Source organism: Xanthomonas sp. 3307, from assembly GCF_014199735.1.
In the GTDB taxonomy this organism is placed as follows: Bacteria; Pseudomonadota; Gammaproteobacteria; order Xanthomonadales; family Xanthomonadaceae; genus Xanthomonas_A; species Xanthomonas_A rydalmerensis.
In genome coordinates this window covers 459327-516997 of record NZ_JACHOG010000003.1, presented here as the reverse complement: position 1 = coordinate 516997, position 57671 = coordinate 459327, and the positions used below count along the sequence as shown (strand labels likewise).

Here is a 57671-nt window from a genome sequence, read left to right as displayed (position 1 = left end):
ACGGCAAGCTGCAGTTGCTGCCGCGGCGCTGGCCCGACCTGCAACTGCCCGGGACCCGGCGTACCGAGGTGTACCCTGCCGACCCCAACGACCAGACCGATTGACGGATGTCCGCCGCATGAGCAGCTATTGCGATATCGCCCCCGGGCACCCGGTGCACGGCCACTACCACGACCACGAGTACGGCGTGCCGCAACGCGCCGAAGCCAACCTGTTCGAGCGGCTGGTGCTGGAGATCAACCAGGCCGGATTGAGCTGGGAGCTGATGCTGAAGAAGCGCGCCGGCTTCCGCGCCGCCTACGCCGGGTTCGACGTGGACACGGTGGCGGCCTTCGGCGAGGCAGACGTGCTGCGCCTGCTCGGCGACGCCGGCATCATCCGTAACCGGCTCAAGGTGCAGGCCGCGATCCACAACGCGCAGGTGATCCAGGGCCTGCGGGCCAGCCACGGCAGCTTCGCCGCGTGGCTGGACGCGCAGCATCCGCGCAGCAAGGCCGAGTGGATCAAGCTGTTCAAGCGCACCTTCCGCTTCACCGGCGGCGAGATCACCGGCGAGTTCCTGATGAGCCTGGGCTACCTGCCCGGCGCGCACCGCGAGGACTGCCCGGCGTTCGCCCGCATCGCGCAGATGGATCCGCCGTGGATGCGCGCCGGCTGAGGCCACCGCGACGCGCGGACCGGCACGACGCCGCCTTGCCGCGGCCTGCACGGGCGCTGCACGAGGCCGCCGGCATGGTCGGCGCATGGCCTTGCGCATCGGCATTTCCGGCTGGCGCTATCCGCGCTGGCGCGGCGTCTTCTACCCGTCCGACCTGATCCAGCGGCGGGAGTTGGAATACGCCGCGCAGTGCTTCCGCTCGGTGGAACTCAACGGCTCGTTCTATTCGCTGCAGACCCCGAAAAGCTATGCCGCCTGGCACGACGCCACGCCGCGCGACTTCGTGTTCGCGGTCAAGGGTCCGCGCTTCGTCACCCACCTGAAGCGGCTGCGCGACTGCGAGCAGCCGCTGGCCAATTTCTTCGCCTCCGGCCTGCTCGCGCTCGGGCCGAAGCTGGGGCCGCTGCTATGGCAGTTGCCGCCGTCGCTGGCCTTCGACCACGACCTGCTGGACACCTTCCTGGCGCTGCTGCCGCGCACCAGCGAGGCCGCCCTGGCGCTGGCGCGCAAGCGCGACGCTGCACGCATGCGCGACCGCAGCCTGCTGCAGATCGACCGCAATCGGCGCCTGCGCCATGCGCTGGAAGTGCGCCATCCCAGCTTCGCCACGCCGGAGGCGGTGGCCTTGCTGCGCAAGCACCGCGTGGCGCTGGTGCAGGCCGATACCGCCGGCAAGTGGCCGTACCTGGAAGACGTGACCGCCGACTTCCTGTACCTGCGCCTGCACGGCGATGCGCAGCTCTATGCCAGCGGCTACGACGACAAGGCCCTCGACACCTGGGCCCGGCGCATCGAGGCCTGGCACCGCGGCAGCGAGCCCACCGACGCGCAGCGGGTCGGCCCACGCGCCCAGGCGCGGGTACGCCGCGACGTGTACTGCTACTTCGACAACGACATGAAGGTGCATGCGCCATTCGACGCACGGCGCCTGGCGCAACGGCTGGGCGTGCCGACGCCGTGCCCGGCGCGCGGCGACAGCGACGGCGACGGTTGAGGGACATTTCGCATCATGCGGATTTGCGGCGATGCGGTCATACGCACCAGCGCCTTGCGCGACGACGATCTGCTGCAGCTCTCACACGCCCATGTAGCGGCCAGAGCGGTGGTTGAACATCAGCACGAGGCTCAGCACCACCGCACCGATCGCCGAGTACAGCACCTGCTGCGGCGCCAGCAGCCAGAACGCCACCGCCATCAACGCCGCGTCGAAGCTCATCTGCACCTTGCCCGCGCTCCAGCCGCGGCTGCGCTGCAGGTAGACCGCGAGGATGCCGACGCCGCCGAGGCTGGCGCGGTGACGGATGAAGAACAGGATGCCGAGCCCGACCAGCGCGCCGCCGACCAGCGCCGAGAACAGCGGCGTCATCGTCGCCCACTGCGCCCAGCGTGGCAGCAGGTCGGTCAACAGGCCGCAGGCGGCCACCGCGGCGAAGGTCTTGAGGGTGAACTCCCAGCCCATGCGCCGCACCGACAGCCAGTAGAACGGCAGGTTGACCAGCACGAACATCAGTCCGAAGTTCCAGCCCAGCGCGTAGTGCAGCAGGAAGGCCACGCCGGCCATGCCGCCGATCATCAAGCCGCCATGGGCGAACACCGCCAGGCCCAGCGAGGCCACCAGGGTCGCCAGCAACATGCCCTGCACGTCCTCGGCCACGCTGTGACGCAGCGCGCGCGCATCCTGCACGGTGCCGGCCGAATCCGGCGGCGGGGTCAGCGGCCCGGCGGTGACGACGGTGCCGTCGTCGGGCAACGGGTCCAGGTCCGGACGCAGATCGGAATCGGGAAGGCTCACGGGAGGGGGCACGGCGTGGGGGGCGGTATTAGACACCAGCCGGGAGGTGGTTGCACATGAAACTTTGATGGCTGCGTGCATGGCGACGGTTGCATGGGCGAACGCTCAGCGTGCTCCGCCAGCCAACGCCAGCCTATCGAGTCGGCAAGTCGACCTTGATGTGGTGCTGCACCCCGGCGATCGCCACCACCATCCCCACCATCACCAGCAGCGCTACTGGCCCGGCGATCGCCAGCCACGTCCAGGTCCAGGCGTTGAACCGTTCGGCCGGGCTGCGCGGCAGGCCGCGTGCCTGCTTGAAGCGGGCCAGACGCTGGTTGACCAGCAGCACCGGCGTCCAGCTCAACAGCGTCAGCAGCGACAGCGCCGAGGGCCACGCGCCCAGCAGGCTCAGGCAGACATAGGCCAGCGCCGGCCCCAGCCAGCCAACCAGCGCGCCACCCTGCACGCCGATGGTGCGTTCCAGCCCGCGGAAGCAGGCGAACACCCAGAGCAGCGAGAACACCGACCGCCACACCGGCGAGACCCGCCGGCGCCCGGACAGCAGGCGCAACGCGCGCCAGTTGCGGTAGAACCAGTACAACGCATACCAGCCGAAGCTGGTCGCGCACAGCAAGGCCAACTTGGTTGCCGATGGCGCGAACAGCGTGGACAGGGGATCGATGGGGGCGACAGCGGGCGCGGCGTCAGGCAGCGCGGCGGCAGGGGCGGCGTACGGGTTATCTACTGGCATGTGTGGCATTCCTGGCTGACCGCCCCCTCATCCGCCCCTGCGGGGCACCTTCTCCCAACGGGAGAAGGGAGCCAAAGCCCCTCTCCCTCCGGGGCGACGGGGTGCCGCTTGCGCGCCGCTGGCGCGCGCACCCTGGCGCGCCCGCGCCGCAAGCGCGGGCCGGGGCGCGGAGCGGGGGTTGGGGTGAGGCTCCGGCGCGAAGCGTGTCGCTGAAACAAGACCATGAGGCTTCGTCCTCCCCTCATCCGCCTTTTGGGCCCCTTCGCCCGAGAAGGGGGCCATGGTCCGCGGGAGAAGGGGAACAATCAGCGAACGGCCACGGTGCGGTGCTGCCGTTTGTCCGCGTACATCGCCGCGTCGGCGCGTTCGAGCAGTTCCTCCAGCGCCTCCGCGTCCAGATCCCGGCGGTGGCACAGGGCCAGGCCGAAGCTGGCCGACAGCCCGGTCGCAAACCCGTCGTCCTCGCCAGGCTTGGCAAGCGCCGCGCGCAACGTGTCGATCAACGCGTCCGCCCGCTCCGGCGTGGTCAGCGGCAGGTACAGCGCGAACTCGTCGCCGCCGCGGCGCCCGAGCAACTGCCCCGGCCGCAGACAGTGGCGGCAGCGCTTGACGAAGGCGCGCAAGGCCGCATCGCCGGCGGCATGTCCGAACTGGTCGTTGATCGCCTTGAGGTTGTCCATGTCGGCGACGATCACCGCCAGTGGACGCGGATCCTGCGCAGCCAGTTGCAGATCGTTGAGCACCTGCTCCAGGAATCCGGTCCGCGACAGCGCCCCGGTCACCGGATCGCGCACCAGCGCATGGCGCAGCCGCGTGTTGTCGGCGTAGAGCCCGGGAACGGCCAGGCCGAAGTAGCTGTTCGCCGCCAGGCTGATCATGGCGAACTGCAGCGCGAGCGCCTGCGCCTCGAGCCGCAGCAACGGCGTGGCGACGGCGATCAGCAGGCTGAAGGCGGCGATTGCCGTCAGCGCCTGCAGCATCCCGTGGGTATGCACGATCCACAACTGGATCACCACCACCACGAACAGCGCGAAGACCACCGCCGGCTGCCGCGGCAACACCGCCGCAAGCGCCATCACTGTCAGAGTGACGCCGAGCAGCAGCGCGAGCTTGACCAGGTAGGCAGAGACGCTTCCGGCCGGTTCGATCATCCCCGACAAGCGCGGAATACCTGGCTGCGGCACGATCTGCAGCCGCTCGGCCAGACGCAGCACCGCGACGATCGCCAGCGGGCCGAGCGCCAGCAGGCCGGCGTAGTCGCCGATCGCCCACGGGATCAACTGCGCCAGCATGCTCGGCAGGTCGATGGCGCCGGTGACCACCAGCCCCGCACCGCCCAGGCAGGCGGACAGCAACGAGGCCACCCCGCCCCCGAGGATGAAGCAGGTGACCGCGCGCGGCAGGCTGCTCGAGGACACAACCCGGCCGACGCGACGCAGCAGCCAGGCCAGCCCGCCCCAGACGCAGAACTGTTGCGCGGTGAACAGCAGTGCATACGACAGGACCGCTCGGTCGGGGACGGCGGGATGAGCGCTCGTGCGATAGAAGCTGAGCAGCGTGGCCAGCACGCAGGCGATGGCGATCGCCGGCGCGCCGCGCCAGCCCAGCACCATGAACGTCGCCAACGTCACCGCCACCGGCGGAAACCACAGGCTCGCATGCGGCTGATAGTCCAGCACCCGCGCCAACTCGAAGACCGCCAGCCACGCCACCACCAGCACGGCCGACAGCACCAGCAGCGCGGCGGGACGGCGCGGCGCCGCGGCGCGCGTGCGAGACGGCGCCTCGGCGTCCCAGCCGGTCATCCATCGGCCTCCTGCCGGCCACGGCCGATGGCCGAACCGGGGCCGGCGAACGCCCTGACCGTGCTGTCGTCGCTGCCGCCCACCACCACCGTCGCACCGCTGCACAGACGGATCGGCCAACTCATGTTGTCCGTGCCATAGGACCATTGCAGGGTGCCGTCGATCGCGTTCCAGAGCGTGAACGCGCCAGGCGTGGCGTCGGGATGGCCATCGGCCAGCCCCAGCCACTGTCCGCCCGGGTCGAACGCCAGGCAGTTGGGCGAATGCGCGCTGTGCGCGGTCCACTGCAGCGTCGCCGCGGTGCCGGCATCGGCGTACACGGCAACGACGCCGCCGCCCTTGAGGTTGCCGGCGATCGCGACCTTGTCGCCGGCACGGTCGCAGGCCAACCCGTAGATGGTCGTCGCGCCCTCGGGCACCGTCGCGGTCCAGGCCGGCGCGGGCGCGGACGCATGCTGGAACGTCGCCACGTCGAACGCGTACAGCGTGCCGTCGCTGGCACCGACATAGGCCCGGCGCCCATTGCCGGACAGCACCGCGGCATGGACGCTGACGTGCGTGGGCAACTGCCAGCGCGCCAGCGCCGTCGGTTGTCCGGAGGCGATCGAGAACAGGATGATCTCGCCCTGCGCGCTGGCCACCAGCCCGGTCGCGCCGTCGGCGGCGATGCCGGTGGCGATGACGCTGTCGCCGTTGCTGTCGCCGCCAGCGGTCAGCGCAATGCACGCGGGCGTGGCGGCGAAGGCCCCGGCGCCGTCGCGGCAGAACAGATAGCCCTGCTCGGCGCCGGCCAGCAACGTCCGCCCGCACGCGTCCAGCGACACCATGTTGCCGCGACCGGGGAGCGCGAAGGACAGCAGTTCCTCGCCGCCGGGGACCGCCCAGGCGCTGATGAAGCCCGCATACGGCGCCTTGCTCTTCCAGCCGCAGCTCGCCACGGTGCCGCCGTCCGCCGCCACGTCGACCCAGTACACGCCCTGCCAGCCGTCGAACTCCTGCGTCAGCAGCGGCTTGCCGGTCCGATCCCAGGCGTAGGTGCCGAAATGCCCGTCCTGGTCGTCGCGCACATCGGTCCGCGTGGCCGCCGGTGCGGTGCGTTCGAAGATCTTGCGTTGCGCGACCGGCACCGCGTCCATCCCGGGAATCTGCGATGCGGGGCCGTAACGGTGGAAAAAGGTGCCGGCGACGATGACGTTGCCATCGTCGGACACCGCCACCGAGTTGATGTAGTAGCCGGCGTGCGGCTGTGTCGACCAGAGCAGTTCAGGCGCGTCGTTCATGCGGCTTCTCTCCCTTCGGCTGAAACGTCCGCGATGGACTTCCGGCGGACGGCTGACTGAAACACGACACCTGTGAACGCACCGGAGCCAGCCGCTGCGGCGGGGGCGCCGGCCATCGCAGCGAGCGCCCGGCCTTACGCTCGCGTGCAGGACCGGCTCAGCGCACCTCGGCGATCTCGACCCCGTCCAGGCCCTGCGCCAAGGTGCGCGCGTCGCCGCCCTGGGCCAGCTTGATGCGCAGGCGCACCTCGTTCTGCGAATCGGCGTGGCGCAGCGCATCCTCGTAGCTGATCTCGCCGGCCTGGTACAACTCGAACAGGCTCTGGTCGAAGGTCTTCATGCCCAGGTTGGTGGACTCCTTCATCACGTCCTTGAGCTTGTGGATCTCACCTTCGCGGATGTAGTCCTGCACCAGCGGCGTGCCGAGCATGATCTCCATGGCCACGCGGCGGCCCTTGCCGTCCGGGGTCGGGATCAACTGCTGCGCGACCACGCCGCGCAGGTTCAGCGACAGGTCCATCAGCAGCTGGCTGCGGCGGTCCTCAGGGAAGAAGTTGATCACGCGGTCCATCGCCTGGTTGGCGTTGTTGGCGTGCAGCGTGCACAGCACCAGGTGGCCTGTCTCGGCGAAGGAGATGGCGTGGTCCATGCCCTCGCGGGTGCGCACCTCGCCGATCATGATCACGTCCGGCGCCTGGCGCAGCGTGTTCTTCAGCGCGTTCTCCCAGCTGTCCGTGTCGATGCCGACCTCGCGCTGGGTGATGATGCAGCCCTCGTGCTTGTGCACGAACTCGATCGGGTCCTCGATGGTGATGATGTGCCCGGTGGAGTTCTGGTTGCGGTAGCCGATCATCGCCGCCAGCGAGGTCGACTTGCCGGTGCCGGTGGCGCCGACGAAGATGATGATGCCGCGCTTGGTCATCGCCAGGGTCTTGATCACCGGCGGCAGATTCAGCTCGTCCACGCTGGGAATGCGCGTCTCGATCCGGCGCAGCACCATGCCCACCTGGTTGCGCTGGTAGAAGCAACTGACGCGGAAGCGGCCGACGCCCGACACGCCGATGGCGAAATTGCACTCGTGGGTCTTCTCGAACTCCTCGCGCTGCGACGGCGTCATCACGTTCAGCACCAGGTCGCGGCTCTGCTGCGGGGTCAGCGGCGTCTGCGTGATCGGGGTGATCTTGCCGTGCACCTTCATCGCCGGCGGCATGCCCGAGGTGATGAACAGGTCCGACGCCTTCTGGTGCGCCATCAGTTTCAGGAAGGAGGTGAAGTCGATGGTGCTCATGGCGTGCTCCTTCGGAACCGGGATTGGGGATTCGGGATTGGGGATTGGTAACAGCGGGCATCCTGGGATCGGAGAGACCCGCTTTTGCGAATCCCCAATCCCGAATCCCCAATCCCGGCTACTCGAACAACCGCTTGTCCTTGGCGTACTCGCGGGCCTGGTTGCGGGTGATCAGGCTGCGCTTGACCAGGTCCTGCAGGTGCTGGTCCAGGGTCTGCATGCCGTTCTGCTGGCCGGTCTGGATCGACGAGTACATCTGCGCGACCTTGTCCTCGCGGATCAGGTTGCGGATGGCGGGGGTGCCGACCATGATCTCCCAGGCTGCGGTGCGGCCGCCGCCGACCTTCTTCAGCAGCGCCTGCGAGATCACCGCGCGCAGCGATTCGGACAGCATCGAACGCACCATCGGCTTCTCGCCGGCGGGGAACACGTCGATGATGCGGTCGATGGTCTTGGCCGCCGAACTGGTGTGCAGGGTGCCGAACACCAGGTGGCCGGTCTCGGCCGCGGTCAGCGCCAGGCGGATGGTTTCCAGGTCGCGCAGCTCGCCGACCAGGATGATGTCCGGGTCTTCGCGCAGCGCCGAGCGCAGCGCCTCGTTGAAGCCGTGGGTGTCGCGATGCACCTCGCGCTGGTTGATCAGGCACTTCTGCGAGGTGTGCACGAATTCGATCGGATCCTCGACGGTGAGGATGTGGCCGTATTCGTTCTTGTTGATGTAGTCGATCATGCCGGCGAGCGTGGTCGACTTGCCCGAACCGGTCGGCCCGGTGACCAGGATCAGGCCCTGCGGCTGGTCGATCAACTGGCGGAAGATCGGCGGGCACCCCAGGTCTTCCAGGGTCAGCACTTCCGAGGGAATGGTGCGAAACACCGCGCCGGCGCCGCGGTTCTGGTTGAACGCGTTGACGCGGAAGCGTGCCAGGCTGGGAATCTCGAACGAGAAGTCGACCTCGAGGAATTCCTCGTAGTCGCGGCGCTGCTTGTCCGACATGATGTCGTAGACCAGCGCGTGCACCTGCTTGTGGTCCAGCGCCGGGATGTTGATGCGGCGGACGTCGCCATCGACCCGGATCATCGGCGGCAGGCCCGCGGACAGGTGCAGGTCGGACGCTTTGTTCTTGACCGAGAACGCCAATAGTTCAGCGATATCCATACGCTGCTTTTCCCCTTGGGCTGCGACTGGAAGGATGATTCCCCGGCCGGCAGTATAGCGCCCTTCCCTTTGCCGGAACGCCGCCGTGCCCCTCTCTCCGCTGCACCAGATCCGCCTGGACATGAACCGCGCCGCCGACGCCGCAGGGCGGCCGCACGCGCAGTTGCTGGCGGTGTCCAAGACCCAGCCGGCCGAGGCCGTGGCGGCGCTGGCCGCACAGGGCCAGCGCGCCTTCGGCGAGAACTACGTGCAGGAAGCGGCGACCAAGATCGCCGCGTTGGCCAATGCCGGTCTGGAATGGCATCTGATCGGCCACCTGCAGTCGAACAAGGCCGAACAGGCGGCGACGCTGTTCGACTGGGTGCAGACCGTGGACCGGCCCAAGCTGGTCGCCGCCCTGGCCAAGGGCCGCGCCGCCGCATCCGCGCCGCTGAACGTGCTGATCCAGGTCAACATCGACGACGAGGCCAGCAAGCATGGCTGCCAGCCCGAGGCCGTGGACGCGCTGGCCGCAGCCATCGCCGCGCAGCCGAGGTTGGCGCTGCGCGGGTTGATGGCCATTCCCGCACCGTGGCCGGAGGCCGAACGCCGCATCGATGCGTTCGCGCGCATGCACGCCCTGTTCGAGCGGCTGCGTGCCGCCCATCCGCAGGTCGACACCTTGTCGATGGGCATGAGCGGCGACTTCGCCGACGCCATCGCCGCCGGCGCCACCATGGTGCGGGTCGGCACCGCCTTGTTCGGTGCGCGCGGTCCGCGTGCTGCGGGGTGAACCGGCTGCTGCCGCGCCGCATCAGCGCATCACTTGTGACACTGTGATGATTTGTCTACAGCCGCTTCAAAAACGATTCACCAACATCGGAATTCTGTCGTAGCCCATCTCGTTGAAAAAAATAGTGTTTCGAGATGAATGAAAGGTTCGCTCCGACAGTGCTTGCTGAACCGTGCGACACGGTTGCGAACCGTTAATTCAGTCACGTTTCAGATGCGCGCGCTTCGGCTTCCATGGCGGCGACCGCGGGTCATCCGCAGTCCATCGCCGAATGCGCTCGGCTCCAACGAGGTCACAGATGCAAGCATCCACCCGATTGCTGTTCGCCTCCTGCTTCATGGGTCTGCTGCACGTCCCCGCGGCACTGGCCGCGCCGACGGCGACGCCGGCCTGGACCAATGAAGAAGCGATGATGTCGCCCGCCGAAGTCCAGGCGCGCACCGCCTGGCGCGAAACCATGGCGCATCAACCGACACCGGCGGAAGGCTGCTTCCATGCCAACTTCCCCGATACGCAGTGGCAAACGGACGTCTGCAAGACCCTGACCCGCCGTGTGCATCCGATCCCGCACAAGATCCTGTTCGGCGCCACCGAAACCACCGGCAACGGCTACGACTACGCGCTGCGTTCCAGCAGCCTCATCAGCAAGGCCGTGGGCAGCTTCCCGCAGGTCACCGGCGTGACCTCGGAACAGGGCGTCGGCGTGGCCTCCTTCGGCGGCGGCGGCATCCTCGGCCCGAACGAGTACTCGCTGCAGATCAACTCCAACTACAACGCCACCACCAGCGTCTGCGGCGGCCGCTCCGGCTGCACCGTGTGGCAGCAGTTCGTCTACGCCACCGACTACGAGACCCAGGGCCAGGCCGCGGTGTTCATGCAGTACTGGTTGATCGGCTACGGCAGCAGTTGCCCGAGCGGCTGGATGAGCGGCGGCGGCTCGGACTGCTACCGCAACAGCAATGCGGTCAGCGCGCCGGACGTGCCGGCCACGCAACTGGCCAACGTCAAGCTGACCGGTTCGGCCACCGCCAATGGCAACGACACCATCACCTTCACCAACAACGGCACCGCTTACAGCGTCAGCGCCAAGGACAGCGTGGTCAAGCTGGCCACGGTGTGGAAGGACGCCGAGTTCAACGTGGTGGGCAACGCCGGCGGTTCCAGCGCCAACTTCAACTCCGGCTCGTCGATCACGGTGAAGGTGGCCGCCACCAACGGCTCCACCGCCGCCCCGACCTGCGCGGCCAATGCCGGCAGCACCGGCGAGACCAACAACCTCAACCTGGGCAGCTGCTCGACGGCCGGCGGCAGCACGCCGTCGATCACCTTCACCGAGTCCAACTGAGGCCCCGCGCCAGACCGCACGCAGCGGCTGGCGCGTTCTCTCCTGCACGATCCGGTTGCGCCGCACCGCAGCACTGCGGCGCGGCGCAGCCGCTACCATGGCGCTCCCTCTTCGCGACGGTGTTGCGCCATGGCTTCCGCTTTTCCAGATTCCCACGCAGCCGACATCGCCTTCATCGGCGGCGGCAACATGGCGCGCAGCCTGATCGCCGGCCTGGTCCGGCAGGGTGCCGACCCGCGCCGCATCCGTGTGGCCGAGCCGGTGGCGGCGCTGCGCGAGGCCCTGGTCGCCGACTACGCCGTCCACGCCGTCGCCAGCGCGGCCGAGGCCGCCGACGGCGCCGCGCTGTGGATGTTCGCGGTCAAGCCGCAGGTGCTGCGCGGGGTTTGCACCGAACTGGCCGCGCTGGCGCAGGCGCAGCGGCCGCTGCTGGTGTCCATCGCCGCCGGCATCACCACCGCGCAACTGGACCGCTGGCTCGGCGGCGGCCACGCCCTGGTGCGCGCGATGCCCAACACCCCTGCCCTGCTCGGTGCCGGCGTCACCGGCCTATTCGCCAGCGCCGGTGTCGACGCCGCGCAGCGCGCCCATGCCGAGCACGTGCTGGCCGCCGCCGGGGTCACCGTGTGGGTCGCGGACGAGGCGCTGATCGATGCGGTCACCGCCGTGTCCGGCAGCGGCCCCGCCTATGTCTTCCTGCTCGCCGAGGCGATGGAAGCGGCCGGCATCGCCCAGGGCCTGCCCGCCGACACCGCGCGCACCCTGACCCTGCAGACCGTGCTCGGCGCGGCGCGCATGCTCACCGAGTCCGGCGAGGCGCCGAGCGAACTGCGCCGCCGGGTGACCTCCCCCAACGGCACCACCCAGGCCGCGATCGAGACCTTCCAGCGCGGCGGCTTCGAGGCGCTGACCGCGGCCGCGATCGCCGCGGCGGCGGAACGCGGCCGTGCCCTGTCCGCCGCCAACGACGACTGAGCGCAGCGAACACCAGGCGGCGCGGACGGCGCCCGGAATCCTCATCCACCACGCGTACACTGCAGTTCCTCCGCGCCGTCCGCGCCCACCTGGCGACTGCGCGCGACGATGTGTTAGCCACTCCAACCCGGAGAACGCCGATGCGTGTCCTGCCCGCTGCGCTGCTGTGCCTGGCCCTGGCCGCCTGCTCGGACCAGGACAGCCCACGTCCGGCGACACTGCTCGCCGCCACGCCGGCGCAGGCCGATTTCGGCGCGCTGCGCGTGCACTACAACGCCTTGCCCACGCTGGCGATGAGCGAGGACGTGGCGCATCGCTACGGCATCGCCCGCGAGGCCGACACTGCGCTGGTGATGATCGCGCTGCGCACTCTGCACGGCGGTGAGGAAACGCCGGCGGTCGGCACGGTAGACGTGGTGGCGACCGACCTCAGCGGACAACGCCAGCCGGTGGCGCTGCGCGCGGTCCGCACCGATGCCTACACCGACTACGTCGGTACGGTGCGCAGCAGCGCCCACGATCAGCTGCGCTTCGTGGTGAAGGTCCGCAGCGCCGACGGCGCCGGCACAGTGCGCTTCACCCGTAATTTCTAGCGCGCGTAGCGTCCCGCGCGCGCCTTCCCAGCCGTAGGAGCGGCTTCAGCCGCGACCGGGCGTTACCGGGAAAGCCCGGTCGCGGCTAAAAGCCGCTCCTACGGACAACCCGACATACGGATACCGATCAAGGTGATCACAGGTGCGCGTTGTGGGAGGGACTTCAGTCCCGACTGCATGCCGCGTCAGGCAACTGCCCTCTTCGCTCTTCGCGCTGACGGGCGCGGTGAAGCGCCACGTCTCCACCATGCTCGACAAGCTCGGTAACCGCGACGGCCACCTGCATCGCGTCGGGACTGAAGTCCCTCCCACACCGTCCCGATCCCACATGGCGGCGCCGTCGCGTGCCGTAGGAGCGACTTCAGCCGCGACCGGGCGTTACCGGTAAGGCATGTCGCGGCTGAAGCCGCTCCTACAGACAAACCGACCTATGCATACCAGGGCGATCACAGACGCGCGTTGTGGGAGGGACTTCAGTCCCGACTGCATGCCGCGTCAGGCAACTGCCCTCTTCGCTCTTCGCGCTGACGGGGCGCGGTGAAGCGCCACGTCTCCACCATGCTCGACAAGCTCGGTAACCGCGACGTCCACCGGCATCGCGTCGGGACTGCAGTCCCTCCTACATCGTCTCGATCCACATTGCGGCACCGTTGTGCGCAGGGGCGCGGCAACCGCAGCGACATCGCGCGGTTACCGTACGCAGGACGCGCCGCTCACTCCTCCGCCCAGCGTTGCGGCCCATCGCCGTGCGCGGCCAGGGTATCGGCCGGGTTGCTGAGCCGGCAACGGCGCAGCGACAGGCAGCCGCAGCCGATGCAGTCGGTGAGCTGGTGGCGCAGGCGGGTCAGTTGCAGGATGCGCGCGTCCAGTTCCTCGCGCCAGGCCGCCGACATCCGCGCCCACTCCGCGCGGGTCGGTGTGCGCGCGTCGGGCAACTGCGCGAAGGCGGCCTTGACGCTGTCCAGCGGCACGCCGACGCGTTGCGCCACGCGGATCACCGCCAGCCGGCGCAGCACGTCGCGGGTGTAGCGGCGCTGGTTGCTGGCGGTGCGCATGCTGCGGATAAGGCCCTTGCTCTCGTAGAAATGCAGCGCCGACACGGCCACACCGCTGCGCGCGGCAACTTGCCCCACGCTCAGTTCCTCCTGCATCGCTTGACCTCGAGTCCGGTTGAGGTTGCATGCTGCACGGCCTGCACGCGCCCACGCAAGTCGTCGCCGGCAGATGTCCATCCGTTCTCCCAGGTACTCCGATGCAAGACCACGCCGCTGCCGCCGATGTCCCGTCCACTCCTGTCGCTGCCGGTTCCGTGCTGGCGCCGGCCTATCGCGCCACCACCATCGGCATGGTCGCGCTGGTGTCGCTGATCGCCTTCGAAGCGCTGGCGGTGGCCGCGGCGATGCCGACCGTGGCCGGCGAACTGCAGGGCCTGCGGCTGTACGCGCTGGCCTTCGGCGGCACCCTGGCCACCAGCGTGATCGGCATGACCGTGGCCGGACGCTGGAGCGATCTGCATGGGCCGGCGGCGCCGCTGTGGACCGGCCTGGCCTGCTTCGTCTGCGGCCTGCTGCTGGCCGGCTTCGCCCCGTCGATGACGCTGCTGGTGGCCGGTCGGCTGGTGCAGGGCCTGGGTGCCGGCGCGATCTCGGTGGTGCTGTACGTGCTGGTCGCGCGGCTGTATCCGCAGGCGATCCGCCCGCGCATGTTCGCCGCGTTCTCCGCCGGCTGGGTGGTGCCGTCGCTGATCGGCCCCAGCATCAGCGGGCTGATCGTCGAACACGTCGGCTGGCGCTGGGTGTTCCTGGCAGTGCCGCTGCTGGCGCTGCCGGCGGCGGCGATGCTGTGGCCGGCGTTGCGGCGCCTGCCGCCCGCCGCGAGCGCGGACGGCGCCAGTGGCGCATCGCGGCTATGGTCGCTGGGTGCGGCGGCCGGCGTCTGCCTGCTGTACCTGGGCGGCCAGCAGCGCGGGCTGTGGGCGGCGCTGCTGCTGCCGGCGGCGCTGGTGCTGTTGGTGCTGTGCACCTGGCGATTGCTGCCTGCCGGCACCCTGCACGCCGCGCGCGGCCTGCCCAGCGTGATCGCGCTGCGCGGCGTCGCCGGCTCGGCGTTCTTCGGCTGCGAGGCGTTCCTGCCGCTGCTGCTGTCGCGCGAACGCGGGCTGTCGCCGGTGTGGGCCGGCGTGGCGCTGAGCGCCGGCGCGCTGGGCTGGTTCGCCGGCTCTTGGTACCAGGGCCACTACGGCCGCGACGCCACCCGCCTGCGGCGGCTGCAGCTGGGCTGCACGCTGATGGCGCTGGGCATCGCGACCACGACGCTGGCGCTGCTGCCGTCGGTGCCGGCGGCACTGGCGATCGGCGGCTGGACCGCCACCGGCCTCGGCATGGGCCTGATCTATCCGACCCTGGCGGTGCTGACCCTGACCCTGTCGCCGCCGGCGCGGCAGGGCCGCAACAGTTCGGCGCTGCAGTTGAGCGAAGCGATCGCGGTGGCGACCACGCTGGCGGTCGGCGGCTCGCTGTTCTCTGCGCTACTGACCTACTCGGCGGCGGCGGCGTACCTGTCCACCTTCGCCGTCGCCGCGCTGATGGCCCTGCTCGGCCTGGGCATCGCCGGCCGGACCCAGCCGGCGCCAGGCTAGACCGTGTCGTCCATTCCCGCGCACGTCGCGCCGTGCTGGCGCACACGTGCGGCAGAGACGAGCGAGGCAACGATCCTCTGCCCGCACCCGAACGATGACGCGGCCATGGACGCGGGATTGCGGTGCTTCTGCTGGGGCCTGGCCGGTGTGCACCTGCCAGACGACGCGGCCTGCTCGGGGATCGAGAAAAGCGCTACGTCGCGCCCACGCCCCTGGCCCAGGCCTGGATGATGTCGGCGATGGCGCGCACGCCGTCGGTGAGCGCGGCCGGCCCCGGCTGCAGGATCAGCGGCGACTTGATCTCGAACAGTTGTCCGTCGCGCACCGCCGGCATCGCCGCCCAGCCCGGCCGCGCGGCGACGCGCTCGGGGCGGAAGCGCTTGCCGCACCAGGAGCCGAGGATGATGTCCGGCGCGCGCCGCACCACTTCGTCGCCATTGGCGAGGATCCGCGCCTTGGCCAACGGCTGCACCGACAGCTCCGGGAACACGTCGTCGCCGCCGGCGATACCCACCAGTTCGGCGACCCAGCGGATGCCGGTGATGATCGGCTCGTCCCATTCCTCCAGATATACCCGGGGCCGCCGCGGCAGCGTGGCGGCCTGCGCGGCGATGGCATCGAGGCCGCGCTGCAGATCGTCGGCGTAGTCCATGGCGCGCTGGCCGGCGCCGACCAGCGCGCCGAGCCGGCGGATGTAGTCGAGGATGCCGTCGACGCTGCGGTGGTTGGCGATCCACACCTCCACGCCGTGCCGCACCAGTTCGGCGGCGATGTCGGCCTGGATGTCGGAGAAGCCGATCGCCAGGTCCGGCTGCAGCTTGAGGATCTCGCCGATCTTGGCGCTGGTGAAGGCGCTGACCTTGGGCTTGTCGCGACGCGCCTGCGGCGGGCGCACGGTGAAGCCGCTGATGCCGACGATGCGCTGCTGCTCGCCGAGCGCGTACAGCGTCTCGGTCGGCTCTTCGGTCAGGCAGACGATGCGCTGCGGGCCCATGCTCAGCGCGCCTCGTGCGGGCACGCATGCGCCGCGGCGGCGGTGCCGCGGCAGGCCGGGCCGGCGCCGCTCACGGGAACAGCATCCGCTTGCTCCAGTGGCCGGCGGCATCGGCTTCGTAGCGCCAGCGTTCGTGCAGCCGGTACTTGGCGCCGTACCAGAACTCGAAATTGCGCGGCACCACGCGGAACCCGCCCCAGCCATCAGGACGCGGCACTTCGCGGCCCTCGAAGGTGGCCTCGGCCTTGGCCACGCGCTCCTCGAACTCCTCGCGCGATTCCAACGTGCGCGACTGCGCCGAGGCCCAGGCGCCGATCTGGCTCATGCGCGGGCGCGAGGCGAAATAGGCGTCGGCTTCGGCCGCAGCGACCAGTTGCACCTCGCCGTCGATGCGCACCTGCACCCCGTCCTCGCGCATGCGCCGCCACAGGAACAGCAGCGAGGCCTGCGGATTGGCCTGCAGTTCGCGGCCCTTCTGGCTGTCCAGGTGGGTGTAGAACACGAAGCCGCGCGCGTCGTAGGCCTTGAGCAGCACCACGCGCGACGAGGGGCGTGCCTCCAGCGTGGCCGAGGACACGACCATGGCGTTGTATTCGGCCTCGTCGCTGGTGCGCGCCTCGGCGAACAGGTCGGCGAACGTGGACAGGGCTTCGGCGTAGAGATCGGGCATGGCGACAGGCACTCGGCGGACGATGCGCCATTGTCGCGCCATGCACCGCGCGACGCACGCCTCGCCGCACGACGGCAAGCGCACGGGGCCTGCGCAGCGCGCGAGGCGGCGCCAGTCTCTGCTAGCATCGGCGGATGAATCCCGCCCCCAACTTGGTGCTGGTCGGCCCGATGGGTGCCGGCAAGAGCGTCATCGGCCGCCGCCTGGCCGAGCGCTTCGGCCTGGTCTTCGTCGACAGCGACCAGACCATCGTCGAGCGCACCGGCGCCAGCATCGCCTCGCTGTTCGAGCACGCCGGCGAAGCCGGTTTCCGCGAGCACGAGCGCGCGGTGCTGGAAAGCATCCTGAGCACGCCCGGCCACCTGATTTCCACCGGCGGCGGCGCCGTGCTCAATGCCGACAGCCGCCGCGAGATGCGCGAACACGGCTTCGTGGTGTACCTGCGGGTCGGCGTGGCCGCACAACTGCAACGCCTGCACCGCGACCGCAGCCGCCCGCTGCTGCAGCGTGGCGACCGCGAGCAGGTGCTGCGCGACCTGCACGCGGTGCGCGAACCGCTGTACCGCGAGGTCGCCGACCTGATCCTGGACACCGATCACTTCACCCCGGCCGAAGCCACCGCACAGCTGGTCGTGCGCCTGGCCGCGTCGTGGAAACTTCCGGAACCCACTGCATGACGGCAGCATCGCGCACGGTCCAGGTCGCTGGCGACCCGGCCTACACCATCCACATCGGACCCGGCCTGCTCGACGACGGCGCCGCCCTCGCCGCGCACGTGCGCGGCCGCCACGTGCTGCTGCTCAGCGACAGCCAGGTGGCGCCGCTGTATGCCGCGCCGGTCCGCAGCGCGCTGCTGGCGGCACGCCCGGAGCTGCAGATCGGCGAGTTCGTGATCCCCGCCGGCGAAGCCTCCAAGACCCTGGACCACTTCGCCGCGGCGATCGCTGCGCTGGCCGCCCTCGGCGCCACCCGCGACGCCTGCGTGCTGGCGCTGGGCGGCGGCGTGGTCGGCGACCTGGCCGGCTTCGCTGCCGCCTGCTGGATGCGCGGCGTGGATTGCGTGCAATTGCCGACCACGCTGCTGGCGATGGTCGACTCCTCGGTCGGCGGCAAGACCGCGGTGGACATCCCGCAGGGCAAGAACCTGGTCGGCGCCTTCCATCCGCCGCGCGCGGTGCTGGCCGACACCGCCACGCTGCGCAGCCTGCCGCCGCGCGAACTGCGCGCCGGGTTGGCCGAGGTGATCAAGTACGGCGCCATCCGCGACCCGCTGTTCTTCGAATGGCTGCATGCCGAACGCCGCGCACTGCTGGCCGGCGAGCCGGCCGCGCTGGCGCAGGCGATCGCGCGCAGCTGCGAACACAAGGCCGAGATCGTCGCCCGCGATCCACTGGAGAAGGGCGAGCGTGCCCTGCTCAACCTTGGCCACACCTTCGGCCACGCCATCGAGACCGAACAGGGCTACGGCGCCCCGGACAACGCCAACCTCAACCACGGCGAAGCAGTGGCGGTGGGCATGGTGCTGGCCGCCGAGCTGTCGGCCCGGCTGGGCATGGCCGGCGCGCAGGACACGGCGCAGCTGCGCGCGCTGCTGCACGACTTCGGCCTGCCGACCGCGCTGCCGGCCGGGCTGGCACCGGAGGCGCTGCTGGCGCGCATGCGCCTGGACAAGAAGAACCTGGCCGGACGCCTGCGGCTGGTGTTGTGGCGCGGCATCGGCGACGCCGAGATCGTCCCCGACGTGGACGAGGCCGAGGTGCTGGCGGTGCTGGCCGCCGGCTGAGCCGGCGCATCGCTTACGCCACAGCCGTCCACGCGCGCCGGTCGTGCCGGCGCGCCTGCACATGTCCCTACCCGCACTCAGCGTGCCTGCCGCCACGCGCGCGGGGTCTGCCCGACCTGCGCCTTGAACACGCGCGACACCGCGGCCTCGCTGCCGTAGCCCACTTCGTCGGCAAGCTGCTTCAGCGGTCGCCCTTCGCGCAGGCCGCGTTGCACCAGGGCGATGCGCCAGTCCTGCAGGTACTGGCCCGGCGTGCAGCCGAGGGTCTCGCGAAAACTGCGCGCGAACGCACTGCGCGACATGCCGGCACGGGCCGCCAGGCTCTCCAGCGTCCAGGGCTGCGCCGGGGCGTCGTGGATGCCGGTCAGCGCCAGCCGTAGCCGCGCATCGGCCATGCCGGCGAGCATGCCGCCGTCGGCGAGCCCCTGCTCCATCAACTCGCGGATCACGTGCACCAGCACCACCTCGAACAGCCGGTTCAACACCGCCTGGCGCCCGCAATGCTGCGCGAAGGCTTCCTCGAACAGGAGGTGCAGCAGCGCCTCGCCCTGGCGCAGCGCGTCCAGCGGCAGGCAGATGCAGGCTGGCAAGGCGCGCACCAGCGGATTGGCTGCGCCACCACTGAAGCGCAGGTGCGCGCAGGCGAAATCCGCACCGCGTTGCGCATCGATCTCGAAGCGATGCGGCATGGCCTGCGGGTACAGCAGCAGACTGGGTCGATCGATCCGCAGCACCTGTCCGTCGCCGTTGTGGACGACCACGCTGCCCTCGCGCAGCAGGTGCAGTTGCCCGCGGTCGCCATCGTCGAGCCGGTGCAGGCCGCACAGGGTGCCGGCGTGGAAGACCTCGGCGCTGACCGAGAAGTGGGTCAACAAGGCGGCCAGGCGGTCGGTCACTCAGGACTCCAGGTAAAGTTTCATGGACGATTCGCCACCTATCGTACCGCCCTGGCGCGCAAAGTCACTCCTGTCGCCGGCATCTCGCCCGGCATGCCCCAGGAACCGCCATGAAGACCCTGCTCCCCTTGCTCGCCACCTCGCTGCTGGCCGGCGCGATCGGCACCGCCACCGCCGCAACGCCCGCCGATCAGCCCGCGCCGTTGCGCCCGGTCGCGAAGTTCCTCGATGCGCTCAACAGCAGCGGCGGCAAGCCGATCGAGCAGCTCACCCCGGCGCAGGCGCGCCAGGTGCTGGTCGGTGCCCAGGCCAATACCCCGTTGCCGCCGGCCGAGGTCAGCCGCACCACCATCCAGGCCGACGGCAAGCCGCTGAACCTGGTGATCGTGCGGCCGCCGCACACCACCGGCCAGGTGTTGCCGGCCTTCATGTTCTTCCACGGCGGCGGCTGGGTGCTGGGCGACTTCCCGACCCACGAACGCCTGATCCGCGATCTGGTCAACGCCTCTGGCGCGGTGGCGGTCTACGTGGACTACACGCCGTCGCCGGAAGCGCAGTACCCGGTCGCCATCCACCAGGCCTATGCCGCCACCCGCTGGGTCGCCGAGCACGGCGCGCAGATCGGCGTGGACGGCAAGCGCCTGGCGCTGGCCGGCAACAGCGTCGGCGGCAACATGGTCGCGGCCGTGGCGCTGCAGGCCAAGGCGGCCGGAACGCCGGCGCTGCGCTACGACCTGATGCTGTGGCCGGTGACCGACGCCCGCTTCGACGACGGGTCGTACCAGCAGTTCCAGAGCGGCTACTTCCTCACCCGCAACATGATGACGTGGTTCTGGGACAACTACACCACCGATCCCAAGGCCCGCGCCGAGATCACCGCCTCGCCGCTGCGCGCGACCCCGACGCAGCTCTCCGGCCTGCCGCCGACGTTGATCCAGACCGCCGAGCTGGACGTGCTGCGCGACGAGGGCGAAGCCTTCGGCCGCAAGCTGGACCAGGCCGGGGTGACGGTCACGGTGACCCGCTACAACGGCGTGATCCACGATTTCGGCCTGCTCAATGCCCTGCGCGACGTGCCCGCGGTGCGGACCGCGATCCAGCAGGCCGGCGACGGGCTGCGCGAACACCTGAAGTAAGCGCCCGCTGGGCGGCACGCCATGCAGCGCTCCCGGCTGCAGCGTGCCGCCCACCCGCGCCCAGTGCATTCAGGGCTGGGCGCGCTCCAGCGACGCATCGCCGCCCAGCGTGCGATACAGCGTCACCCGATTGGTCGCCGCGGTCAGTTCCACCGCGACCAGGCTGCGCTGCGCCGCGTAGTAGCTGCGCTGCGCATCCAGGTTGGACAGCGCGCTCTCCACGCCGACGCGGTAGCGCTGCGCACTGGCATCGTAGGTATTGGCGGCATCGGCGAGCAGATCCTGCTGCGCGCGCAACTGCGCATCGATGGTGCCGCGCCGGGCCAGCGCATCGGCCACTTCGCCGAAGGCGATCTGCACGGTCTTTTCGTAGCCGGCCACGGCGGCGTCGCGCTGCGCCTCGGTGTAGCGCACGTTGGCGCGCGCCGCACCACCATCGAACAAGGTGTAGGCGGCGCCCGCGCCCACCGAGCCGTTGAACGCGTCGTGGGTGAACAGGTCCGACAGCGCGGTGCTGGTCAAGCCCAGCAGGCCGCTCAGGCTGATGCGCGGAAACAACGCGGCGCGGGCCGCGCCGATCTCGGCATTGACCGCGCGCAGTTCGTACTCGGCCTGCACCACGTCGGGCCGGCGCAGCAGGATGGTCGTGTCCAGGCCGGCCGGCGGATCGCCGATGCACGCCGCGGCATCTGCGATCGAGGCCGGCAACAGCGTCGGATCCACCGGAGCGCCCACCAGCACCTGCAGCGCATTGACGTCCTGCGCCATCGCCGTGGTCTGCGCGGCCAGGTCGGACTGCGCGCCATGCAGCACCTGGTTGGCCTGGTCCAGCGCCGAGTGCGGCACGATGCCGCCGTCCACCCGCTGCGCGGTCAGCGCCACGCTGGCGCCGGCACTGCGCACGGTGTCCTGCGCGATCGTCAGCAGGCTGCGGTCGCTGGCATAGGTCAGCCAGGCCGTGGCGATGTCGCCGACCAGGGTCAGGCGCGTGGCGCGCGCCGCCGCCTCCTGTTCCAGGTAGCGCTGCTGCGCGGCCGCGGTCAGCGCGTGGATGCGGCCGAACAGATCCAGTTCGAAGGCGGTGACGCCCAGGCCCAGGTCGTAGTTGCTGGCATAGCCCGCCGCCGGGGCGGCCGCTGCGTTGCCGCCCTGCGTGGCGTCGTTGGCCGGCGCCGCGCCCTTGCCGCGGTAGGAGCGCGCATAGGTCGCGCTGGTACTCACCTCCGGCAGCAGGGCCGCGCGCTGGATCCGGTACTGCGCCCGCGCCTGGGCGATATCGGCGAGTGCGATCCGCAGGTCGCGGTTGTTGTCCAGCGCCTGGGCGATCAGCGTCTGCAGGCGCGGGTCGCCGAACACCTGCCGGTAGCCCAGCGACGGCAGCGTGGCCTCGTGCTGCGCCAGGTAGGCGTCGCCCACCGGCCACGACGGCGGGATCGGGGCGGCGGGCCGCACATAGGCCGGGGTCAGGCTGCACGCCGACAGCAGGCACGCGACACCGAGTGCGAGCGCGCGCATCAGGCCGGCTCCGGCAGCGTCGGCGCGGATGGCGGCGCCGCCCCGTCGCGGCGCGCGCGACGGGGCGCCAGCCACTCGGCCATCGCGATGTGGAAGGCCGGGGTCAGGTACAGGGTCAGTGCCTGCGAGAACAGCAGGCCGCCGACCACGGCGATACCGAGCGGGCGGCGCGCTTCGGCGCCGGCGCCGACGCCCAACGCGATCGGCAGCGAGCCCAGCACCGCGGCGAGCGTGGTCATCATGATCGGGCGGAAACGCACCGTCGCCGCCTCCAGCATCGCCGCGCGCGGCTGCTTCCAACGCGCATCGCCCGAGCGCTCCAGGTCCAGCGCGTAGTCCACCATCATGATGCCGTTCTTCTTGACCAGCCCGACCAGCAGGATCAGGCCGACGAAGCTGAAGAGATTGAGCTCCTGGCGGAACAGCACCAGCATGAGGATGGCGCCGAACCCGGCCAGCGGCAGCGAGGTCAGGATGGTGATCGGATGCAGCGCGTTCTCGTACAGGATCGCCAGCACGCCGTAGATCAGCAACACGGTGATGAGCAGCAGCATCGGCAGGGTCTTCATCGAATTCTCGAAGGCCTGTGCCGAGCCGGCGAACTGGCCGCTGATCGCGCGCGCATCGCCCTTGCCCAGGGTCTGCGCCATCAGGTTGCCGATGCCCGCGGCGGCATCGCCCAGCGACACGCCTGGCGCCAGGTTCATCGACAGCGTCACCGCCGGCAGGCCGGCGTAGTGGTTGATCGCCACCGGTCCCACGCCCATGCGCACGTCGGCCACCGCGCGCAGCGGCACCATCGGGCCGCCGGCCGCGGTCAGCACCGCGCTGGTGCCGGAACTGCTGTTGGAGGTCTGCGTGCCGATCGCGGTGATGCCCGGGTTCTGGTTGCCGTTGAACGACAGCGCATCCAGGCCGTTGAGGTCGGCCTGCGCCGATGGCTCGACCTGCAGCAGTACCTCGTACTGATCGGTGTCGCCGTAGATGGTGCTGATCTTGCGGCCGCCATACGCGCTCGCCAGGGTGTCCTGCAGGCCGGCGGCGGTGACGCCCAGCGCGGCGGCCTGCTCGCGGTGCAGGACGACCTCGATCTCCGGGTTCTTGAGTTGCAGGTCGCTCTGCGGATCCTGCACGTCGCGCAGTTGCCGGATGCGTTGCAGGATGGTGTCGGACTGGGCGTACAGCGCCTTCTGGTCGGTGGACTGCAGCACGTACTGCAGCGATCCGTTCGATGCCGTCGGCCCCATGTCGATCGCCGGCGGATTGCGCATGTTGAGGGTGATGCCCTGGATCGCCGCGACCTGCTTGCGCACATCCTGGATCACCTCCTCGGCGCTGCCGCTGCGCTCGGACAGCGGCTTGAGCCCGATCAGCAGGCGCCCGCTGTTGCTGAGCGAATCATCCGAGCCGATCACCGATTCGACGTTGGCCACGTTGGGATTGCGCTGGATGATCTTCACCACCGCCGCCTGCTTGGCGACGAAGTCGGCGAAGGCGGTGCCCTCGGGCACGCGGGTGTCGCCGTCGATCTTTCCCGAATCGACCTGCGGAATGAAGCCCTTCTCGACCACGGCGTAGACGCCGGCGGTGCCGACCAGGGTGGCCACACCGATCACGCACATCAGGCCGATACGCTCGGTCGCCCAGGCCAGCGAGCGCGCGTAGCCGCGTTCGCTGGCGTCGACCAGCCGGTCGAAGCGCTCGAACACCCAGCCCGCGCTTTTCTTCGGATCGAGCCAGCGGCTGGCGAGCATCGGCGTGAGCGTCAGCGAGACGATCCCGGACAGGATCACCGCGATCGCGATGACCATGCCGAACTCGGAGAACAGCCGCCCGACCAGCCCGCCCATGAACACGATCGGCAGGAACACCGCCGCCAGCGACACCGTCATCGACAGCACGGTGAAGCCGATCTCGCGCGAGGCAGCGATGGCCGCGTCCATGCGGCTGGCGCCCTGCTCGGCGTGGCGGACGATGTTCTCGATGACCACGATGGCATCGTCGACCACGAAGCCGACCGACAAGGTCAGCGCCAGCATCGAAATGTTGTCAAGGCTGAAGTGCAGCAGGCGCATCACCGCGAAGGTGCCGATCAGCGAGGTCGGCAACACCAGCGCCACGATCAGGGTCGCCATCCAGCTGCGCAGGAACAGCAGGATCACCACGATCACCAGCACCAGCGAACCGACCAGGGTCCACTCCACGTCCTCCACCGACGCGCCGATGTAGTCGCCGCGGTCGTAGAGCACGTCGAGCTGGGCATCGCCGGGCAGCTGCGCGCGGATCCCCGGCAACGCCGCCTGGATGCCCTGGGTCACCGACAGCGTGTTGGCGCCAGGCTGGCGATGGATGTTGATCTCGATCGCGCGCTGGCCGTTGAGCGAGGCGGCGGTCTGCAGGTTCTCGACGCTGTCCTCGGCATGACCGACATCGCGCAGGCGCACCGGCGCGCCGTCGGCATAGGTCAACACCATCGCATCGAAATCGGCCGCGCGCTTGAGTTGGCCGTCGGCGCGCACGGTGTAGGACCGCGCGCGCCCCATCAGCGTCCCGGCCGGCGCGTTGCTGTTGCCCGCCTGCACCGCCGAGACCACCTGGTCGAAGCCGAGGTGGCGGGCGGCGAGCAGGTGCGGATTGACGAACAGGCGCACCGCGTACTTCTGCGCGCCGTTGACGTCGATCTGGCCGGCACCCGGCACCGAGGCCAGGCGCAGCGCCACGCGATCCTTGGCGAACTGGTTGAGCAGCGGCAGCGCGATGGTCCTGGAGCGCAGGATCAGGTGCATGATCGGCGCGGCGCTGGGATCCTCCTTCTGGATCTGCGCCGGGTTGATCTCGCGCGGCAGCAGGCCGGCCGCCTGCGAGACCGCGTTCTGCACGTCCTGCGCGGCGGCATCGACATTGCGGCTCAACGCGAACTGCAACACGATGCGGGTGCTGCCGACGCTGCTGGTCGAGCTCATCGTGTCCAGCCCCGGCAGGCCGCTGAACTGGCGCTCCAGCGGCGTCGCCACCGCCGCGGCCATGGTCTCGGGATTGGCACCGGGCAGCGACATGTTGACGGTGATGGTCGGGAAGCTGACGTCGGGCAGCTCGCTCACCGGCAGCGCGAAGTAGGCCATGCCGCCGGCCAGCACCAGCCCGATCATCAGCACCGAGGTCATCACCGCGCGGCGGATGAACAGCGCCGACAGGTTCACGCATGCCGTCCGGTCGCCGCCGCGTTCGGCGTGGCGTGCGGGTTGCCGGATTGCACCGCGGTGCCGTCGCGCAGTTCGTTGGGCACGGTGAGGATGACGCGATCGCCCGCGCGCAGGCCCTTGGCGATCACCGCCTGCCCATCGATCATCCGCGCCACGCTGAGCGGCCGCGCCACGGCGCGACCAGCGACCACGCAGTACACGTACGGCCCCTGCTGTCCTTGCTGCAAGGCGCTCTCGGGCACCGCCAGGGCCTGCGGGTCCTCCGCCAGGATCACCCGCACGGTGACGAACTGCCCCGGCCACAGCGTGGCGCCGGCGTTGGCGAAGCGCGCGCGCAGTTCCAGGGTGCCGCTGCTGGTGTCGAAGGCATTGTCGAGGAACGCCAGCTCGCCGCGAGCCAGCAGCGTGCCCTTCACCGCATCCAGCGCCAGCACCGGCAAGCCCAGGCCCTGGCGCCCCATCGGCGCCGCGCGCACCGCGTCGACCTGCACATGCGCCAGGGCGAAGCGCACCTCGATCGGCGTGCTGACGTTGAGCGTCACCAGCGCCGTGCTGGAACCGCTGGACACCAGGTTGCCCGGCTTGACCGCGATGGCGCCGGCGCGGCCGTCGATGGGTGCGCGCACCTGGGTGTAGGCCAGCGACAGTCGGGTCTGCTCGACCTGCGCCTGGTCGGCAGCGACGGTGCCGCGCAGCGAGCGCAGCGTGTCGGCCGCGGTGGTGTAGGTCTTGGGATCGACCGCGCCGGTCCTGGACAGCTTGGCGTAGCGCGCCTCGGTGTCGGCCGCGTCGGCCGCCAGCGCTTGGTCGCGGGCCAGGGTGGCGCGCGCCTGCGTCAACGCCGCCCGCAGCGGCCGCGGATCGATGGTGAACAGCAGTTGCCCGGCGTGGACCTGCTCGCCGTCATGGATCAGCACCGACTGCAGCACCCCGTCGGCCTGCGCGCGCACCTCCACGGTCTGCGGCGACAGCAGCGTGCCGGAGGTCTCGATGATGTCCGGCACCCGGTGCGGTACGACCGTCATGGTCTGCACCCGCAAGGGCTCCGGTGCCGGCGCGGGGTGTTGGCGGTGTGCCTGCCAATACCAGCCGCCGAGGATCAGCAGGCACAGCGCGGCCAGTCCGGCGAAGAGCGCGACACGCCCCATGCCATGCGCGGCGCGTGGCATGGCGCGCTCGCCGGCACGCCAGGGTGGCGCGCACAGCAGTGAGAAATCGTCGAAGGTGGCAGCAGGCCGCGCGGGATCCCGTCCCGCGCCGACCTCAGGGTGCTGCCCAGGGAACCGCCCATCGCTCTGGCTTCGCATGCCGGCCGCGTCCGCACTCGTGGTGAATGGCCATGCCGTGACACCAGGATCTCTGTGCGCACGCAGCGGTATAGCCTGTCCCAATGACGCCACATCGACAGTGATGGCTCCGTGATAGAACGCACATCAGCACGCGCAATGTGCGTCGCCCTCGGCACACGTCATCTACCGCGGCACGCCCCGCCACCGCATGCGCACGATCGCGGGGCCGGCCGGCCAGGAACCACGCCTCGGCGCTCACGGACTGCCGTCGCGCTCCACCACCAGCACCCGCGCCGGCCCCTGCGGGTGCGCCACGTGCTCGGTGCCTTCCGGCGCATGGAACACGTCGCCGGCCTGCAGCAGCGCCACCTGCTCGACGCCATGCACGCGCCAGCGCATCTGCACCTGTCCATCCAGCACCACGAACACCTCCTGACCGTCGTTGACGTGCCAGACATAGGGCTGGTCGGTCCAGTGGATGCGCACGCCGATCCCGTCCAGCAGCGCCACCGGCAGCGCCTCCCAGGCGCGGCTGCCGGTGAAGTCACGCGCACGCAGCACCCGCGGCGCGGCGCTCATGCCAGGCCGCGCGCGCGGCGGTTGGACTGCAGGACGTTGTCGCGCGGCAGCGGCAGCCCCGCCTCCACCGCCGCGATCCACTGCGCGGTGTCGGCGACCGCGGCGAAGTTGCTGTGGAACACCACGCCGAACACCCGGTGGATCTCCTCGGCACTGGCCTGGCCGGCGGCGTTGGCGTAGGGCAGCGCGCCGCTGGCGTCGCCCAGCACTTCCACCGCCAGCCCGCGGTGGAAGGCCTCGTACACGGTGGAGGCGTTGCAGTTGTGGGTCATGTAGCCGACCACGGTCAGGGTGTCGATCGCCTGCGCCTGCAGCCAGGCGGCCAGGTCGGTGTCGGCGAACACGCTGGGCCGGGTCTTGCGCAGCAGCCGGGTGTGCGGCCGCGCGGCGACCTGCGGGTGCAAGGCCCAGCCGGCGCTGCCGTCGGCGAACACCGGTGACTGCGCCGGCGCGGTGTGCTGCACCACCAGCACCGGCACGCCGTGCGCCTGTGCCGCATCCATCGCCTGCAGGACGTGGGGCAGCGACTGCGCCACCGGCGGATGGGCGATGGGCAGCGCGCCGTCGAAGTACTCGTTCTGGACATCGATGACCAGCAAAGCGCGGCGGGGGGAAGACATGCGGTGGCTCCAGGGTTGAGAGGCCGCCAGTGTCGGCGGCCGGGTGCGCGGCGACGAGTGGCCCGAAACACCGTTTTCGCTAAAATCGGGCCATGTCGCCGCATCGCATCGCCGTGGTCGCCTTCGACCGCATCAGCCCCTTCCACCTCGCGGTGCCTTGCCAGGTGTTCGAGGCGCGGCCGGACACCGACCTGCCGGCCTTCGACCTGCGCGTGTGCGCCGCCGAACCGGGCCTGCTGCGCACCGACGCCGGGTTCGCCATCCAGGTGCAGCATGGCCTGGAGGCGCTGGACGACGCCGACACGGTGATCGTGCCGTCCTGGCGCGATGCCGCCGAGCCGGCACCGGCGGCGCTGTGCCAGGCCCTGCGCCGCGCCCACGCCGCCGGCGCGCAGGTGGTGGGCCTGTGCCTGGGCACCTTCGTGCTGGCCGACGCCGGCCTGCTCGACGGCCGCCCCGCCACCACCCACTGGGCGGCACTGGACCGCTTCGCGCAGCGCCACCCGCAGGTGCGGCTGCAGCCGGACGTGCTGTACGTGGACGACGGCGACGTGCTGACCTCGGCCGGCACCGTGGCCGGCATCGATTGCTGCCTGCACCTGGTCCGCCGCCGCCACGGCGCCGAGGTCGCCAACCGCATCGCCCGGCGCCTGGTGGTGGCGCCGCACCGCCAGGGCGGGCAGGCGCAGTACGTCGAACAGCCGCTGCCGGCCAGCCGCCGCGATGCCCTGCTCGGCCCGACCCTGGACTGGATGCTGCAGCGGCTGGAGCAGCCGCTGCGCCTGGACGCACTGGCCGCACACGCGCGGATGAGCCGGCGCAGCTTCACCCGGCAGTTCCGCCAGGTGACCGGGACCACCGTGGTGCAATGGCTGGCGCACCAGCGCCTGGTCCGCGCCCAGCAACTGCTGGAAAGCACCGACCTGGCGCTGGAGCGGATCGCCGCCACCTGTGGCTTCGGCAGCGCCGGCGCGCTGCGCCAGCAGTTCGCACGCGCCCTGGGCGTGCCACCCTCGGCCTACCGCCGCGGCTTCCGCGCCGGCTGACGGCAGCCCGCTACGTTCCGGCGCTCGCGCCACGTCGCCCGCACCGGCAACCGCTACAATCGGCGCATGCGCGTCTTCCTCCAGCAACGCCCCGACGGCAACGAGCCGCCACGCTATCTCCAGTTGACCCTGCAGCCGGACCTGCTCGGCGGTTGGGAACTGTTGCGCGAAAGCGGCCAGATCGGCGGCCGCGCGCAACTGCGGCGCGAGCTGTACCTGCAGCAGGACGACGCCCACGCCGCCTTCGAGAAAGCCCGCGACGCGCAACTCAAGCGCGGCTTCCAGGTCATGTTCACCCGTGGCGCCGACGCGCCGCGCTAAGGAATCCCCCATGCTCAAGAACGACCGCCTGCTGCGCGCGCTGCGCCGCGAGCCCGTGGACCAGACCCCCGTGTGGCTGATGCGCCAGGCCGGGCGCTACCTGCCCGAGTACCGCGCCACCCGCGCCCGTGCCGGCAGCTTCCTGGCCATGGCCAAGACCCCGGAGCTGGCCTGCGAAGTGACCCTGCAGCCACTGGCACGGTTCCCGCTGGACGCGGCGATCCTGTTCTCGGACATCCTCACCATTCCCGATGCGATGGGCCTGGAGCTGTACTTCGTCGAAGGCGAAGGCCCCAAGTTCCGCCACCCGGTGCGCGACGCCGCGGCGATCGCCCGGCTCGGGGTGCCGGACATGGAGACCGAACTGCGCTACGTGATGGACGCGGTGCGGGTGATCCGCCGCGAACTGGACGGCAGCGTGCCGCTGATCGGCTTCTCCGGCAGCCCCTGGACCCTGGCCTGCTACATGGTCGAGGGCGGCGGCAGCGACAACTACGCGCGGATCAAGGCGCTGGCGTTGAACGACCCGGCGGCGCTGCACCGGCTGCTGTCGGTCAACACCGACGCGGTGATCGCCTACCTGGCGGCGCAGCGCGCGGCCGGCGCGCAGGCACTGCAGGTGTTCGACACCTGGGGCGGCGTGCTGAGCCCGGCAATGTACCGCGAGTTCTCCCTGCCCTACCTGCAGCGCATCGCCCGCGAACTGGCGCGCGGCGACGGTGCCGAGCGCACCCCGCTGATCCTGTTCGGCAAGGGCAATGCGCCCTACCTGGAGGAACTGGCCGGCTCCGGCGCCGAAGGCGTGGGCGTGGACTGGACCATCGACCTGGCCGACGCCGCGCGCCGCACCGGCGGCCGCGTCGCCCTGCAGGGCAACCTGGACCCGGCGATGCTGTACGGCGCGCCGGAGGCGATCGAACGCGAAGTGCAGCGCGTGCTGCGCAGCTATGCCGACGGCAATAACGGCTCGCTGGACGGCCACGTGTTCAACCTCGGCCACGGCCTGTCGCCGGACATGCAGCCCGAACACGTCGGCGCGCTGGTAGAGGCGGTACAGCGGCATAGCCGGCGCGCATGAGCGCGCCGGTCACACGTGCTTGAAATGGACTGGCGTACGCCGCAGTGACGCCTTCGCTAGCACGCTTCAGCTTCATCTGTTTGCACCGCCTCTGCGAGCCCCGTCTTCAACACGACAACGCCAAGAGACTACGGATGAGTGAACAACGCTTGAGCCGTTCGCGCCGGGACTTCATGCGCGTGGCGGTCACCGCCGCAGGTTTCGCGTCGCTTCCGTGGCTCACGCCGGCGCGAGCCGGAACGTCAGCCGGCAACAAGGCGCCTTCTTCCGGCGGCCCAGGCCACACCGACGGCGGCAGCGCACGCGGCACGAAACTGATCCTGCTCGGCACCAAGGGCGGCCCCACTCCCTCCGCGTTGCGGGCGGCGCCGGCCAATGTGCTGCTGGTCGATGGACAGCCATACGTCGTGGATTGCGGCAACGGCGTCGCGCAGCAGCTCACGAAAGCCGGAATCAGGCTGCCGGCTATCCGCGACATCTTCATCACGCACCACCACTCCGATCACAACGCCGATCTGCTGAACCTCGTGTTCCTCGCATGGGCGAGCGGGCTGCAGACGCCGGTGCATCTGTATGGGCCGCCGCGTATCGGGAAGATGGTCGACGATTTCGTCGATATGAATGCCATCGACCTCGACGTGCGAACCCGCGAGGAAGGCCGTCCGCCTTTCCGGCCGCTCGTCAACGTCCACGAATTCGATGCGCCGCGCACGGTGCTCGAGAACGATCAGGTCCGCGTGACCGCGACGCTCGTCGATCACTATACGATCAAGCCGGCATTTGCCTACCGCTTCGAAACGCGTGAGCGCACCGTCGTCTTCTCGGGCGACACCCGCTATGACGAACGTCTCGCCAGTTTCGCCAAAGGGGCCGACGTGCTCGTGCACGAAGTCATGTATCTGCCAGCCCTGGAAAAGCTGCTGAAAACGAACGACAACGCGCCCACACTGCTCGACCACCTGCTCAAGAGCCACACGACGACGGAGCAGGTCGGCAGAATCGCCGCGGCAGCAGGCGTGGGGACGCTGGTGCTCAACCACTTCGTGCCGGGCGGCGACCCGACCATCACCGACGACATGTGGACCAAGGACGTGCGTCGACACTTCAAGGGCAACATCGTGGTCGGCAAGGACCTCATGGAAATCTGACGACACGCCATGACGATGCCCCGGCCTCCCGTCGCGTTGACCGTCCTGACCGGCTTTCGGCTCAGACAAGACAGCCTCTCGAACCGCCTGCTACCGCAGGCGGCGACGAGTCGTGTGCGCGACACTGCGGTCCCCTCGGCCAGGCCACGCGCATGAATCCGGTCAGTTACTTCGAAATCCCGGCCGCCGACCTGGAGCGCGCCATCGCCTTCTACAGCGCCGTGTTCGATACCACGTTCGAACGTGCGCAAATGGATGGCAACGCCATGGCGTTCTTCCCCTACGCGCCGGGCCGTCCAGGCGCCAGCGGCGCGTTGGCCCAAGACGACAGCTACACGCCCGGCCAGGCCGGCGCGCGCCTGTACTTCACGGTACAGGACGTCCGCGCCACGCTCGACAAAGCGATCGCCGCCGGAGGCCGCGTGCGGTATCCGCCGACCTTGATCGGCGCCTTCGGCGAGGTCGCCGACATCGAGGATTGCGAAGGCAATTGCGTCGCGCTACACGTGCCGCCGGTCGCCGCCGACACCGCGTCCTGACGGGACGCGGGAAGCCTGGAGTTCCGAGCAAAAGCGTTATCGCGCGACCCGATGGGAAAGTGGCGATTTTCTTGTGCAAGGGACTTCAGTTCCGACAAACTGTCCCGGTAAGGCCCGTCGGGACTGAAGTCCCTCCCACAGTGCGGTCGCAACCGCGCTGCACGTGCGGAAGAATCCCGGGTCACGGGTCCCACCCTGTCAGCGTCATCGCTGAGCGCCGACTGGATGACGCACGCGCCGCGAGCGCGGCTGCACGGCACGGCGACGCGATCTGCGCGATCCTATTGCCCCCCGCGTCGCCCTGCATGCCGATGTCCGCGCCCTCCTCCGATCCGATCGCCGTTCCCAACGCGCGCAGTTTCCGTCCGCTGTTATGGCTGGTGTCGCTGGCCATCTTCATGCAGATGCTCGATGCGACCATCGTCAACACCGCGCTGCCGGCGATGGCGCGCAGCCTCGGCGAGAGCCCGCTGCAGATGCAGTCGGTGGTGTTCAGTTATGCGCTGGCGGTGGCGATGTTCATTCCCGCCTCCGGCTGGATCGCCGACCGCTACGGCACCCGCCGCACCTTCCTGATCGCGATCGTGCTGTTCACCCTCGGCTCGCTGCTGTGTGCGGCGGCGCCGCGGCTGCCGTATCTGGTGGCCGCGCGCGTGCTGCAGGGCATCGGCGGCGCGATGCTGCTGCCGGTCGGCCGGCTGGCGGTGATGCGCTCGGTGTCGCGCGCGCAGTTCCTCAGCGCCATGAGCTTCATCGCCATTCCCGCGCTGATCGGGCCGCTGGTCGGGCCGACCCTGGGCGGCTGGCTGGTGCAGGTGGCGTCCTGGCACTGGGTGTTCCTGATCAACCTGCCGATCGGCGCGATCGGCTTCGCCGCCGCGCTGAAGATCATGCCGGACTTCTACGGCGAGCAACGTACCCGCTTCGATCTGATTGGCTACGCGATGCTGGCCTTCGGCATGGTGGCGCTGTCGCTGGCGCTGGACGGCATCTCCGAGCTGGGCCTGCGCCACGCCTTCGTGATGCTGCTGGCCATCGCCGGGCTGGCGGCGCTGATCGGCTACTGGCTGCACGCGGCCAACGCGCCGGCGCCGCTGTTCCCGCTGCACCTGTTCAAGGTCATCAGCTTCCGCATCGGCATCCTCGGCAACCTGTTCTCGCGCGTAGGCAGCGGCAGCATGCCGTTCCTGATCCCGCTGCTGCTGCAGGTGGGCCTGGGCATGAGCCCGATGAACGCCGGCCTGATGATGATCCCGGTGGCGCTGGCCGGCATGGCCTCCAAGCGCGCGGCGGTGAAGCTGGTGGAGCGCTTCGGCTACCGCCGCGTGCTGATGACCAACACCGTGCTGGTCGGCACCGCGATGGCCAGCTTCCTGCTGTTCGACGTCGGCCAGCCGCTGGGCTGGCGGCTGCTGCAGCTGGCGCTGTTCGGCGCGGTCAACTCGTTGCAGTTCACCGTCATGAATACGGTGACCCTGCGCGACCTGGATCGCGACCAGGCCAGCGCCGGCAACAGCCTGCTGTCGATGGTGATGATGCTGGCCACCGGCTTCGGCGCCGCGGCCGCCGGCAGCTTGCTGGCGGCGTTCAACACCCATCTCGGCGATACCCACGGCGCCACCGCGGCGCTGCACGCGACCTTCGTCTGCGTCGGTGCCATCACCCTGACCTCGACGCTGATCTTCTGGCAGTTGCCGGATACGCGGCCGCATCCGAAGCAGGTGGAAGAGGTGGCGGAGTAGCTGGGAGTGGGGATTTGGGAGTGGGGATTCGCAACGGCGAGGGCGATGCGGTCCGCACGGTTCCTGGGCTCTCGTAGGAGCTTCTTTAGCCGCGACCCGACGCGGCCGGGAACGCCGGGTCGCGGCTAAAGCCGATCCTACAGAGACCGTGCGCCGCGCACTGCCTATGTGGCTTCACGGCGACCGTCGCTTTCCCCGGGTCCCGGGTCCCGAGTCCCCGGTCCCGGCTTCCCCTCCACCGCCTCCGCCAGCATCTCGCCGGTCACCGGCTTGCGCAGGAAGCCGCTGAAGCCGGCGGCGCGGGCCTGCGGTTCGGCGTCGGCGTCGGCGCGGGCGGTGACCGCGATCAGCGGCATGCCGTAGCCGAAGGCGCGCAACTGCCGCGCCAGCGCCAGGCCGTCCAGACCGGGCAGGTCCAGGTCCAGCAAGGCGATGTCGAACGTGCTGGCCGCCGCTTCGGTCAGCGCGGCCAATGCGTGCACAGCGTGGGTGACCTGGTGGCCGCGCGCGCGCAGCAGGCCGCCGACCACCTCGGCCACGGTCGGATCGTCCTCGACCAGCAGGATCCGCCGCGGCGTCGCGGCGCTGGCGGACGCGCGGGTGTCGCGCGGCGCCTGCGGCAGCGGCTCGGGCGTCCACGGCAACGGCAGTTCGACCAGGAAGCGGGTGCCGGCACCGAGGCGGCTGCGCAGTTCGATGCGCCCACCCATCGCCACCGCCAGTTCCTGACTGATCGCCAGGCCCAGGCCGCTGCCGCCGTAGCGCGCGGCGGTGCGCGGCCCGTCGGCCTGCTCGAAGCGCTGGAACAGCCGCGCCTGCTGTTCGGCATTGATGCCCGGCCCGGTGTCGGCGACCTCGAAGCGCACGCCCTGCTGCGGCTGCAGCGGCGCCACCCGCAACTCCACGCTGCCGTGCTCGGTGAACTTGATGGCGTTGTTGAGCAGGTTCAGCAGGATCTGCCGCACCCGCGTGGCGTCGCCGCGCGCGGTGACCTGCGGCGGCATGGCGTTGTCCAGGGCGAAGGCAAGGCCGCGGCCACGCGCCATCGGCCCCATCATCGCCTCCAGTTCGGCGATCAGCCGGCCCAGGTCGAACGGCTGCTGCTCCAGTTCCAGGCGCCCGGCCTCGATCCGCGCCAAGTCCAGCGCATCGTTGACCAGGCGCAGCAGATGCGAGCCGGCGTCGCGGATCGATTCGGTGTAGCGGCGCTGCGTGGGATCCAGCGGCGTGGCCAGCAGCAGTTCGCTCATGCCCAGCACCCCGGTCATCGGCGTGCGCACCTCGTGGCCGAGCGTGGCCAGGAAGCGGGTCTTGGCCAGCGAGGCCTGCTCGGCCACCTCCTGCTTGTGCACCGCCAGTTGCCAGGCGGCGCGCCGGCGCAGGCGGCGCCGGTACAGGTAGGCGAGCAGCCACAGTGCCAGCACCGCCAGCACCGCCAGCCCGGCCACGCCCCACGGACTGCGCCACCACGGCGGCAGCACGCGAAAGCGCAGCGTGATCACCTTCGACCACACCTTGTCGGCGGTACGCGCCTGCATCTCCAGGGTGTAGTGGCCCGACGGCAAGCGCGAGAACAGGCGCTCGCCGCTGGCGCCGACATCGACCCAGTCCGGATCGTAACCGCTGAGGCGGAAGCGATAGGTGTTGGCGTCGGTGTCGGAGAACGACAGCAGGCGCGCGACGACGTGCAGATCGCGGTCGCCTTCCTGCAGCACGATGCGGTCGGCGTGCAGCAGGTCCAGCGCGCGCTCGCCGCGGCGCACGCCGATGCGCTCGATCACCAGCGGCGGCTGCCGCCGCGACGGCACCACCTGTGACGGCTCGAACAGCACCACCCCATCCGGGGTGCCGCCCAGGATCTGCCCGCTGCGCGCCTGCACCAGGGTGCGCGCGTAGAACTCCTGATTGGGCAGGCCATCGTGCACACCGTAGGAGCGGATCGCCTTGCTCGCCGGATCGACCCGGATCAGCCCGCGCATGCTGCTCAGCCAGGCCACGCCGCTGGCATCGACGACCAGGCCGTTCGGCGCCAGCGCCGGGAACTCCTGTTCGGCATCGATGCGGTCGAGCAGGCTCAGCCGGCTGCCATCCCACAGATAACGCTCCAGGCAACCGACGCTGGCCAGCCAGACCACATTGCCGTCGCTGATCGCGAAGGCGCTCAGCGGACGCCGCGGCGCACCCGGCACCGGCTCGAAACGCACGCGCGCCGGGTTCCAGGCCAGCAGGCCGTGACGGCCCAGCACCCAGGGCTGGCCCTGCGGCCCGGGCTGGGCCTCGTCCACCACCAGTTCCGCGGGCAGGCCGTTGGTGCCCGGCGCCATGTCGCGCAGGACGTGGCCGTCGAGGTCACGCACCTGCACGCCGCCGATGTCGCTGAAGATCCAGACGTGGCGATCGTCGCTGAAGGCGATCCGCTGCACCTGCGACGCAATCGCCGCATCGGCACCGGCGTCGCTGCCCCAGCGCCGCACCTCGCCGCTGACCGGGTCGTAGCGCAACAGCGCGCCCCAGGCCGCCGCCCACACCCGCCCCTGCGGGTCCTCGGCGATCGCCCGCGACCAGTTGCGTCCGAACATCGCCTGCATGTGCCGATGCACGACGCCGGTGGCCGGGTCCAGCTTGTCCAGCACCCCGCGCGTGCCGGCCAGCCATACGCCGCCGTCGCGGGCGGCGGCAGTGGCCTGCACGTAGGGATTGCCCATCGACTCCGGGTCGTCCACCCGGTGGGACAGCACCGAGAACTGCTGCCAGTTGGCCGGCAGGTGCCACAGGCCGGCATTGGTGCTGGCGAACCACAGGCCGCCCTCGCGGTCCTCGAACGCCAGCGACCAGTTCGGCTTGACCAGTCCGTGCGCGGAGTTGCTGTACAGCGGCACGTTGCGGATCACCCCCGACTCGCTCTCGCGGCCCAGCCCGTCCATGGTGTCGAACCAGCGGGTGCCATGGCGGTCGTGGACCAGCATCCCCAGCACGCTCTCGCTGGGCATGTTGCGCCAGTACGGCTCCACCACGCTGGCATCGGCGCGCAGCAGGCGCGCCCCGCCCTGGGTGGAGACCCACAGCGTATCGTCGCGTTCGGGGGTCAGCCCCTGCACTTCCGGGTGCGGCAGCGCGGCCGCGTCGACACGCTGGAAGTCGTGCCCGGTCCAGCGTGCCAGACCGTCGCGGGTACCGACCCACAGGGTCCCGTCCGACGTGGTCGCCAGGTGGATGACCGTGGCCGACGGCAGGCTGCGTTCGTCGCCGGGCACCGGCATGAAGCGGCGCAGGCGGCCGTCCGGCCGCAGTTGGTGCAGGCCGCCGGTGGCGGTGCCGAACCAGACGCTGCCGTCCGGCGTGGAGGCGATCGCCCACACCGTGGTGCCGCCGATCTGCGGATAGGTGCTGCTGTCGTAGTAGCGGAATTGCCGGCGGTCGGCCGAGAGCATGCCCAGGCCGGCACCGTCGGTGCCGAACCAGACCCGGTTCTGCGCATCGACGTGCACCGACCAGATCTTGTTGGCGTGCAGGCCGTCCTCGATGCGCCAGATGCGGTAGCCGCGTCCGTCGAAGCGCGCCAGCCCGTCGCTGCTGGCCAGCCACAGGTAACCGAGCTTGTCCTCGGCAAAGCCATTGATGCTGTTGGACGGCAGGCCGTCGGCCACGGTCAGCTGGCGCGGCTGCGGCGTCGGCGGCACTGCCGCGCCAGCGACCGCGGACCACGCCAGCAGCAGCCATCCCAAGATCCGTCTCGACCGCATCGCCTCTGTCTCCCCTGACGGGCGTCCGTCCCGCGCCACCACCCCATCGTCGGCGATAAGCGCCGGCGCTGGCAACCGATTCGCATCGCCTCAGAGCCGGGGCGGCGCGCCGTCCAGCACCGCGTCGATGGCGGCCTCCAGCATCTGCCCGGTGACCGGCTTGCGCACGAACCCGGCGAAGCCGGCGGCGCGCGCCGCGGACTCGGCCTCGCCGTCGGAGCGCGCGGTCACCGCCAGCAGCGGGAAGCCGTGGCCCAGCGCGCGCAACTGCCGCGCCAACGCCAGGCCGTCGAGCGCCGGCAGATCCAGGTCGAGCAGGCCGATGTCGAAGCTGCCCTGGCTGGCTTCGGTCAGCGCCTCCAGGCCGTGCGCGGCCCAGGCCACCTGATGGCCGCGGCCGCGCAGCAGTTCGACCATCACCTGGGCCACGGTCGGTTCGTCCTCGACCAGCAGGATGCGCAGCGCGGTGCGCGCCCGCGGGGCCACCGCCGGCACCACCGCGGGCTCCTGCGCCGGGCGCCAGCACAGCGGCAGGCCCACGCGGAAGCGCGCGCCGTGCCCGAGCCGGCTCTCGACCTGGATGCGCCCACCCATCGCCATCGCCAGTTCCTGGCTGATCGCCAGGCCCAGGCCGCTGCCGCCCTGGCGCACCGCGGTGCGCGGGCCGTCGCCCTGTTCGAAGCGCTGGAACAACCGCACCTGCTGCTCGGCGCCGATGCCCGGGCCGGTGTCGGCCACCTCGATGCACAGCCCTTGGCCATCCTGCGCCGGCGCCACCTTCAGCGCCACCGAGCCGCTGCTGGTGAACTTGATCGCGTTGCCCAGCAGGTTCAGCAGGATCTGCCGCACGCGCAGCGCATCGCCTTCCACCGTGGTCGCGCCGGGCATGGCGTCGTGCAGATCGAAGCGCAGCCCGCGCGCCTGCGCCAGCGGCGCCATCAGGTTGACCACCTCGGCGATCAGCGCCTGCAGCGCGAACGGCTGCGACTCCAGGCGCAGGCGCCCGGCCTCGATCCGCGCCAGGTCCAGCGCGTCGTTGACCAGGTGCAGCAGGTGCGTACCGGCGCGGCGGATCGACTCGGTGTAGCCGCGCTGCTTGGGATCCAGCGGCGTGGCCAGCAGCAACTCGCTCATGCCCAGCACCCCGGTCAGCGGCGTGCGCACCTCGTGGCCGAGCGTGGCCAGGAAGCGGGTCTTGGCCAGCGAGGCCTGCTCGGCCAGTTCCTGTTTGTGCAGGGCCAGCTCCCAGGCGTGCTGGCGGCCCAGGCGCCGCCGGTAGGCGCGCAGCGACACCAGCAGCAGCAGGCCGGCCGCGGCGAGCAGCCCGACGATGCCCCAGACGCTGCGCCACCACGGCGGCTGCACCTGGAACGGCAGGCGCAGCGTCGGCGACCAGGCGCCGTTGCGGGTGCGCGCCTGGATCTCCAGCACCTGCGCACCGTCGGGCAGCTGCGGCAGGATGCGTTCGCCGCTGGCGCCGGTGCTGACCCAGTCACGGTCGTAGCCCGGCAGGCGGAACCGGTAGACGATGTGTTCGGGATCGATGTAGGACAGCAGCCGCACCGCCACGCGCAGGTCGCGGTCGTCCGAGCGCAGGGTGAAGTCGCCGCGCGTGGGCAGGCTCAGCAGTTGCGGGCCGCGCCGCACCTGCACGCTCTCCATGCTCAGCGCCAGCGGCACCGGCACCGGATCCGGCTGCCGCGTGTCCAGCAGCGCCACGCTGCCGTCGGCGGCGGCCGCCACCAGCACGCCGTCGGCGGTCATCAGCAGGCCGCGCCGCACCAGTTCCTGGCTGCCGAGGCCGTCGCGGGTGCCGAACGCGCGCACCGCCGGGGTGTGCCGCGGATCGACCCGGAACAGGCCGCGGCGCATGCCCAGCCAGGCGCGACCCTGCGGATCGGCGACCAGCGCGCTGGACTCGGTGGCCGGCAGCCCTTCGGCCACCGCGTAACGCTGGCTGCGCTGCCAGTGCGTGCCGTCGTGCCGCCACAGTTCCAGCCCGGACAGCCGGTGCACCCACAGCGTGCGTGCGTCGGCGAAGGCGAACGACTGCACCTTCTCGCCAGCCAGTTCCGGCGGCGTGCGGAACCGCCCGGCCGCGTCGTCCCAGTGCTGGAGCTGTTCGTCGGCCACCCACGGCGTGCCGTCCGGGGACATCGCGAACGCGGCGATGTCGGTCCCGGCCAGGCCGTGCTGGCCACCGGGGAGGTTCTGCAGGACGTGGCCGTCGCCATCGCGCACTTGCACGCCGTAGCCCGGCGCGGCGATCCACAGCCGCTGGCGCGCGTCCAGTTGCAGCCAGGCGAGCGTGCCGTCCGGAATCGCATCGGCTTCGCCGGCGCTGCGGGTCCAGCGCTGCAGGCGGCCACCGTCGAGCGGACCGCGCAGCAGCATGGCGCTGCCGCCCATCCACAACGCCCCGCGCGGATCGTCCAGCACCGACAGCATGCGGCCATTGGGCGCGCCGTTGGCCCAGTGCGGCGCGCTCAGCGCACCGCTGGTGGTGTCGAGGCGGAACACGCTGGCGCCGGAACCGAGCAGCCACACGCCGCCGGCGCGCGCCGGCGCCAGGCCGACGTACTGGTCGGCGGGCAGGCCCTGCGCGGTGCCCAGCACCGCCAGGCGACGCCAGTCCGGACGCAGATAGCCGAGGCCGCGCGTCGGCAGCGGCACCCACAGGCCGCCTTCGCGGTCGCGCAGCACCGCCTCCACCACGCTGGCGCCGGACACCGCCGCGCCGCCGGTGTCCACCCGCCGCGCCGGCCCGTCGGCCGGCTTGTGCCACAGGCCCTCGCCGTTGCCGAGCCAGTAGCCGCCGGCGCCGTCCTCGGCGATCGTGCTGACCGCGCGGTGCAGGGCGTCGGCCCAGTCCGCGCGCAGCCAGCGCCCGGCGCGGTCGCGCCGGAACAGGCCGGTGTTGCCGCTGAACCACAGGCCGTCGCTGAGCGGGGTGATCGAGGTGATCACCTGCGCCTTGTCCGGCGTGCCGTCGTCGATGCGGTAGGCGCTGACGCGCTGGCCGTCGTAGCGCACCAGGCCCTTGAAGGTGCCCACCCACAGCACTCCGGCGTCGTCGAAGGCCAGGGTCAGCACCGCGCTGTCGAGCAATGCGTCCACCTTCGGATCGCCAGCGCGGATGCGCTGCACCCGGCCATCGCCGCCCAGCCGATACAGGCCGCCGCGGTAGGTGCCGAAGAACACCGCGTCGCCGCGGCTGGCGATGGCGAACACCTCGTCGCTGCGCATCGCCGGCTGCGTGGCCATGTTGAAGTGGCGGAAGCCGCGCCGGTCCGCGCCGAGCACGCTCAGCCCGCCGCCCTCGCAGGCCACCCAGATGCGGTCGCGCGCGTCGATGTGCATGTCCTGCACGTAGTTGCAGCGCAGCGAGGCGGGATTGGCCGGGTCGTGCCGCCAGACCCGGAACTCGCGCCCGTCGTAGCGGGCCAGGCCATCGCCGCTGGCGATCCACAGGTAGCCGTCGCGGTCCAGCTGCAGTGCGGAGATGTCGCTGGACGGCAGCCCCTGCTCGCTGGAAAACACCCGGAAGCGCGGCAGCTCCGGCACCCCGGCCCAGGCATCGGCGCACAGACCGGCCAGCGCCAGCAGGCAGGCCAGCCCCCAGCAGCGCCACCGGCGTGGGGGATGCGGGATGGACATGGACATCGGCTCCGGCAAAGGACGTCGGCGGATGAACACCGGCGCACTGCCGGGGCCGGACGCGCAGGGCGCCCGCTCCGTGTGCCGCTCGCCACGGCAGCGTTCTTATACCCCGCGGCGGCCTAAAAATCACACTTGTCGCAGCGTGCAACGAACCGTTACGCGGCGCAGGTACGCAGCCGGCCCGGACTGTGACTAGAATCCGGCGACCTCCCAGCGCGGCCCCGCTCCATGCTCAAACCCTTTCTCGTGGCCCTCCTGCTGGCCTTGCCGGGCGCCGCCCTCGCCGCGCCGGCGCAGTACGCGCTGGACCCGGTGCACACGCGGGTGCTGTTCGCGATCGAGCACGCCGGGTTCTCCAAGGCGCTGGGCACCGTGTCCGGCAGCACCGGCACCCTGGTGTTCGATCCGGACGACTGGCGCAGCGCGCGGCTGCAGGCGCGGGTGCCGTTGCAGCGGCTGGACCTGGGCGACGACAAGTGGAACCGCGCCGCGCTGGCGCACAACCTGCTCGACGGCGAGCACTACCCGGAGGCGCAGTTCGTCTCCACCCGCGTGGAGCCGATCGATGCGCAGCACGCCAAGGTGATCGGGCAGCTGACGCTGCACGGCGTCACCCGCGAGGTGACCCTGGACGTGACCCTGAACGCAGTGAAGCGCCATCCGTTGCCGCCATTCCGCCGCACCGCCGGCTTCTCCGCCACCACCACGCTGCAGCGCGCCGACTTCGGCATCAGTGCCTGGCCGTCGGTGATCGGCGGCACGGTGGAGCTGCGCATCGAGGCCGAAGCCACCCGCGAAGGCGGCGCCAAGGCCGAGCCGGATCCGGCGCCGAGTACCACGCCAACCGCCCCCACCGACACCCGCACGCCGGCAGCGCAGGACGGCACGCCATGAGCGCGCGCAACACTCCCGAACGCTGGGGCAGCGTCAGCCAGACCCTGCACTGGCTGATTGCCGCGCTGATCCTGCTGCTCGGCGTGGTCGGCCTGACCATGGGCGAGTTGCCGAAGACGCCCAAGTATTTCTGGGTCTACACCGCGCACAAGTCGCTGGGCCTGACCGTGCTGGCGCTGGTGATCGTGCGGCTGGGCTGGCGCCTGTACGCCGGCGCGCCCAAGCCGGTGCCGGGCACGCCCGGCTGGCAGGAACGCATCGCCAGCGCCACCCACGTGCTGCTGTACGTGATGATCTTCGCCATCCCGCTGTCCGGCTGGCTGTACGACTCGGCCAGCGGCCTGCGCCCGTTCCGCTGGTTCGGCCTGGTCGCGGTGCCCAAGCTCAGCGCCCCGAACGAACACCTGCGCGACCTGTCGCACGCGGTGCACGAGTGGGGCTTCTGGCTGCTGATCGCGGTGGTCCTGGCACATGCCGGCGCCGCGTTCTACCACCACCTGTTCCAACGCGATGCCACCCTGGCGCGGATGCTGCCGCGCGGTTGGCTCACCCCCAAATCCTGAGGAGCTGTTTCGATGTCGACCCGTTTCGCGTCCCCCGCCGCCGTCGCCGCCAGTCTGGTGGCCCTGCTCGCCGCTGCCCCCGCGGTGCGGGCCGCCGACTATGTGCAGGCCCCCGGCTCCACCCTGGTGTTCGCCAGCAAGTACGACGGCGAGGTGTTCACCGGCCAGTTCCCCGGCTTCGACACCAAGCTCAGCTTCGATCCGGCCAACCTGGCCGGCGCCAAGCTCGACGTGACCATCCCGCTGGCCAGCGCCAAGAGCGGCAACACCGACCGCGACTCCACCCTGCAGGGCGCGGACTTCTTCGACGTCGCCAAGTTCGCCACCGCGCACTACCGCGCCGACAAGTTCCGCGCGCTGGGCAACAACCAGTTCGCCGCCGACGGCACCCTGGAACTGCGCGGCGTGTCCAAGCCGGTCACCCTGACCTTCACCTGGACCCCGGGCGCGCAGCCGGTGCTGGCCGGCAAGGCCACGGTCAAGCGCCTGGACTTCGGCGTGGGCGGCGGCGACTGGGCCGATACCAAGACCATCCCCAACGAAACCGCGATCAGCACCAAGGTGGTGTTCAAGGCGAAGTGATTCGCCACAGGCCGCGGCGCGCGGCCGCTGAGCGGCGGATTTCCTCGTCGGGTCCGCCGCTTTTTTTATGCGCGGCTCAGGCGCGTTCGGCCGAGGCCGCCAGCCAGGCGCGCACGCCGGCGGCATCGAATGGCCAATCCAGTTCGCGCCCGTCGGCGGCACGCAGCACCGGCACGCGCACGCCGTAGCGCGCCTCCAGCGCCGCGTCGTCGTCGATGAACACGCTGTGCGGCTCGGCCACGCGCGCCTGCGCCAGCACCTGCAGGGCCTGGTCGCACAGATGGCAGTCGTCGCGCTGGTACAGGGTCAGGGACATGCTCGCGTCCAATGCTGCGCTGCGGACCTGTGCCGCGCGCCGGAAGCATAGAATAGACGGTCTTTCGCCACCCCTTCGGCACGCGCATGGCTGTCAGTACCTTCGACCTGTTCAAGATCGGCATCGGGCCGAGTTCCTCGCACACCGTGGGACCGATGCGCGCCGCCGAGCGCTTCGTGCACCGCTGGCTGTTCGACCAGGGCCGCCTGCAGGACGTGGTGCGCGTGCGCGCCGAAGTGTTCGGCTCGCTGGCCCTGACCGGGCGCGGCCACGGCACCGACAAGGCGGTGCTGCTGGGCCTGGAAGGCCAGCGCCCGAACCTGATCGACCCGGACATCATCCCTGGCGCGCTGGAGCGCATCCGCGGCAGCAAGCGCATCAACCTGCTCGGCCAGCACGAGATCGCCTTCGACGAAAAGCGCGACCTGGCGATGAACAAGCGGCAGAAGCTGCCGTACCACACCAACGGCATGCGCTTCACCGCCTACGCCGCCAACGACGAAGTCATCGCCACGCGCGACTACTACTCGGTCGGCGGCGGTTTCGTGGTCAACCAGGACGATGCTGCCGACGACCGCATCGTGGCCGACGAGACGCCACTGCCCTACCCGTTCAAGAGCGGCGACGAACTGCTGGCGCAGGCCGCGCGCAGCGGCCTGAGCATCGCCGCGCTGATGTTCGAGAACGAGAAGTGCTGGCGCAGCGAGGACGAGATCCGCGCCGGTCTGCGCGAGATCTGGGGCGCGATGCAGGCCTGCGTGACGCGCGGTATCCGCGAGGAAGGCACCCTGCCCGGCGGCCTGCACGTGTCGCGGCGCGCGCCGGCGCTGTACCGCGAACTGTCGTCCAAGCCGGAAGCGGCGATGCGCGATCCGCTGACCACGCTGGACTGGGTCAACCTGTACGCGCTGGCGGTCAACGAAGAGAACGCCGCCGGCGGCCGCGTGGTCACCGCCCCCACCAACGGCGCGGCCGGGATCATCCCGGCGGTGCTGCACTACTTCGACCGGTTCTGCCCCGGCGCCGACGAACAGCGCGTGTTCGACTTCCTGCTCACCGCCGCGGCGATCGGCATCCTGTACAAGGAAAACGCCTCCATCTCCGGCGCCGAGGTCGGTTGCCAGGGCGAGGTCGGCGTGGCCTGCTCGATGGCCGCCGGCGGCCTGGTCGCCGCGCTCGGCGGCAAGCCGGGGCAGATCGAGAACGCGGCCGAGATCGGCATGGAGCACAACCTCGGCCTGACCTGCGACCCGATCGGCGGCCTGGTGCAGATTCCCTGCATCGAGCGCAACGCGATGGGCGCGGTCAAAGCGATCAATGCCAGCCGCATGGCGATGCGCGGCGACGGCAAGCACAAGGTCTCGCTGGACAAGGTGATCCGCACCATGCGCGACACCGGCCGCGACATGCAGGACAAGTACAAGGAAACCAGCCGCGGCGGGCTGGCGGTGAACGTCATCGAGTGCTGAACCATCCCAATGGACGCTGGCCCTCGCGATCGCCAGCGTCTCCGCCGCTACGCGGATAAAGATCCGCGCGGCGGTGCCGCTAACGCAAGAGACGTCAGCCGATCCGGCATTGGCATGCTCTTGCGGTTCCCATACGCCTCCTGGCGCCTGCTGGCGCTACAGCTGGCCATGCTCTCGACAGCGTGGAGCGCGTGTGTGCCGCAGGCGCGGGCACTGCAACCGGACAAGCAGTTCAATCACTACGAACGCGAAGGCTGGGGCCTGGACCAGGGCCTGCCGCAGCTGAGCGTGCAGGCGTTCGCGCAGGACCGTCAGGGCTATCTGTGGATCGGCACGATGGGCGGGCTCACCCGCTTCGACGGTGTGCGCATGACCTCGTTCAACGAGGGCGCGCCGGCGCACCTGCCCGGCAACCTGATCAAGGCGCTGCACGTGGATGCCGCCGGCACGCTGTGGATCGGCACCTACCGCGGCCTGTCCCGCTACCGCGACGGTCGCTTTACCACGCTGCTGCCGCAGGATCCGCAGGCGCCGCTGCTCAACATCGAGGCGATCGCCACCGACGCGCGCGGCACCGTGCTGGTCGCCGCGCAGGATGGCGTGTACGCCGTACAGGGCGATCGCCTGCAACTGCGTCACCGCATCGCCGGCGGCGCCCACACGCTGTTGCCGCGCGCCGACGCGCTGTGGGTGGGCACACGCGGCGCGGTACTGCGCTTCGTCGCCGGCCAGGACGCGCCGGTGTCGCTGCCGTTACCGCAAGAGGCCGGCGCCACGCCGGTGCAGCACCTGCTGGAGGCGCAAGGCACGATCTGGGCCGGCACCCGCAACGGCCTGCTGGTGCGCCGCGAGGGACGCTGGCAATGGCTGCCCGATGCCGCCGACCCGAGCCGGCGCGCAGTGCAGGCCTTGTTCGAGGACAGCGACCACAACCTGTGGGTCGGGCTGCCCGGTGCGCTACTGCGCGTGCGCGATGGCGCCATCGTCGAACGCAACCCGGAGAGCAAGCCGAACATCGGCGTCAACGCCATCTTCGAGGACCGCGAACGCAACCTGTGGCTGGGCAGCAGCTGGAACGGCGCGACCCGGCTGTGGAACGGCTGGACCCGTCGCTACAGCACCCACGAAGGGCTGGACGACGCGCTGGTGTGGACCCTGGCGCGCGATCCGGATGGATCGCTGTGGGTCGGCACCGACAGCGGCCTGTCGCAGTTGCGCGATAGCCGCTACCAGCAGCGCCTGAGTCTGGCGGAATTGCACAACGAGGCGCCCTACACATTGCTGGCCGAACCCGGGCAGCTGTGGATCGGCACCCGCCATGGCGCCGCCCTGTTCCGCGACGGCCGGCTCAGTCAGCCCGCCTGGCTGGCGCCGCTGCGCGACCTGCAGATCAGCGGCATCGCCCGCGACCGCGCGCAGCGGCTGTGGTTCGCCAGCGACGACGGCCTGTTCCGCGCCGACGGCGCGCGGCTGCGCCGCTACGGCACGGCCGAGGGCCTGCGCGATCCGCGCATCCGCCTGATCCACGAGACCCGCGACGGGCGCCTGCTGGTCGGCGCGCAGTCGGGCCTGTACGAACTGCGCGGCGAGCGCCTGATCGCGCTGGCCCCGCCGGGCTCGGCGCTGGCCAGCGCCGACATCACCGCCATCCACGAACTGCCCGGCGGGCAGTGGCTGGTCGGCACCCTCAACGAGCAGTTGTGGCTGTTCGACGGCACGCACTGGTATGCATTCGGCGAGCAGGATGGGTTGCCGGTCAACGCCGCGTTCTTCATCGCCGACGACGGCCACGGCGCGATCTGGGCGGCCGGCCTGCGCGGGGTCTACCGCGTGCGCCTGGCCAACCTGCAGCGCCACGCGGCGTCGCCGCAGGCGCCGCTGAACGCAGAACTGATGCTGACCGAGCGCGCGCAGCGCCATGGCGGCGTGCAAGGCATGTGCTGCAACGGCGCCGGCAACGGCAAGGGTTTCATCGAGCACGGCGCGCTGTGGCTGCCCAGCCGCGACGGCGTGGTCGCACTGGACACCGCCGGCATCGTCAAGAATCCGGTGGCACCACAGCCGGTGGTGGAGCGGGTACGCGCGCTGGGGCAGTGGCTGACGCCGCAGGCGCTGCCGGCGCCGCTGCCGGAAGGCGCGCGCGACCTCGACTTCGAGTTCACCGCTGCCTCGTTCCAGGCGCCGCAGAACGTCGAGCTGCGCTACCGCCTGCTCGGTTACGACCGCGACTGGCGCACTCTCGACGACATCCGCCAACGCGCGGTCAGCTACACCAATCTGCCCGGCGGCGACTACGTGTTCGAGGTGACCGGCAGCAACAACGCCGGCGTCTGGGCGGCAGCGCCGGCGCGGCTGCCGCTGCGGATCGAACTGCGCTTCCAGGAAACGCTGTTCTACCGGCTGTTGCTGGCGCTGGGCGCGTTCGCCCTGTTGCTGAGCGCCTTGGCCCTGGCGCGGCTGCACAACCGGCGCCAGCGCGACGCCCTGGAGCGCCAGGTGCATGAGCGCACCCAGGCGCTGCAGGCGGCCAACCAGCGCCTGCAGGAAGCCAGCTTCACCGACGAGCTGACCCAGTTGCGCAACCGCCGCTACCTGTCGCTGCACATCCCCAGCGACATCGCGCTGTACCGGCGCATGGCCGCCAACGACGAGGACATGCTGTCCTCGGGCATGCTGTTCGCGCTGATCGACATCGACCATTTCAAGTCGATCAACGACAGCGGCGGCCACCACACCGGCGATGCGGTGCTGCAGCAGATGGCGCAGTTGCTGGTGCGGCTGACCCGCGAAAGCGACTACGTGGTGCGCTGGGGCGGCGAGGAATTCCTGCTGGTGCTGCGCTCGGCGCCGCGCGAGAACCTCACCATGGCCGCCGAACGGCTGTGCCGCTCGGTGGCCGCGCACCCGTTCGTGCTCGAGCACGGCCGCCAGGGCCGGGTCACCTGCTCGATCGGCCTGGCCGAATTCCCGTTCGTGCACGATCCCGACAACCTGCTCGGCTGGGAGCAACTGCTGGTGCTGGCCGACCGCGCGCTGTACCAGGCCAAGGCCAAGGGCCGCAACGGCTGGGCGGCGTACCGGCCGGTGCTCGGCGCGCAGGCCGAGCAGGTGCTGGCCGCGTTGCAGGAACCGCTGGGGCAGATGCAGCGCCACGCCTGCCTGACCCTGGTGCACAACGGCGGCAGCCTGCCGCCGGTGTGAGGCGTTGACGCCTCGCAAGCGCAGGCCGGGCTAAGGTCGTGGTCCATCACGCCTGCCATCCCGCTGCCATGCGCCACTGCCTGCTGCTCGCCGCCCTCGCCCTGTCGCCACTCGCATCCGCTACGGGCACCGATGCACCGCCGCGCTACGGCGCGCAACTGGAAGGCTTCGCCTATCCCTATCCGGTGCATTGGTACCGCTTCGATTCGCAGCGCCAGCCGCTGCAGATGGCGTACATGGACGCGGCCCCGACCGGCACGCCGAACGGCCGCACGGTGGTGCTGCTGCACGGCAAGAACTTCTGCGCGGCGACCTGGGAATCGACGATCGCCGCCCTGGTCGCACAGGGCTATCGGGTGCTGGCGCCGGACCAGATCGGCTTCTGCAAGTCGAGCAAGCCGCAGGCCTACCAGTTCACCTTCGCGCAACTGGCGGCCAATACCCATGCGTTGCTGCAACAGGCCGGCGTGACCCGTGCCGCGTTCGTCGGCCATTCGATGGGCGGCATGCTCGCCGCGCACTACGCGCTGCAATATCCGCAGGACGTGAGCCAGCTGCTGCTGGTGAACCCGATCGGGCTGGAGGACTGGAAGGCCGCCGGCGTGCCCTGGCGCAGCGTCGACGACTGGTACGCCAAGGAGCGCAAGACCGACGCGGCCTCGATCAAGCAGTACCAGCGGACCGTCTACTACGGCGGACAGTGGAAGCCCGAGTACGACCGCTGGGTGAGCATGCAGGCCGGCCTGTACGCCGGCCCCGGCGGCGACCGCGTGGCCTGGAACCAGGCGCTGACCTCGGACATGGTGTTCAACCAGCCGGTGGTGCAGCGCTTCGCGCAATTGCGCGTGCCGACCACGCTGTTCATCGGCCAGCGCGACCGGACCGCGATCGGCAAGGACCTGGCGCCGCCGGCGCTGGCGGCGACCCTGGGCGACTATCCGGCGCTGGGCAAGCGCGCGGCCGCGGCGATTCCCGGCGCGCACCTGGTCGCCTTCGACGACCTCGGCCATTCGCCGCAGGTGGAAGCGCCGCAGCGGTTCAATGCGGCCTTGCTCGAGGCACTGGGCACGGCGCCCTGAACACACACCCGCCGTTAGCCCAACTACTGATCCCTGCGCGGCGGCGCGAGCGCGCCTTGCCGCGCAATCGGAAGTCTCGTCGCGGCAGCTGGCGGCGACAGCAAGCAGCGAGCGCGCCGCACACATCCTGGCCGGCGACGCGCCTTGTCAGCTCTGCACGCCCTCGCTCGACGGGTTCGACACACCGACACTGCGCTGCAGCATCCGGCGCGACCATGAAAACGTTGTCATCGCAGCAATCCTGGATCTGTCTCGCATTCACCGGAATTGTCGGTTGACAACGTTGTCTCCTGACGCGAACCCTGCGCCTGCCCGGTCCGCGCACAAACGCCTAACGACGTCGGCGCCACGCGCCCCAAGCTCCGGGTGATCGGATTCAAGGAACCAGACAGCGGCCGACCGCCGCTCCTCAGTCGCGCGACACACCGCATCGGAGGCGTCACCATGAACACGAAATCCGCTGGATCGTGGTTGCTGTTCTGCTGTCTCGTCCTGGCCGGCCTCGTGCCCGGCCAGACCTGGGCCGCCGCGTGCAGCGGCGTCGCCGCCTGGAATCCGGCCACGATCTACGCCGCCGGCGATACCCTGACCTACGCCGGCCACCTGTACCGCGCCAACAGCCCGATCTGGAACACCGCGCCGACCTACTGCACCAGCTGCGGCTGGTACCAGGACCTGGGCAGCTGCGACGGCAATTCCACCAACCAGCCACCGAGCGTGGCGCTGACCGCACCCGCCGCCGGCACCCGCTTCGTGGTCGGCAACACCATCACCCTGCAGGCGTCGGCCAGCGATCCGGACGGCAGCGTCGCGCGCGTCGAATTCTTCCGCGGCGGCACCTCGCTGGGCAGCGTGAACGGTGCGCCCTACACGCTCGCCTGGAGCGGCGCGGCGGCAGGCAGCTACAGCCTGACCGCCGTGGCCACCGACAACGCCGGCGCCCGCACCACCTCGGCCGCGGTCGCAATCACCGTCGCGGCACCGTCGACCGACACCACCGCGCCGAGCGTGCCCACCGGCCTGGCCGCGGCCACGCGCGCCAGCAATGCCATCACCCTGACCTGGGCCGCCGCCTCCGACAATGCCGGCGGCAGCGGCCTGGCCGGCTACGACATCGTCCGCGACGGCACTCGCGTGGGCACGTCCACCACCACCGGCTACACCGATTCGGCACTGACCGCCGACACCGCGTACACCTACGCGGTCCGTGCCCGCGACAATGCCGGCAACGTCTCGGCCAACAGCGCCACGCTGAGCGTACGCACCCTGCCCGCCAGCGCCGGCGGCGGCAAGCGCGTGATCGGCTACTTCACCCAATGGGGCATCTACGGCCGCAACTACCAGGTCCGCGACATCCAGGCCAGCGGCGCGGCCGGCTACCTGACCCACCTCAACTACGCCTTCGGCAACGTCCGCAACAACCGCTGCGAAGTCGGCGTCACCCAACCCTCCGACAGCAGCACCGGCGCCGGCGGCGACGCCTTCGCCGACTACACCAAGGCGTTCTCCGCCGCGCAGAGCGTGGACGGCGTGGGCGATACCTGGGACCAGCCGTTGCGCGGCAACTGGAACCAGTTGAAGAAGCTCAAGGCCGCGCACCCGGCGCTGAAGGTGCTGATCTCGCTGGGCGGCTGGACCTGGTCGCGCGGCTTCTCCAGCGCCGCGCGCGCCGAGAATCGCCAGGCCTTCGTCGCCTCGTGCATCGACGCCTACATCCGCGGCAACCTGCCGGTCACCGACGGCGCCGGCGGCACCGCGGCCGCGGCCGGCGTGTTCGACGGCATCGACATCGACTGGGAGTATCCGGTGGCCTGCGGCATCGCCTGCGGCAGCGCCGAGGACCGGCAGAACTTCACCGCGCTGCTGGCCGAATTCCGCCGCCAGCTCGACCAGGTGCGGCCGGGGCTGTTGCTGACCGTGGCGGTCGGCGCCGGCATCGACAAGATCCGCGTCACCGACCCGAACCTGTACGCGCCGTACCTGGACTACCTCAACGTGATGACCTACGACTTCCATGGCGCCTGGGATCCGCAGACCAATCACCACTCGGCGTTGTTCGAGTCGCCGGCCGATCCGTCCAGCGGCGACCAGCGCTACTACAACAGCAACGACGCCATACAGGCCTTCCTCGACCGCGGCGTGCCCGCCGCCAAGCTCAACCTCGGCATCGGCTTCTACGGGCGCGGCTGGACCAACGTGCCCAACGTCAACCACGGCCTGTACCAGAGCGGCAGCGCCGCGCCGGGCACCTACGAGGCGGGAATCGAGGACTACAAGGTGCTGCGCGGCCGCGCCGGCGCCAACTACGTCGACGCGCAGGCGCATGCGCACTGGAAGTACGACGGCAGCACCTTCTGGAGCTACGACGATCCGGCACTGGTCACCGAGAAGATGAATTACGTCAAGACCCAGGGCCTGGGCGGCGCGTTCTTCTGGGAGTTCAGCGGCGACTACCAGGGCGAATTGCTGAAGACCATGGGCCAGGGGCTGCAATGAGCTGAGGCGACGGCCGCAGCGCATGGCTTGCCCGCATCGGCATCGGCGTTGCTGGCAACGCCGGCACTGCGCCGGCTGGCCGTCGGTACCGAATCGCGACGCCCGCAACGGTTGCGGGCGTCGCGTGCGTCGCTCAGCGCACCGCGATCCGCAGCACGTCGTCGAGCAAGGCCGCCGCAGTGACGTCGGCGCCCGCGCCCGGCCCCTGGATCAGCAGCGGCTGCTGCAGATAGCGGTCGCTGTGGATGGCGACGCGGTTGTCGGTGCCGGCGCCGCTGGCCAGCGGATGCGTCGACGGCAGCGCGCGCAGGCCCACCGAGGCGCCATGCGCATCGAAGCGGCCGACGAAGCGCAGGCAGGCGCCTTCGGCCTGCGCCTGCGCCAGGCGCGCCGCCAGCGGCGCGTCCAGTTGCGCCAATGCGGCATCCAGCTGCGCCAGCGGCACCGCGGCCAGCACGGCCGGCACCAGCGACTCCACCTGCACCTGCTCGGCGCGCAACGGCAGGCCGGCGGCACGTGCCAGGATCAGCAGCTTGCGCCGCACGTCCTCGCCGGACAGGTCCTCGCGCGGATCGGGTTCGGTGTAGCCGGCGGCCGCGGCCTCGCGCACGCAGTCGGAGAAGGCGCGGCGGCCGTCGTAGCGATGCAGCAGCCAGGCCAGCGAGCCGGACAGCACGCCTTCCACCGCGTGGATATGGTCGCCGCCGGCGACCAGCGCCCGCAGGCTGCTCAGCAACGGCAGCCCGGCGCCAACCGTGGCGCTGTCGCCGTAGTGGGTATTGGCGGCATGCCGCGCGGCATGGATCTGTTCGGCCCGCGCCAGCGCGGCACCCTGGCCGAGCTTGTTGGCGGTGACCACGTGCACGCCACGCCGCAGCCACTCGGCATGGCGCTGCGCCACCGCCTCACTGGCGGTGGCATCGACCACGATGTCGCCCCTGCCCAGGTCGTCCGGCAGCGTCACCGCCTGCGTGCCGCGCGCGGCGGCATTGGCCGCGGCCAGCGCCTGCGCCGGCGTCAGCGCGCAATCGGCGACGGTGCGCGAATTGGCCAGCCAGGCGAAGGTCGGCAGGCCGGGCCGGCGCTGCTGCAGCGCCTGGTAGCGCGCGACGAAGGCGCGGCCCACGGTGCCGGTACCGAGCAGACCCAGCCGCGGAACTGCCACGGTGGGCGTGGTGCGCAGCGGCGTCGACGGTGCATCGGCCAGGCCGCTGCTCACGCGTCCACCCGTTTGCGTGCCAGCGCCTCGCCGGCGTGCTGCGCGCGCTGCAGGCCGGCCTGCAGGTCGGCGACCAGGTCCGCGCTGGATTCGATGCCCACCGACAGGCGCAGCAGGCCGTCGGAAATCCCGGCCTTGCCGCGCGCCTCGGCGGTCATCGCCGCATGCGTCATGGTCGCCGGATGCGCGATCAGGCTCTCCACGCCGCCCAGCGATTCGGCCAGGGTGAAGTAGCGCAGGCCGTCGACGAAAGCGCGCACCTCGGCCTCGCCGCCGGCCAGTTCGAAACTGATCATCGCGCCGAAGCCGCGCTGCTGCCGCGCCGCCACCGCGTGGCCCGGATGCGAGGCCAGGCCGGGGTAGTACACCTGACGCACCGCGGCGTGCGTGGTCAGCAGTTCCACCACCGCCTGTGCGTTTTCCTGGTGCGCACGCAGGCGCGCATCCAGCGTGCGCAGGCCGCGCAGGGTCAGGAACGCATCGAACGGCGAGCCGGTCAGGCCCAGCGCATTGGCCCACCACACCAGTTGCTGGTGCAGTTCGGCATCGGCGGCGATCACCGCACCGCCGACCACGTCGCTGTGGCCGTTGACGTACTTGGTGGTGGAGTGGATCACCAGGTCGGCGCCGAAGGCGATCGGGGTCTGCAGCGCCGGCGACAGGAAGGTGTTGTCGACCACCGCCAGCGCGCCGGCCTTGTGCGCGGCGTCGATGACGAAGCGCAGGTCGGTGATGCGCAGCAGCGGGTTGGACGGGGTTTCGATCAGCACCAGTCGCGGCGCCTGCGCCAGCGCATCGGCCAGCGAGCGCGGATCGGTCAGGTCGGCGGTGATCAATTCGAAATGGCCCTTCTTGGCCAACGCGTTGAACAGCCGCCAGCTGCCGCCGTACGCATCGTGCGGCACCACCAGCTTGTCGCCGGGCTGCAGCAGCGCGTTGAGCACCAGGTTGATCGCGCCCATGCCGGTGGCGGTGATCACGCCGCCGGCGCCGCCTTCCAGCTCCGCCAGCGCTTCGCCGAGCAGGTCGCGGGTGGGGTTGCCGCTGCGGGTGTAGTCGTACTGGCGCTTGTTGCCGAAGCCGTCGAAGCTGAAGTTCGACGAGAGCACGATCGGCGGCGTCACCGCGCCGTAGGCGGTATCGCGATCGATGCCGGCGCGGACAGCGGCGGTGGCGGCACTACAGGGCAGATCGGTGTCGTGGGCAGTGCTCATGCGGCAACTCCGGTGGGGCGAAGGGCGGTGGCGAGAATCGCGTCGATGCGATCGGTTTCTTTCAGGAAGGCATCGTGGCCGTAGGGCGAGCGCAGCACGCGCAGGCTGCCGCGCGGGCCGAGTCCTTCGACCAGGGTGACCAGGTCCGACAGCGGCACCAGGCGGTCGCCTTCGACCGCCACCACCACCGTGGGCACGGCGACGGCGGCCGGCTCGATGCGGTGCAGGTCGATGGATTCGGACAGGCGCAGGTAAGCGTTGACCTGGGTGCGCGCCACGTACTGCGCGCCGGCGGCGTCCAGGTAGTCTTCGGCGGCGACGCGGACGCGGCCGTTGATCACTTCCGGCGCCGCGTCGAAGCGCTCGCCGAATTCCTCGGGGGTGCGGTAGCTGAGCATCGCGAACTGCCGCGCCAGCGACAGCCCGTGGCTCTCGGCGCACTGCAGCTGGCCCAGCGCCACCGCACGGCGCTGCAGCGCGCGCCAGGCCGCGGCATACGGATGCGCGCGGTGCGCGCCGCTGACCGCAATGAGCTTCTGCAGGCGCTGCGGATGCCGCACCGCCAGTTGCAGGCCGACCAGCGCGCCGTAGGAGTAGCCGACGAAGCCGTGCAATTGCGCGATGTCCAGCGTGTCCAGCAGCGCGGCAATGGCATCGGCCTGGTCGGCGCTGTCGATCGGCGCGTCCAGGCTGCCGTCGGCGCCGACGAAATCGAACGCCAGCAGCCGCCGCTGGGTGGGATCCAGCGCCCGCCCCGGCCCGACCAGGCCTTCGGCCCAGCCTTTCTCGGAAAAGCTGGCGTTGGCGGCGAGGTGACGGTGCGCGGAGATGCCCCCGGCGACGAACACCACCGGCGCGTCCACGGGACCGCTCAACTCGTAGCGCAGGCGCAGCAGCTGCACGCCGGCATGACGCAGCGGCAGCGCGACCGCGATCTCGCCACGCATCGCGTGCACGCCGTCGGCCGGCGCGGCAATGCGGTCGTGGGACGGAATGGCGGAGGTGGGGCGATCAGGTGAGTTCACGAGGCGCATGGCGGTATCCGGAGAGGAACGGCCATCGAGCTTCGCGGAGCTCGCGTTCGCCATGCAGAGGGCATGGATCGAACCATCTTTCGGCGGACGCGGTGGTCCCCGCAGGATTTGGCACCTACACGGTCGCTTGCGCGTCCGCTGGCTGCCCCGGCATCAAAGGGCCTGTCCCTCCGCCGGTCTCGATGGTGGAGCCACGATGCCAGCGTTTTTCGGCCATGTCAATCTCTTTATTCGGATGAAGCGATATGATTTTTCGATCCTTGGCCTCGGCCATACTCCGCTTCCCCCATCACGCCTCTTCTCCGTGCGCCGACGCCGTCCCCGCCGCTGGCTTGCCGTGGCCCTGTCGCTGGCAGCGGCGACCGCTGCGTCCGCGCAGCCGCTGCTGCGCTGGAATGCACCGCGGCCGGTGGCGCAAGCGGCACCCGCATGGCTGGAGGTGACCGCCCGCGACAGCGGCCTGCGCGAGGTCGCGTTGGGCAATCCGCTCGGCGGCCCGGTGCAGATCCGCCTGCTGGGCGACAGCGCAGGCTTCACCGCCGTGCCTACGCTGCCGCTGACCGTGGAGCTGGCCGCCGGCGAACGCCGCGTGGTCGCGCGCCTGTATCCGCCCGGCGACCTGGCCGAGACCGGTGGCGATGGTGCCCGACTGCGCATCGAAGCGGTGCCCGGTTCGCCGCGCGCCCATGCCGACGCGGTGGTGTATGCCCTGCCCTTCGCCGATCGCCCGGTGCGCATCGACCAGGGCTTCGGCGGCGCCTTCAGCCATCGCGATCCGGCCAACGCCTATGCGCTGGATTTCGCCCTGGCCGAAGGCACGCCGGTGCTGGCCGCACGCGAGGGCGTGGTGATGGAGGTCCGCGACGACTTCCGCGAGTCCGGCACCGACCCGCGCCTGGGCCAGACCGCCAACCTGGTACGGGTGCTGCACGCCGACGGCAGCATGGCGATCTACGCGCACCTGGCCGCCGGCGGCGTGCAGGTACGGGTCGGCCAGGCGGTGCGGCGCGGCGAACGCCTCGGCCTGTCCGGCAACACCGGCCTCAGCAGCGGCCCGCACCTGCATTTCGCACTCCAGCTCAACCGCGGCCTGCGCCTGGAATCGGTGCCGTTCCGGATGGCCGGCCCGCTGGGCGAGCTGCGCTTCGCCCATCCCGATCCGCTCTGAGCACGTCCCTACTCGCCGAGTTCGCTCACCGCGCATCGCCAGTCCAGCAAGCGCCCGCATCCCTGGCTGCCGAACTGACCGGGCCTTGCGGGAAGCCCGCTATAATCGCCGGCTTCCTCCTTTGCCGATGACGCCCTTTGCGGGCGTGCCGCCCATGTCCGAAGTCGCCACCGAAGCTGCGCGCCGCCGCACCTTCGCCATCATTTCCCACCCCGACGCCGGCAAGACCACGCTGACCGAAAAGCTGCTGCTGTTCGGCGGGGCGATCCAGATGGCCGGCTCGGTGAAGGGCCGCAAGGCCGCGCGCCACGCCACCTCGGATTGGATGGCACTGGAAAAGGAACGCGGCATCTCGGTGACCTCGTCGGTGATGCAGTTCCCGTACGAAGGCAAGATCATCAACCTGCTCGATACCCCCGGCCACGCCGACTTCGGCGAGGACACCTACCGCGTGCTCACCGCGGTGGACTCGGCGCTGATGGTGATCGACGTGGCAAAGGGCGTGGAAGAGCGCACCATCAAGCTGATGGAAGTCTGCCGGCTGCGCGACACGCCGATCATGACCTTCATCAACAAGCTCGACCGCGAGGGCAAGGACCCGATCGACCTGCTCGACGAGGTGGAGACGGTACTGGGCATCGAATGCGCGCCGGTGACCTGGCCGATCGGCATGGGCCAGCGCCTCAAGGGCGTGGTGCACCTGGTCACCGGCGAGGTGCACCTGTACGAGCCCGGCCGCAACTTCACCCGCCAGGATTCGACCATCTTCCCGTCGCTGGACGCGCCCGGCCTGGCCGAGAAGATCGGCGCGCAGATGCTGGCCGACCTGCGCGACGAACTGGAACTGGTGCAGGGCGCCAGCCACGCCTTCGACCTGGACGCCTACCGCGCCGGCAAGCAGACCCCGGTGTTCTTCGGCTCCGGCGTGAACAACTTCGGCGTGCAGCCGCTGCTGGACTTCTTCGCCGAGCACGCCCCGCCGCCGCAGGCGCGCGCCACCACCGGCCGCCAGGTGCAGGCCGGCGAGGACAAGCTGACCGGCTTCGTGTTCAAGATCCAGGCCAACATGGACCCGCAGCACCGCGACCGCGTCGCCTTCATGCGCATCTGCTCGGGCCGCTTCGCCGCCGGCATGAAGACCCTGCACGTGCGCACCGGCAAGGAGGTCAAGCTGGCCAACGCGCTGACCTTCATGGCCAGCGACCGCGAGATCGCCGCCGAGGCCTACCCCGGCGACGTCATCGGCATCCACAACCACGGCACCATTTCCATCGGCGACACCTTCACCGAGGGCGAGTCGCTGTCGTTCACCGGCATCCCCAACTTCGCCCCGGAACTGTTCCGCCGCGCGCGCCTGCGCGACCCGCTCAAGCTCAAGCAGCTGCAGAAAGGTCTGGCGCAGCTGTCCGAGGAAGGCGCCACCCAGTTCTTCCGTCCGT

The 57671-nt window shown here is 70.6% G+C and carries 47 protein-coding genes, 1 other RNA gene, 1 pseudogene and 1 riboswitch (2 of these 50 cut by a window edge); of the genes and pseudogenes, 28 read left to right on the top strand and 21 right to left on the bottom strand.

Annotated features, from left to right (window positions below):
• The 3 genes from GGR64_RS10740 to GGR64_RS10730 form a co-directional block, all read left to right on the top strand.
• Positions 1-104, top strand: the 3' portion of a protein-coding gene (locus GGR64_RS10740) for a DUF4153 domain-containing protein (protein ID WP_184645725.1). It extends 1690 nt beyond the left edge of the window; 104 of the gene's 1794 nt are visible here — the last part of the coding sequence; its start codon lies beyond the left edge, outside the window; the stop codon is at positions 102-104.
• 14 nt (positions 105-118) lie between these two features.
• Entirely contained in the window at positions 119-658 is a 540-nt protein-coding gene (locus tag GGR64_RS10735) for a DNA-3-methyladenine glycosylase I (RefSeq protein ID WP_184645724.1), read from the top strand.
• Between the two features lie 85 nt (positions 659-743).
• On the top strand, positions 744-1652 hold the full coding sequence (locus GGR64_RS10730) for a DUF72 domain-containing protein (protein WP_184645722.1): 909 nt from the start codon (positions 744-746) through the stop codon (positions 1650-1652).
• Positions 1653-1733: 81 nt separating this feature from the next.
• Here GGR64_RS10730 and GGR64_RS10725 read toward each other — a convergent pair whose 3' ends face one another.
• From GGR64_RS10725 to GGR64_RS10700, 6 genes are all read right to left on the bottom strand, one after another.
• Complete coding sequence (locus GGR64_RS10725) at positions 1734-2450, bottom strand: YitT family protein (RefSeq protein ID WP_184446859.1); 717 nt, start codon at positions 2448-2450, stop codon at positions 1734-1736.
• 133 nt (positions 2451-2583) lie between these two features.
• The gene (locus GGR64_RS10720; RefSeq protein WP_184645720.1) at positions 2584-3183 is read right to left on the bottom strand and encodes an MFS transporter permease; all 600 of its coding nucleotides are present in this window, start codon (positions 3181-3183) and stop codon (positions 2584-2586) included.
• A gap of 305 nt (positions 3184-3488) precedes the next feature.
• Positions 3489-4988 carry a diguanylate cyclase gene (locus GGR64_RS10715; protein WP_184645718.1) on the bottom strand — a complete coding sequence of 500 codons (1500 nt, stop codon included), beginning with the start codon at positions 4986-4988 and terminating at the stop codon, positions 3489-3491.
• Complete coding sequence (locus tag GGR64_RS10710; protein ID WP_184645716.1) at positions 4985-6268, bottom strand: PQQ-binding-like beta-propeller repeat protein; 1284 nt, start codon at positions 6266-6268, stop codon at positions 4985-4987. Before GGR64_RS10710 ends, GGR64_RS10715 begins: the two co-directional genes overlap by 4 nt.
• A gap of 157 nt (positions 6269-6425) precedes the next feature.
• A complete protein-coding gene (locus GGR64_RS10705; protein ID WP_160971017.1) occupies positions 6426-7556 on the bottom strand; it encodes a PilT/PilU family type 4a pilus ATPase in 1131 nt (376 codons plus the stop codon).
• A gap of 118 nt (positions 7557-7674) precedes the next feature.
• The gene (locus GGR64_RS10700; protein ID WP_160971019.1) at positions 7675-8712 is read right to left on the bottom strand and encodes a type IV pilus twitching motility protein PilT; all 1038 of its coding nucleotides are present in this window, start codon (positions 8710-8712) and stop codon (positions 7675-7677) included.
• Positions 8713-8797: 85 nt separating this feature from the next.
• On the opposite strand from GGR64_RS10700, the gene GGR64_RS10695 reads away from it, so the two are divergent.
• From GGR64_RS10695 to GGR64_RS10675, 5 genes are all read left to right on the top strand, one after another.
• Positions 8798-9484, top strand: a complete 687-nt coding sequence (locus GGR64_RS10695) for a YggS family pyridoxal phosphate-dependent enzyme (protein WP_326520327.1) — start codon at positions 8798-8800, stop codon at positions 9482-9484.
• Between the two features lie 316 nt (positions 9485-9800).
• Entirely contained in the window at positions 9801-10829 is a 1029-nt protein-coding gene (locus GGR64_RS10690; protein WP_160971027.1) for a hypothetical protein, read from the top strand.
• A gap of 129 nt (positions 10830-10958) precedes the next feature.
• Complete coding sequence (gene proC / locus GGR64_RS10685) at positions 10959-11804, top strand: pyrroline-5-carboxylate reductase (RefSeq protein ID WP_184645714.1); 846 nt, start codon at positions 10959-10961, stop codon at positions 11802-11804.
• Between the two features lie 43 nt (positions 11805-11847).
• Positions 11848-11923: non-coding RNA, sX9 sRNA (locus GGR64_RS10680), on the top strand.
• 21 nt (positions 11924-11944) lie between these two features.
• Complete coding sequence (locus tag GGR64_RS10675; protein ID WP_184645712.1) at positions 11945-12397, top strand: DUF4426 domain-containing protein; 453 nt, start codon at positions 11945-11947, stop codon at positions 12395-12397.
• Between the two features lie 713 nt (positions 12398-13110).
• On the opposite strand, the gene soxR is transcribed toward GGR64_RS10675, so the two are convergent.
• The gene (gene soxR / locus GGR64_RS10670) at positions 13111-13548 is read right to left on the bottom strand and encodes a redox-sensitive transcriptional activator SoxR (protein ID WP_184645710.1); all 438 of its coding nucleotides are present in this window, start codon (positions 13546-13548) and stop codon (positions 13111-13113) included.
• A gap of 101 nt (positions 13549-13649) precedes the next feature.
• Here soxR and GGR64_RS10665 point away from each other — a divergent pair, with 101 nt between their 5' ends.
• Positions 13650-15035 carry an MFS transporter gene (locus GGR64_RS10665; RefSeq protein WP_160965472.1) on the top strand — a complete coding sequence of 462 codons (1386 nt, stop codon included), beginning with the start codon at positions 13650-13652 and terminating at the stop codon, positions 15033-15035.
• Between the two features lie 193 nt (positions 15036-15228).
• Here GGR64_RS10665 and GGR64_RS10660 read toward each other — a convergent pair whose 3' ends face one another.
• Both GGR64_RS10660 and pdxH read right to left on the bottom strand, forming a co-directional pair.
• A complete protein-coding gene (locus GGR64_RS10660) occupies positions 15229-16029 on the bottom strand; it encodes a cobalamin-binding protein (protein WP_184446866.1) in 801 nt (266 codons plus the stop codon).
• A 70-nt stretch (positions 16030-16099) separates the two neighbouring features.
• On the bottom strand, positions 16100-16699 hold the full coding sequence (pdxH, locus tag GGR64_RS10655) for a pyridoxamine 5'-phosphate oxidase (RefSeq protein ID WP_160965474.1): 600 nt from the start codon (positions 16697-16699) through the stop codon (positions 16100-16102).
• 134 nt (positions 16700-16833) lie between these two features.
• Between pdxH and GGR64_RS10650 the strand changes: the two genes are divergently transcribed.
• On the top strand, positions 16834-17376 hold the full coding sequence (locus GGR64_RS10650; protein WP_017910873.1) for a shikimate kinase: 543 nt from the start codon (positions 16834-16836) through the stop codon (positions 17374-17376).
• Positions 17373-18482: a 3-dehydroquinate synthase gene (gene aroB, locus GGR64_RS10645; RefSeq protein ID WP_184645708.1), complete on the top strand. Its 1110-nt coding sequence runs from the start codon at positions 17373-17375 to the stop codon at positions 18480-18482. Before GGR64_RS10650 ends, aroB begins: the two co-directional genes overlap by 4 nt.
• Positions 18483-18559: 77 nt before the next feature.
• Here the strand turns inward: aroB and GGR64_RS10640 are convergent, their stop codons facing one another.
• Entirely contained in the window at positions 18560-19378 is an 819-nt protein-coding gene (locus GGR64_RS10640; protein WP_184645706.1) for an AraC family transcriptional regulator, read from the bottom strand.
• 110 nt (positions 19379-19488) lie between these two features.
• Here GGR64_RS10640 and GGR64_RS10635 point away from each other — a divergent pair, with 110 nt between their 5' ends.
• The gene (locus GGR64_RS10635; RefSeq protein ID WP_184645704.1) at positions 19489-20514 is read left to right on the top strand and encodes an alpha/beta hydrolase; all 1026 of its coding nucleotides are present in this window, start codon (positions 19489-19491) and stop codon (positions 20512-20514) included.
• Positions 20515-20583: 69 nt separating this feature from the next.
• Here GGR64_RS10635 and GGR64_RS10630 read toward each other — a convergent pair whose 3' ends face one another.
• From GGR64_RS10630 to GGR64_RS10610, 5 genes are all read right to left on the bottom strand, one after another.
• Positions 20584-22029: an efflux transporter outer membrane subunit gene (locus tag GGR64_RS10630; protein WP_184645703.1), complete on the bottom strand. Its 1446-nt coding sequence runs from the start codon at positions 22027-22029 to the stop codon at positions 20584-20586.
• Positions 22029-25229 (bottom strand): efflux RND transporter permease subunit, encoded by a 3201-nt coding sequence (locus GGR64_RS10625; RefSeq protein WP_184645701.1) that lies wholly within the window; start codon positions 25227-25229, stop codon positions 22029-22031. The genes GGR64_RS10630 and GGR64_RS10625 overlap by 1 nt, the downstream gene beginning before the upstream one ends.
• Positions 25226-26401: an efflux RND transporter periplasmic adaptor subunit gene (locus GGR64_RS10620; protein ID WP_237475250.1), complete on the bottom strand. Its 1176-nt coding sequence runs from the start codon at positions 26399-26401 to the stop codon at positions 25226-25228. The genes GGR64_RS10625 and GGR64_RS10620 overlap by 4 nt, the downstream gene beginning before the upstream one ends.
• A gap of 375 nt (positions 26402-26776) precedes the next feature.
• Complete coding sequence (locus GGR64_RS10615; RefSeq protein ID WP_160965484.1) at positions 26777-27100, bottom strand: cupin domain-containing protein; 324 nt, start codon at positions 27098-27100, stop codon at positions 26777-26779.
• Positions 27097-27720 carry a cysteine hydrolase family protein gene (locus GGR64_RS10610; protein ID WP_160965486.1) on the bottom strand — a complete coding sequence of 208 codons (624 nt, stop codon included), beginning with the start codon at positions 27718-27720 and terminating at the stop codon, positions 27097-27099. Before GGR64_RS10610 ends, GGR64_RS10615 begins: the two co-directional genes overlap by 4 nt.
• A gap of 92 nt (positions 27721-27812) precedes the next feature.
• On the opposite strand from GGR64_RS10610, the gene GGR64_RS10605 reads away from it, so the two are divergent.
• The 6 genes from GGR64_RS10605 (at position 27813) to mdtD (ending at position 33594) form a co-directional block, all read left to right on the top strand.
• Entirely contained in the window at positions 27813-28766 is a 954-nt protein-coding gene (locus GGR64_RS10605) for a helix-turn-helix domain-containing protein (protein ID WP_184645699.1), read from the top strand.
• Between the two features lie 66 nt (positions 28767-28832).
• Positions 28833-29087 (top strand): WGR domain-containing protein, encoded by a 255-nt coding sequence (locus tag GGR64_RS10600; RefSeq protein ID WP_160959941.1) that lies wholly within the window; start codon positions 28833-28835, stop codon positions 29085-29087.
• 10 nt (positions 29088-29097) lie between these two features.
• Positions 29098-30165 (top strand): uroporphyrinogen decarboxylase, encoded by a 1068-nt coding sequence (gene hemE / locus GGR64_RS10595; protein ID WP_160965492.1) that lies wholly within the window; start codon positions 29098-29100, stop codon positions 30163-30165.
• 134 nt (positions 30166-30299) lie between these two features.
• Positions 30300-31313: an MBL fold metallo-hydrolase gene (locus GGR64_RS10590; RefSeq protein WP_184645697.1), complete on the top strand. Its 1014-nt coding sequence runs from the start codon at positions 30300-30302 to the stop codon at positions 31311-31313.
• 152 nt (positions 31314-31465) lie between these two features.
• Entirely contained in the window at positions 31466-31852 is a 387-nt protein-coding gene (locus tag GGR64_RS10585; RefSeq protein WP_184645695.1) for a VOC family protein, read from the top strand.
• A gap of 311 nt (positions 31853-32163) precedes the next feature.
• Positions 32164-33594, top strand: a complete 1431-nt coding sequence (gene mdtD, locus GGR64_RS10580; protein WP_160965498.1) for a multidrug transporter subunit MdtD — start codon at positions 32164-32166, stop codon at positions 33592-33594.
• A gap of 164 nt (positions 33595-33758) precedes the next feature.
• Here mdtD and GGR64_RS10575 read toward each other — a convergent pair whose 3' ends face one another.
• Positions 33759-37337 carry an ATP-binding protein gene (locus tag GGR64_RS10575; protein WP_260302985.1) on the bottom strand — a complete coding sequence of 1193 codons (3579 nt, stop codon included), beginning with the start codon at positions 37335-37337 and terminating at the stop codon, positions 33759-33761.
• 90 nt (positions 37338-37427) lie between these two features.
• Positions 37428-40994 (bottom strand): ATP-binding protein, encoded by a 3567-nt coding sequence (locus GGR64_RS10570; RefSeq protein ID WP_184645691.1) that lies wholly within the window; start codon positions 40992-40994, stop codon positions 37428-37430.
• Positions 40995-41225: 231 nt separating this feature from the next.
• On the opposite strand from GGR64_RS10570, the gene GGR64_RS10565 reads away from it, so the two are divergent.
• From GGR64_RS10565 to GGR64_RS10555, 3 genes are read left to right on the top strand one after another with little or no spacing between them, the layout of a single operon-like run.
• Positions 41226-41891 carry a YceI family protein gene (locus tag GGR64_RS10565; protein ID WP_184645689.1) on the top strand — a complete coding sequence of 222 codons (666 nt, stop codon included), beginning with the start codon at positions 41226-41228 and terminating at the stop codon, positions 41889-41891.
• Positions 41888-42454 carry a cytochrome b gene (locus tag GGR64_RS10560; RefSeq protein WP_184645687.1) on the top strand — a complete coding sequence of 189 codons (567 nt, stop codon included), beginning with the start codon at positions 41888-41890 and terminating at the stop codon, positions 42452-42454. The genes GGR64_RS10565 and GGR64_RS10560 overlap by 4 nt, the downstream gene beginning before the upstream one ends.
• Positions 42455-42466: 12 nt before the next feature.
• Complete coding sequence (locus GGR64_RS10555; protein WP_184645685.1) at positions 42467-43036, top strand: YceI family protein; 570 nt, start codon at positions 42467-42469, stop codon at positions 43034-43036.
• Between the two features lie 76 nt (positions 43037-43112).
• Here the strand turns inward: GGR64_RS10555 and GGR64_RS10550 are convergent, their stop codons facing one another.
• The gene (locus GGR64_RS10550) at positions 43113-43352 is read right to left on the bottom strand and encodes a glutaredoxin family protein (protein WP_160965510.1); all 240 of its coding nucleotides are present in this window, start codon (positions 43350-43352) and stop codon (positions 43113-43115) included.
• A gap of 86 nt (positions 43353-43438) precedes the next feature.
• Between GGR64_RS10550 and GGR64_RS10545 the strand changes: the two genes are divergently transcribed.
• The 5 genes and pseudogenes from GGR64_RS10545 (at position 43439) to GGR64_RS20850 (ending at position 51597) form a co-directional block, all read left to right on the top strand.
• On the top strand, positions 43439-44821 hold the full coding sequence (locus tag GGR64_RS10545) for an L-serine ammonia-lyase (protein ID WP_048490425.1): 1383 nt from the start codon (positions 43439-43441) through the stop codon (positions 44819-44821).
• A 114-nt stretch (positions 44822-44935) separates the two neighbouring features.
• Entirely contained in the window at positions 44936-48022 is a 3087-nt protein-coding gene (locus GGR64_RS10540) for a ligand-binding sensor domain-containing diguanylate cyclase (protein ID WP_260302984.1), read from the top strand.
• Positions 48023-48090: 68 nt separating this feature from the next.
• A complete protein-coding gene (locus GGR64_RS10535; protein ID WP_184645683.1) occupies positions 48091-49101 on the top strand; it encodes an alpha/beta hydrolase in 1011 nt (336 codons plus the stop codon).
• Positions 49102-49545: 444 nt separating this feature from the next.
• Positions 49546-50007, top strand: a pseudogene (locus GGR64_RS20855) (Ig-like domain-containing protein); the annotation flags it as partial.
• 345 nt (positions 50008-50352) lie between these two features.
• Entirely contained in the window at positions 50353-51597 is a 1245-nt protein-coding gene (locus GGR64_RS20850; RefSeq protein ID WP_255421575.1) for a glycoside hydrolase family 18 protein, read from the top strand.
• A 133-nt stretch (positions 51598-51730) separates the two neighbouring features.
• Here GGR64_RS20850 and GGR64_RS10525 read toward each other — a convergent pair whose 3' ends face one another.
• The 3 genes from GGR64_RS10525 to GGR64_RS10515 are packed head-to-tail and all read right to left on the bottom strand — an operon-like array spanning position 51731 to position 55064.
• The gene (locus GGR64_RS10525) at positions 51731-52816 is read right to left on the bottom strand and encodes a homoserine dehydrogenase (protein WP_184446882.1); all 1086 of its coding nucleotides are present in this window, start codon (positions 52814-52816) and stop codon (positions 51731-51733) included.
• Entirely contained in the window at positions 52813-54030 is a 1218-nt protein-coding gene (locus tag GGR64_RS10520; protein WP_184446883.1) for an O-succinylhomoserine (thiol)-lyase, read from the bottom strand. The genes GGR64_RS10525 and GGR64_RS10520 overlap by 4 nt, the downstream gene beginning before the upstream one ends.
• The gene (locus GGR64_RS10515; RefSeq protein WP_184446884.1) at positions 54027-55064 is read right to left on the bottom strand and encodes a homoserine O-succinyltransferase; all 1038 of its coding nucleotides are present in this window, start codon (positions 55062-55064) and stop codon (positions 54027-54029) included. The genes GGR64_RS10520 and GGR64_RS10515 overlap by 4 nt, the downstream gene beginning before the upstream one ends.
• 70 nt (positions 55065-55134) lie before the next feature.
• Positions 55135-55253, bottom strand: a riboswitch (SAM riboswitch).
• Positions 55254-55497: 244 nt separating this feature from the next.
• Here GGR64_RS10515 and GGR64_RS10510 point away from each other — a divergent pair.
• Together GGR64_RS10510 and GGR64_RS10505 are read left to right on the top strand one after the other, a co-directional pair.
• Positions 55498-56232: a M23 family metallopeptidase gene (locus GGR64_RS10510; RefSeq protein ID WP_221236177.1), complete on the top strand. Its 735-nt coding sequence runs from the start codon at positions 55498-55500 to the stop codon at positions 56230-56232.
• A 154-nt stretch (positions 56233-56386) separates the two neighbouring features.
• Positions 56387-57671: the 5' portion of a peptide chain release factor 3 gene (locus GGR64_RS10505; RefSeq protein WP_160965522.1), read on the top strand. It continues 320 nt past the right edge of the window; the window shows 1285 of its 1605 coding nt (coding positions 1-1285); its start codon is at positions 56387-56389; its stop codon lies beyond the right edge, outside the window.

What these genes read in the sequence shown, in the direction of transcription:
- GGR64_RS10735 (WP_184645724.1), top strand. Translation starts at nt 119, where the DNA reads ATGAGCAGCTATTGCGATATCGCCCCCGGGCACCCGGTGCACGGCCAC.
- GGR64_RS10730 (WP_184645722.1), top strand. Translation starts at nt 744, where the DNA reads ATGGCCTTGCGCATCGGCATTTCCGGCTGGCGCTATCCGCGCTGGCGC.
- GGR64_RS10720 (WP_184645720.1), bottom strand. Translation starts at nt 3,183, where the DNA reads ATGCCAGTAGATAACCCGTACGCCGCCCCTGCCGCCGCGCTGCCTGAC.
- GGR64_RS10715 (WP_184645718.1), bottom strand. Translation starts at nt 4,988, where the DNA reads ATGACCGGCTGGGACGCCGAGGCGCCGTCTCGCACGCGCGCCGCGGCG.
- GGR64_RS10710 (WP_184645716.1), bottom strand. Translation starts at nt 6,268, where the DNA reads ATGAACGACGCGCCTGAACTGCTCTGGTCGACACAGCCGCACGCCGGC.
- GGR64_RS10705 (WP_160971017.1), bottom strand. Translation starts at nt 7,556, where the DNA reads ATGAGCACCATCGACTTCACCTCCTTCCTGAAACTGATGGCGCACCAG.
- GGR64_RS10700 (WP_160971019.1), bottom strand. Translation starts at nt 8,712, where the DNA reads ATGGATATCGCTGAACTATTGGCGTTCTCGGTCAAGAACAAAGCGTCC.
- proC (WP_184645714.1), top strand. Translation starts at nt 10,959, where the DNA reads ATGGCTTCCGCTTTTCCAGATTCCCACGCAGCCGACATCGCCTTCATC.
- GGR64_RS10675 (WP_184645712.1), top strand. Translation starts at nt 11,945, where the DNA reads ATGCGTGTCCTGCCCGCTGCGCTGCTGTGCCTGGCCCTGGCCGCCTGC.
- soxR (WP_184645710.1), bottom strand. Translation starts at nt 13,548, where the DNA reads ATGCAGGAGGAACTGAGCGTGGGGCAAGTTGCCGCGCGCAGCGGTGTG.
- GGR64_RS10665 (WP_160965472.1), top strand. Translation starts at nt 13,650, where the DNA reads ATGCAAGACCACGCCGCTGCCGCCGATGTCCCGTCCACTCCTGTCGCT.
- GGR64_RS10660 (WP_184446866.1), bottom strand. Translation starts at nt 16,029, where the DNA reads ATGGGCCCGCAGCGCATCGTCTGCCTGACCGAAGAGCCGACCGAGACG.
- pdxH (WP_160965474.1), bottom strand. Translation starts at nt 16,699, where the DNA reads ATGCCCGATCTCTACGCCGAAGCCCTGTCCACGTTCGCCGACCTGTTC.
- GGR64_RS10650 (WP_017910873.1), top strand. Translation starts at nt 16,834, where the DNA reads ATGAATCCCGCCCCCAACTTGGTGCTGGTCGGCCCGATGGGTGCCGGC.
- aroB (WP_184645708.1), top strand. Translation starts at nt 17,373, where the DNA reads ATGACGGCAGCATCGCGCACGGTCCAGGTCGCTGGCGACCCGGCCTAC.
- GGR64_RS10635 (WP_184645704.1), top strand. Translation starts at nt 19,489, where the DNA reads ATGAAGACCCTGCTCCCCTTGCTCGCCACCTCGCTGCTGGCCGGCGCG.
- GGR64_RS10630 (WP_184645703.1), bottom strand. Translation starts at nt 22,029, where the DNA reads ATGCGCGCGCTCGCACTCGGTGTCGCGTGCCTGCTGTCGGCGTGCAGC.
- GGR64_RS10620 (WP_237475250.1), bottom strand. Translation starts at nt 26,401, where the DNA reads ATGCCACGCGCCGCGCATGGCATGGGGCGTGTCGCGCTCTTCGCCGGA.
- GGR64_RS10615 (WP_160965484.1), bottom strand. Translation starts at nt 27,100, where the DNA reads ATGAGCGCCGCGCCGCGGGTGCTGCGTGCGCGTGACTTCACCGGCAGC.
- GGR64_RS10610 (WP_160965486.1), bottom strand. Translation starts at nt 27,720, where the DNA reads ATGTCTTCCCCCCGCCGCGCTTTGCTGGTCATCGATGTCCAGAACGAG.
- GGR64_RS10605 (WP_184645699.1), top strand. Translation starts at nt 27,813, where the DNA reads ATGTCGCCGCATCGCATCGCCGTGGTCGCCTTCGACCGCATCAGCCCC.
- GGR64_RS10600 (WP_160959941.1), top strand. Translation starts at nt 28,833, where the DNA reads ATGCGCGTCTTCCTCCAGCAACGCCCCGACGGCAACGAGCCGCCACGC.
- hemE (WP_160965492.1), top strand. Translation starts at nt 29,098, where the DNA reads ATGCTCAAGAACGACCGCCTGCTGCGCGCGCTGCGCCGCGAGCCCGTG.
- GGR64_RS10590 (WP_184645697.1), top strand. Translation starts at nt 30,300, where the DNA reads ATGAGTGAACAACGCTTGAGCCGTTCGCGCCGGGACTTCATGCGCGTG.
- GGR64_RS10585 (WP_184645695.1), top strand. Translation starts at nt 31,466, where the DNA reads ATGAATCCGGTCAGTTACTTCGAAATCCCGGCCGCCGACCTGGAGCGC.
- mdtD (WP_160965498.1), top strand. Translation starts at nt 32,164, where the DNA reads ATGTCCGCGCCCTCCTCCGATCCGATCGCCGTTCCCAACGCGCGCAGT.
- GGR64_RS10575 (WP_260302985.1), bottom strand. Translation starts at nt 37,337, where the DNA reads ATGCGGTCGAGACGGATCTTGGGATGGCTGCTGCTGGCGTGGTCCGCG.
- GGR64_RS10570 (WP_184645691.1), bottom strand. Translation starts at nt 40,994, where the DNA reads ATGTCCATCCCGCATCCCCCACGCCGGTGGCGCTGCTGGGGGCTGGCC.
- GGR64_RS10565 (WP_184645689.1), top strand. Translation starts at nt 41,226, where the DNA reads ATGCTCAAACCCTTTCTCGTGGCCCTCCTGCTGGCCTTGCCGGGCGCC.
- GGR64_RS10560 (WP_184645687.1), top strand. Translation starts at nt 41,888, where the DNA reads ATGAGCGCGCGCAACACTCCCGAACGCTGGGGCAGCGTCAGCCAGACC.
- GGR64_RS10555 (WP_184645685.1), top strand. Translation starts at nt 42,467, where the DNA reads ATGTCGACCCGTTTCGCGTCCCCCGCCGCCGTCGCCGCCAGTCTGGTG.
- GGR64_RS10550 (WP_160965510.1), bottom strand. Translation starts at nt 43,352, where the DNA reads ATGTCCCTGACCCTGTACCAGCGCGACGACTGCCATCTGTGCGACCAG.
- GGR64_RS10545 (WP_048490425.1), top strand. Translation starts at nt 43,439, where the DNA reads ATGGCTGTCAGTACCTTCGACCTGTTCAAGATCGGCATCGGGCCGAGT.
- GGR64_RS10540 (WP_260302984.1), top strand. Translation starts at nt 44,936, where the DNA reads ATGCTCTTGCGGTTCCCATACGCCTCCTGGCGCCTGCTGGCGCTACAG.
- GGR64_RS10535 (WP_184645683.1), top strand. Translation starts at nt 48,091, where the DNA reads ATGCGCCACTGCCTGCTGCTCGCCGCCCTCGCCCTGTCGCCACTCGCA.
- GGR64_RS10520 (WP_184446883.1), bottom strand. Translation starts at nt 54,030, where the DNA reads ATGAGCACTGCCCACGACACCGATCTGCCCTGTAGTGCCGCCACCGCC.
- GGR64_RS10515 (WP_184446884.1), bottom strand. Translation starts at nt 55,064, where the DNA reads ATGCGCCTCGTGAACTCACCTGATCGCCCCACCTCCGCCATTCCGTCC.